Here is a 57,671-nt window from a genome sequence, read left to right as displayed (position 1 = left end):
AATTTTGACAACGTTAGCGCTTGTCGGAATTGGACTTGTTGGTAACAACTGTGCTTTATATAGATGATTCATCATCGTTGATTTCCCTGCAGAGAAGTGACCGCAGAACGCTATCATAAGCTGTTCTTGTTTATATTTTTGAATCACCTCAAACAACTTTAAACTATTCTCTGCATCGCCGTGTTTTTGCCACTCTTCATAAAAACAAACAAGTTTTCTCATACCGTTTGTCTGTACTATGTTTGTCATCCCCTTGTTCCCCTTTATCCAAGATGTATATACTTTTCCCCGCTATTTGCGAGCTCATAACCAGTGAGAGTTATACCTACCCATTGATTACAGTTTCACTTTACTATCATACTAAATTTTCAGCATATTCTCATTAAAAATAAAAAATCCCTTTCATTCTTTTTACAAATGAAAGGGATTTTATGTCATATCACTCATTTTGCTGTTCCTACTCCATTTAAAACATACTTTGTAATAACTGCATATACAGCGACTGTACCTGCTACTAACGCATATACCATACTTACGCACCAACCTTTTTTTGATAATGATTATCACTTTTGAATACAGTTTATCATTAAAGAGAATCATTATCAACACTTTTCATAAAGAAAGCTCCTTATAAGAAGGAGCTTTACCGCCTGTTTTGAAGAAGGTTAAAACTTATTGTGCTCTCTTATTATATCTCATCCTACATAACTTAACAGTTTAAAAAAATGGAAATATCCCCTATACCCTCCATCTTACATTTTGTATAATAAAAGGGAATTACTTAACAGGGAGGAAAAAAATGACACAAAATCTCACACAAGGCGAGAGGATACATTCCATCGATATTATTAGAGGAATAGCTGTACTGGGTATTTTTCTTGTTAACTGGCCAATTATTGCCGGGATTGACTCACGTGATATTACAGGAATTTACGAAGGGATAGACAGCTATATTCGCCTATTTTACGATATGTTTATTCAAACGAAATTTTATACAATTTTTTCATTTTTATTTGGATTAGGTTTTTATATTTTTATGAATCGTGCTGAGGCGAAGACCGATCGTCCAAAAACTTTGTTTGTTCGCCGCTTACTTATCTTATTATTATTTGGTTTCTTACATTACGTTCTTTTATGGGACGGTGACATTTTACATACTTATGCAATTACCGGTTTTTTCTTATTTTTATTTTACAAAAGAGAGCCACGTACTATTTTAATATGGTCAATTGTACTATTAAGTTTCATGCAATTGTTCACATTATTAGGTTCTCTTCTCATGTTATTAGTGCCGGTAAATGAACTAGGCCTTTCCATAGCCATTATGCCGTTAGAAAACTGGGACTTACAAATTACAGACAGATTCCATTCTTTCTATTCTGAAGCAATAAGTAACAGTCTTATTATGCTTCCTGAAACACTAGGATTGTTTTTACTCGGATTATATGCCGGTAAAAAAGACATTTTCCGCCGTGCTAAGGAATTAGATCCAAAACTTAAAAAATGGCAAATCATTATGTTCATTTTAACATTACCGATGTGGTTTATTATGGTTTACTTCTTTATGAACAATCAACCATACACACCATTTTCACTTATGGGTATTACGATGATAAGTGGAAAGACATTGTTCATCTTCTACATTGTCACGTTAATGCGTTTATTACAAAAAGAAAAATGGCAAACAGTATTACGTCCATTCCAATATGTTGGACGAATGGCATTAACAAATTACATCTCGCATACAATTGTTACATTACTTGTATTCGGGCTATTATTCAAAAATGATTATCTTGCTCCATTATGGGTTGGACCACTATTCTGCGTCGGTTTCTACACGTTACAAATCTTTATTAGCCGCTGGTGGCTTTCACATTACCAATACGGGCCACTTGAGTACATTTGGCGTCTTGGTACTTACGGGAAAATGATGCCACTTAAAAAGAAAAGCAAGGTCTCATAACGAGACCTTGCTTTTTTACGCTTCTCTTACTGCACTTTGCATAGACACCGGCTCTTCTTTTACTTTCACTTTACGCTGCGGCACCATATTAAATACAATATTTAACAATACTGCTGATGCACTTCCAAGTACAATTCCGTTATCTGTTAAAATACGAATGCTTTCTGGAAGTTGTGAGAATAATGTAGGAACGACTGTTACGCCAAGCCCAATTCCAACAGAACATGCAACGATTAATAAGTTTTCTTGTCTTCCAAAGTCAACGCTACTTAGCATTTTAATACCATATGCCATAACCATACCAAACATTGCGAGCATAGCACCGCCAAGTACTGACTTCGGAATAATCGTTGTAATGGCTGCAATTTTCGGAATAAACCCAAGAGCGATTAACATACCACCGCAAGTATAAATAATAACGCGATTTCTTACTCCAGTTAATTGAACAAGTCCTACGTTTTGAGAGTATGTTGTATATGGGAACGCGTTAAAAATACCACCTAACACCATCGCTAATCCTTCTGCACGATACCCTTTTGTTAATTCTTTTTCACCGATTTTTTTATTGCAAATATCAGATAATGCAAAGTATACACCCGTTGCTTCTACAATCCCTACACAAGCAACGAGAATCATTGTAATAATTGGTGTTAATTCAAATGTTGGTGTACCGAAGTAAAATGGCTGAATACCATGGAACCAATCCGCCTCTCCAACTGCTTGCAAGCTTACTTTCCCCATAAATGCTGCAACGATAGTACCGAACAACAAACCTAATAGAATAGAAATTGAACGGATAAACCCATCAAAGAAACGATACATAATGATGATAAATAATAACACTCCAAATGCTAACGCTAAGTTTTCAAGACTTCCGAAATCTTTGCTTCCTACTCCACCAGCCATATCATTAATAGCGGCTGGAACAAGTGTAACTCCAATTACTGTAACGACAGACCCTGTTACAACTGGTGGAAACAGTTTTACAAGCTTTCCAAATAATTTCGCAAAAATAACAACGAATAACCCGGCAGCAATAATTGCCCCATAAATAGAAGACACACCGTATTGTTTTCCAATTGCAATCATCGGCCCAACCGCTGTAAATGTACAACCAAGTACAACTGGGAGTCCAATACCGAAAAAGCGATTTGATAATGCTTGTAAAATTGTCGCAACGCCGCACATTAATAAATCAATTGAGACTAAGTATGTTAACTCTTTTTGATTTAAACCAAGTCCGCCGCCTACAATAAGCGGAACGATAATTGCGCCAGCATACATAGCAAGCATATGCTGCATACCAAGCGATGCAATTTTAAATGGATGCTGCTTCATCGTTTATTTCACCTCCGCAGTTTCTTGCTGTACAAATGTAACTGTGCCGTTATCAAGTGATGCAATTTCTGCTAGTGATTCAACACGAACGCCTTGTTCACGAAGCTTCTTTCCTCCATCTTGAAATGCTTTTTCAATAACAATTCCAATTCCTGCAATACTTGCTCCTGCTTGCTCTACCAAACTCATTAAACCTAAAGCAGCCTGACCGTTTGCTAAAAAGTCATCAATGATTAACACGCGATCATTTTCATCAATATGATTTCGAGATAATGAAATTTCATTTGTTTCTTGTTTTGTAAATGAATATACGTTTGCAACGTACATATTATCTTGTAACGTTAACGATTTACGTTTTCTTGCAAAGATTACTTTTACACCAAGCTCTAATGCAGCCATAACAGCTGGTGCAATGCCTGAAGATTCAATCGTCACGATTTTTGTAATGTTCTCTTCTTTAAAACGTTTAGCAAATTCTTTTCCGATTTCTTGCATAAGTACTGGGTCAATTTGATGATTTAAAAATGCATCTACCTTTAATACGTCACCAGATAAAACCTTTCCTTCGTTCAAAATCTTTTCTTGTAATACTTTCATGTTTGTTCCCCCTCTTATGCAATAAAAAAACTCCAAAAGCCGCCACCACTCGTTACAAGTGAGAGACGCGCTTTTGGAGTTTCGCAAAAAAGAATGCTAAACAAGCAACTATATTCGTCCTCACTCATAGTCAAAGTATTTACGGTACTTCGGTAGAAACTTGCAGGCCATATCCCCGCGATTATATGAGTGTAGCTAACTATTTATTTTATAGAAGGATTATAACGCACTTTTTATACTTTGAAAAGCATTTATCGAAAAAACACGTACGAATTTTTAAAAACTAATATTTTCGTTCGAGTTTTACAAACTCTTTCATTCCCAATTACAACTTCGTTAAAATGATTGGCCCATCTTTTGTAATCGCAAGTGTATGCTCATATTGAGCTGATAATTTCCCGTCCATCGTTCGTGCAGTCCACCCATTTAAATCTACTTTCGAATATCGCATACCTACATTGACAATCGGCTCAATCGTAATCACCATTCCTTCTTGTAACTGAGGCCCTTGTCCTTGCTTCCCAAAATGAAAAATTGCTGGTTCTTCATGAATCTCTTTGCCGATCCCATGCCCCGTAAAGTCTCTTGCAACAGAAAAACCTTCATTTGTTACATAACTTTCAATTGCATAGCCAATATCTCCTACATGATTACCGATTACCGCCTGATCAATCCCTTTATATAAAGCATTCTCAGCTACTAACAATAACCTTTCTGCTTCATCAGAAACATTTCCAACTATATACGTCCAAGCAGAATCTGAAAGACCACCATTTAAGTTTACTACCATGTCAATTGTTACAATATCACCCTCAGTTAAAGAAACATCGGCCGGAAACCCATGACACATTTCATCGTTTACAGATGCACATATCGCATATGGATACCCATTGTAATCTTTCTGTTCAGATGTGGCACCATGCTTTTTTAAATACATTTCAACAAACGTATTAATCTCTTGCGTCGTTATACCTGGCTTTATCATTTTCGCAATTTCTTTATGACATGAAGCAAGTAATTTTCCAGATTCATGCATCAAATCTATTTCATTTTTCGTTTTAATTGTAATCATACTACCTCTACCTTTCCTTACTAAACCTGCTATTTGCTACTAAAATTCTATCATACACATCCTTTACCAAAATTTCAAAACCCTCTATTACAACAAGTACAAAAATATGTATCATATATTTCTAAATCAAAATAAAAAACAGAAGACCCCTCTGTTTTTTAATCATGTTTACATATGTAGTTCATTTTCAAAAACTCAAAACAACTACCATTTGTTTTCTGTATAAACGTTCCAACCGCCTCAAATCCTGCTCTTTTATACACTTTGATTGCTCTCTCATTAAATGTCGCTACTGATAGTGTTATATAATTGCACCCGTATTTTTCTTCACTAAAAGCTAGTCCAGCATTCACGAACTGTAAACCAAATCCATTGCCAGTTATATCAGGTCTCATTCCAAGTCCTATATCAACCGTTCCATCATTCATTTTACAAACAGTAAAAAAACCAATGAGAATGCCATTTTGCTTCACAGAAAATGTATGATCCCCTCTACTCTCACCATGTAAAAATTCATCTAAATCTTCTTCATCTGCCTCTATATCATAAAAAGAATATTTCCCTTCATAATACCAGTTATACGCAATTTCCTCCGCTTCTTCTTGCTTCATTACTGTATATGTATAACCCATTCTCCCATCCCCTTTAACAAAAAGAGCTGCAATTAAGCAGCTCTTTTTTTACAACTCATAAATCTCTTTATATTTCGCTTCTAAATAATCGGCTAAGTAGTTTGCATTTAAGCCTTCACCTGTTACATCTTCTAAAATTTCAAGCGGCTTTTTCGTTTTACCATATTGGTGAATATGTTCTGTTAACCATTCACGAATCGGTGTTACGTTTCCTTCTTCTAATAATGCATCAAAGTTCGGAATGTCTTTTAACATTCTTTGCTTAAATTGCGCTGCATACATGTAACCAAGCGCATAAGATGGGAAGTATCCAAATGAACCACCAGCCCAGTGAACATCTTGCAATACACCTTGTGCATTATTTTCCGGACGAATGCCTAAATATGCTTCCATCTTATCATTCCAAGCTGCTGGTAAGTCCTTCACTTGTAATGTACCATCAAATAATTCTTTCTCAAGCTCATAACGAACCATAACATGAAGCGGGTATGTAAGTTCATCTGCTTCTATACGAATGAATGACGGTTTCGATTCGTTAATTGCATCATAAAACTCATCGACTGACATATCATCAAATTGACCATTGCTATACTCTTTTAATAAATCATAATTCTTCTTCCAGAATGATTTATTACGGCCGATAAAGTTCTCAAAGAATAATGATTGTGATTCGTGAATACCCATAGATGTACCACTGCAAAGTGGTGTACCTTCAAATTGTTCTGCAATATTTTGTTCATATACTGCATGACCACATTCATGAATTGTTCCAAAAACAGCCATACGAAAATCTTTTTCATCATAGCGTGTCGTAATACGAACATCCCCTCTATTTAATGTAATTTCGAAAGGATGTACTGTTTCATCAAGACGACCTGCTTCAAAGTCATAATTCAATTGCTTCAATAATTCTAATGTAAAGTTCTTTTGTTTTTCTTTTGAAAATTGTTCCGATAAAGCACTTGTTTTTAATCCTTTTTTAGACTCAGAGATTTCTTTTACAAGCGGTACGATGCGCTCACGAAGCTGACCAAATACGTGATCTAAAACTTCTACTGTAATACCTGGCTCATACATATCTAATAATGTATTGTATTTATATGTTTCATAACCCCAATATGTAATAAATTTCTTTTTAAATTCCACAATTTTTTCTAAGTACGGGCGGAACATTTCGAAATCAGATTTTTCGCGAGCTTCTTCCCACACACTCTCTGCTTTCGCTTCTAATTTCACATAAGCCTCATATTCAACTTGTGGAATTTTTTTATTTCTATCATATTCTTTCCGGCACTCTTCAACCATTTTCTTCGTCGTTTCAGAAAGTTTATCTTCGCGTATTAAAGCTTCAAGCTCTGTTAAATAGTTTCCCATCTCATCTGAAGTCGACATAGCAAACACTTCTGACGAAAGCATACCAATTACTTCAGAACGCTGATCCACACCTTTTTTGGGTGCACCTGTTCTTAAATCCCAAAACATTAAACTTAATGCTTCTCCGTAATTCTGTATCTTCTTCACGTATGTTAAAAATTGTTTTTCTACTTCATATGTAGCAACTGTCATCGTATAAAAGCCTCCTTTTTCTACCTCAAACTTAATTCGACACGGAAATATAAATTCCTTTTATAATAGAAAAAAGCTTGGCAAGCGCCAAGCTTTCTCCTTATAATTCTTTACCTTCTACTGGCAGTACATTTTTCACAGCTGCAACTACTTTCTCATCTTCTGAATCAGATAAGAAGATTGATATAGCACCTTTATCGTCGCTCGTACGAATTAAACGTCCAATCCCTTGACGAAGTCGTAAAATCATATACGGTACATCTACATCCCAGAATGGATCATTTACGTGCTTACGTTTCGCTTCAAACACAGGATCGTTTGGAGGGAATGGTAATGACCAAATGATAACATGTGATAATGATGAACCTGGAATATCTAAACCTTCCCATAAATGAACGGCACAAAGTACAGTCTCTTCTTCATTTTGGAAACGAGAAACGAGCTGACTAATTTCCTGATCTCCTTCATATAGAAACGGAACTGACATTTGTTCTTTACTTACATATTCTTTAAACGCTGCAAGTTCTTGTGTTGTACGGAATAATACAAGCGTACGTCCATTTGTTTTTTGTATATTTTCAAGTGTATATTGACACTTTCTTTCCCATTCATTTTCTTTCGTATGCGATAGTAAGTTTACCGCCATTTGCTCCTCATAATCAAACGGTGAGGCAACTGAGAATGATAAGTAATCTTTTACCCCTAGACTATTTGCTGTAAATGCGAATGAATCGTTGTTCGATAATGTCGCAGAAGAGAAAATATACGGGATTTTCTTCGAGAATACTTTCTCTTGTAACACTTCTTCAACTGCACGCGGCATAATAACTAACGTGAAGGCACCATCACCTTCTTCGCCCCATGTAATTACATTTTTCTCGTGCATAAACAGACGAAGTGAATGTTCTAACACATCTAAATGCTCATCAACGATATTTAAGTCATACGTGTTTACTGTATGCATTTCACTTTCAAATACTAATGCATCACCGACTTCACCAATTTTTGCATAAAGTCGCTTCGCTTCAGCTGTTACTTTTTCTGTCACAGTAATTTCTAAACGATCAGAACCGGCAATTTCCTTTTTATTCTCTTGTAACACATCAAAGAATCGCTCTGTTTGCCAAATTGTTTCTTCTACTAAATGTGCAAACTCCTCGCGAATATCGTTTTGCAACAATCTCGTTAAAAGTTGCTCCATCATCGTTTGCTTTAAACGGTATGTTAAAGCTTTTTGAGCTGCATATTCTACAAGATGTCCTTCATCGAATACAACGCAGCTACTTTCTGGTAATAATGGAATTTGCCCTTCACGCTTACGAGCATCGTACGTCCAAATATGATCCATATAGAAATCTTGAGAACAAATAATTAAATCTGCTGCTTTACGATAATGTTCGCGAGAAAGAGTTTGTCCACAACGATGACGAGAATCACAAGTAAAGCAATCTTGGAAGTAATCCCAATTTACTTTTGACCATTCTTCGTCATTTAAAAGTGGAAATTCTTTTCTGTCACCATAGTGAGTAAAGTTTTGCATCGTACCATGATCGAATACAAACTGTGGTAACTCGTAATATACGTCTTCAATTACTTCTGGAGCTCGTCCACTCATAACATCTTCTAATTTTCGTAAACATAAATAATTATCCATTGATTTCGCAAGTCTTACATCTACTGATAAGCCTAATGCTTCAGATAATTTAGCAATGTCCCCTTCTTCTTTTACCAGCTGCTCAATTAACGTTTCATCTGCACAAGCAATTATAGCTGGTTTTCCAGTATAACGCGCATAGCAAATTGCATATAGAAGATATACAATAGTTTTCCCTGTTCCTACACCCGCTTCTGCGAACATAACTTTCTTTTCTTGGAAAGCACGCTCTAATTGAAACGCCATAAAAATTTGTTCATCACGCTCTTCAAAACCTTTTTCCGGAAGGATGTCGTAAAACACATCTCCAATCCACTCATTCAACTTATCATAAAAATTATCTTGTTTCCCTACTTCAAATGGTAATCTCTTCTCAGTAAACATCCTTAGCCTCCAACCAAAAAGTTTTTCTATAAAAAAATAATAGCAACTGCTACGCATATGTATGCATTTGCTTTCCCCTGTTGCCATACATAGAAATTCACGAAAAAAAATTTTCCTTTCGAAAAAGGAAAATTTTCTTCTATATTAATGACTTTAAATACCGTTTATCAATCGCTGTTTCATGTGAAAGAGCTGACAAATATTCTTCTTGTGCTTTTTGTATTTCATCTACAATCGCACCCTGACTATCCACTTCTTTTCCGAGCTCATCATACGTACGGTGAATAGCTTTTTGAATCATTGATAATTGGAAACTATCCATATCACTTCCTCCTTTACGCATTACATAATAGCCAGTATATGCGCGCTGGAGGAGTTTTATACTATGAATTACGCGGTGGACGTTTTCCGAAGTATTGGTAGTAATCTGTACGGATAAATCCGTTAAACAGTTTACGCTTCTTCGACGCATCTTTTCCGTAACACTTCTCAAATGCTTCGTAGCTTGTTAATACATACGCTGACCATGTATCTAATGGGCGGAATACTTGTCCCATTTCTTTATACAGTTGTTCAACGAGTGCTTTTTCACTTAAACGTTCTCCGTATGGAGGATTCGTTACAACGTAGCCATAATCCTCTTTTGTTGTAAAATCTTTTACCTGCATTTGTTTAAATGTAATTAAATCACCTAAGCCTACTTCTTCTGCGTTATCTTGAGCAACTCGAATCATACGATGATCAATATCTGATCCAATGATTTGTAATCGTTGATTATAGTTCGCTAAATCTTCAGCTTCTTGACGCGCTTCACGCCAGTTTTGTTTACCTACCCAGTCCCACTCATCTGATGCGAAACCACGGTTAAATCCTGGCGCAATATTTTGTCCAATTAATGCTGCTTCAATCGGAATTGTACCTGATCCACAGAATGGATCAACAAATGGACGATCTGGCTTCCAGTTTGTTAATTTAATTAAAGACGCAGCTAATGTTTCTTTTAACGGAGCTTCCCCTTGATCCATACGGTATCCACGTTTATGAAGTCCAACACCGCTCGCATCAATTGTTAATGTTGCAATATCCTTGAGCATTGCAATCTCGATACGGAATAATGGACCATCTTCTTCAAACCAAGTTGTACGTTTATATGTTGTTTTTAATTTTTCAACGACAGCTTTTTTAACGATACGTTGGCAATCCGAAACACTGAATAATTCAGATTTTAAAGATTTACCAATAACAGGGAATTCACCATTCTCTGGAATATAATCTCCCCAGTTTAATGCTTTCGTTTTTTCAAATAGCTCATCAAATGTTGTTGCTTTAAATTCGCCAACTTTAATTTTTACACGGTCCGCAGTACGTAACCATAAATTCGTACGACAAATCGCCTTTTCATCTGCTTCAAATGTTACTTTGCTGTTTTCTACTTGACATTCATAACCAAGATCGCGAACTTCTCGGGCAACTAACGCTTCAATACCCATTGCCGCTGTTGCAATTAAAGTAACTTTTCCCATTTGCATTCACCTCTTATGTATATTCAAACAATAATTAATAGCAATTGGTCCTATTAATCATTACATTTTACGAAAAATTTTCTCATTAACCATTTTAACTCATACTTTATAACTTCATACAAATAAAAAGCCCTCCTCTAACAAAGGAGAGCTGAGTTATTTCATAGTTGGTTCATAACGTTCTGTAAGCCATGTTCTGTTCCTTTGTACTACAAACGGCCCACGCCTCGTACTCCGGTGGCAATCATCTATCTACAGGTTATAAAACCTGTCCTTTCCCGTCGTTCATTTCCTTGGAAAAGATTCCCCTACCATTATTTGGGTTTCTCGCTCGTGGGGTTTACCTCGTTCCACTCCTATCATTTCTTCAAGGACTTCGTCACTGTGGCACTTTAAAGGTAGTCAAACCATATCCGAAAGGACTTAGGTTTTTTCCCTGCCGTTAAACCAGCCTTACAGCCAGAATACCCTAGCTTATGAATTGGCTAGGCACGAACACTACAGCCATCTCAGGCCGTGCGAGCATGGACTTTCCTCTACAACGTTGGCGTTGCAGCGATTACCCAAACGTTATGACATCCATTAGTATAGTGGAAACAAAAAGATTTTGCAACGTTTTTTTCTATGTAAAATGCTTAAACCTTTTCCCACCTTACATCATTCGTATAACTTACTTCCAAATACAGCTTTTTCTAAGTTAGATAAGCGTTTTAAAATATCCGTATTCGTGTTGTTATAAACCGGTTGTGCGACTGGTGTTTGTACAGGTTGTTGTGGAACTTGCGTTACTGCTAGTTTTTGTTCCTCTAATTCACGCTTTAAACGAGCATTTTGTTGCTTTAATTGCTCAAACTCTTTGTGGAAAGCTTCATAGTCTTTAATGATCATATCAAGAAACTTGTCTACTTCTTCTTGCTGATAACCTCTCATACCTGTTTTAAATTCTTTTTCTAAAATATCTTTTGCTGTTAATTTAATTTTATCCGAAATCATTTTCTTCACCTCAAATTTTTACCAAAACTTTCATTAACTAAATTTTTTCAGAAACAATGCTTTTTGTCAATCATATATACGAGTACTATATTACATATTACTCTGCATTATTCCACTGTTCCTCTTCTATTATATCTTGTAAATCAGAAAAAAGAATGAAATAACTGTGATAATTTTCTATTTCCCCTTTTTTCTTTGCTGCTTCTACAATATATTTGGGACTTCCTGGTTTTTCTTCATCGTATACCGCTAAAAGTGCATCACTTTTTTCAATAAAAAATTGATTTTTTAATTTAAATTGCTCTGGGCTTTCATACTTCCGTTTCGTGATACTATCAACATGGTCTGCTTGAGAAAGAATAAATTCGTAATATTCACGATTATCTTCTTTCCAATTTTCTTCTTGTTCTAAAAACGGAGTGAATACCGCTAATTTTAAATCTGGATATTCTACTTGAATTTCAAAAACAACTTCAGCAGCCCATAATTCTACACCTAACTGGCCGCTTATTATAACCCACTCTAAACCATCTTCTACAAAAGTGGTTAATTTACGGTGTAATGCCTTTTTTATACACCCCACCCCTGGATGATCATTTTTAAATATTCCAAGTTCAAATGGCTTATATCCTGTTACTGCAATAACTTTCATATCAACACTCCAATTACAAAAAAAGAACTAGCATTTCGCTAGTTCTAACATATCATTTACTTTTTAAATATTCCACCAACGTTTGGTCCGATATTTGGACCTACTGGTGATACATTGTTTGGTAAAAACGGTGATACATTCGGTCCTGGCCCAAACGGTGATACATTCGGTCCTGGCCCAAACGGTGATACATTCGGTCCTGGCCCAAATGGAGATATTTGATGACCGTGGTGATGATGACCATGGCCACACGGTCCACATCCACCGCCGAATCCTGGGTCGATTGGGTCCACAACATTTACATTTGAATTTGTTTGTGGGAAGAAGTTTTGGTTTTTAATTTGTTGATGATGTACATGTGTTGTATGTGTTGGGAAAATGTGTGGCACCACCGTAGTTGAAAAAGAGTGTGTTACGCATTGTTTCGTCGGATGAACGACAGGAGCAGTTGTACAAATAGGTCCTACAGGCTTATGCCCTCCAAAACAAGGATGACAATGATGCATAGTTTTTTCTCTCCTCTCTCGTTAAAAAAATCTGATTACACTTTACAGTATGAGAAAAGAGAGAAAGCCGCTTGTTATATATACCCATTTATTACAAGGAAATTTGTCTAGTCCTTTATTTCATATACAATACTTTCATAGACAACTCTTCAACATTACTTACCAAAAAAGCCTCCAACTTGCTTTACAATACCTGTCACCTGATTCATCGCATTCATCATTTGTCCAGCTGTATTCATCATTTTATTTACATCATAGTTACCATCGGATGTTTTAAATTGAGAAACAAAACTAGAAAACTGACTTGGCTGTTGTTGCTTTTGTTTACTTTGCGTCGGGTACGGCTGTTTTGGTGGATAAAACATCGCTTGTTGATTAGCATAGGGCGATGGTGGCGGCATATAATATTGCGAATTCATATAAGGCTGCTGTTGTTGATTCATGTATGGTTGCTGAGCTTGTGATTGCTGAGCTTGTGATTGTTGAGCTTGATTCACATGAGGTTGCTGCTGTTGTGGTTGTTGAGCCTGATTCACATAAGGTTGCTGCTGTTGTGGTTGTTGAGCTTGATTCATAAATGACACTTCAAACGGTTGATAATAATTTTGATTTCCATAATAAGGCTCGAAAGGATACATATTATACCGTAAATATGTATCCGTATTATATTGGTACATATTTTGCTGTGCATATGGATTTGTTTGCTGATATACGTTAGATTGTTGAAACATGCATTCTCTCCTCCTTTACATAAGTTTCTACATATATAATATGTACCTATAAAATAATATGTGTGATGGAGTATCTGTCTATTTTTGTCGGAAGTTTAAATTTTTAAAAAATTAAAAAAGAAAACCCTTCCATGCTATGATAATTAAGAAGAAGATTCTCATGGGGGAGGAATCAACATGGTATTAGGGGATTTAAAACAAGCGTTTTCTCAAAAAAAGGGGTATTGCACAGAGAATGCAAATGAATTATTAGACTTTGCGAGACATTGGTATCTCGAAGGAAAAATATGCATTTCAGATTATCGAACATTAATAAAAGAATTAGAAATAAACGGCGCAACAAAACCTACAACAATGACAGAAGCATAAAAATAACAAGAGGGTTCTCCCTCTTGTTATTTACATTGCTCAACTATATTTTGCAAAGTATACGAAATGGCTTGGTGTGTTTCAAAGAATCGTTTACCTTTACCTTTATTTACAAAGCATTGTAACACATTCGTTTGTAAATTATCGTATACTTGATCAATTTGCTGTACATGTATATACTTTGGCTTTTCTTCTTTAATCCACGTATAAGCTAATTCTTTCCACTTCTTTAATTCCTCATCTACCATGTCTACAAATGGTTTCATATCCTTATAAAAGTCGTATTCGATTAGCTCTCTTTTTTTTATATTCGCTTCATTATTATACTGCATGAGTTTTTCTGAAGACTGTATTAATGCTTCATTCTTCATCTCTTTCCCACCTTATTATGCACTCACTACGACGTTTTGAAATGTCTTTACCCAATTCCCTTTTTCTTCGTGATGCACTAATTTATTTTCCATATGTTCAATATGCATTTCTGTTATTTCTATCTTATTACATATTTTTTCACTCGCATCCTTTAATGCATGATTCATTCTAATCCCTATATTCATTTCCAGCAAATCGAGAGAACTTAACATTTGATCCATTTTTTTCATTACATCTTCCTTCTGAACCATCGCCATATACAAAACGCCTCCTTCTTTGCTTTTCCTTTGTCATGTAATTTCGCCGAATGATTCACCACTCCTGCCCACATGACAAAACTAGTTGTTATTCGTCAAAGAAATCATTTCGTATGTCATTTATAGAAATGGTAACAATACAAAAAGGAGGTGTAGTACAATGGCAAAGAACAAAAATGAAAAAAAGAAAAAACAAAACAAACAACAAAATAAACCCGAGACTGGCAATCCAAAGCTAGATGGTCCAAACTTCCCTGCTACATAAAGCCAGACTTTATTACGTATGGTTAAATTTCAAGTCACCCTTAATCTCCTACTAGCATTAAGTTTTGAGATTAAAGTCGTAGCAAGCATAGCAGGCTTATTTCAAATTAAGAAGTCCCGTCTTCAAAATGGAAGACGGGACTTCTTTTTCATTATATCATGAACTCATCCATCCTTTTAACGAAACGATTTACGATAGATATCCTATAGATTTGTTCCCTCTTTCTCCTATACCATTCTGTTATATTAACTTCCTCTTTAGGTTCTTCAAGTACAAATAGCACATCCATTTTCATATTTGCACAAAACCAATCTCTCATTTCTATTTCTTCATGTAAAACAACAGGATAACTATCTCTAAGTGCTGGCGTACGCGATTTTCTAGTTTCCTTTGAGTAAAATTCATAATCTTCTCTAGACCCAGTATGTGTAGTTTGCAATGCAAACTTATAAAACGAACCATTATAAATTGGATGAAACAATAACCATGCTAATTTTTTTCCCAGTTCTATACGCTGTTGTAACGTTTCAAATTGATAAACCGAAAATCCATACATTCTCCCTTCAATTGTTGGGAAGATAACTGCACTAATATGAAATCTTTCTTGTACTTTAAAAAGTGCAGTATGGAATACATGTTTTTTAAAATATGTGCTCTCAATGACTGGTTTTTGAATTTTATTTTGTTCATTTATAATAAGTGCTGTTATAAGCCTATTCATATCTCTTTTCTCCCAGAAAAGTAACCATTCTTTTTCCATAAAAATTGATACGCTGAAATATTGCAACAAATGAAAGAGAGGTGTACGTCTCTTCTTACTTTCCTCATACAATAATAGCTGAGGAAAGGCATCTAAGAAAATAATCCAATTAGCTTGTTCGTACAGAAGAAATAAATGTTTTTTTACCGTTTTAGGTAAAACAGTAGCATAATATCTCCCTTCTAAATCGGTCATATTCCATCCCGCATTTCTCGAAACCATACTCGCTAAAAAGGCCCACCTGATTTCACTATTTCTTAAATAATATTCTTGATAAGATTGTGTCCGAGAAATATTGTCCACATTAGCTATTTCTGTTTTCTTTTTAATATTGCGAATGATTACTTTTTCTTCCTCTGTACAAAACTTTTTTTCTCGATTTTGTTTAATTTTCATATAATCATTCCATGTAAACATAAATAAGTCATCATACCTTTCATCAAAAAGGTCACATCTTTTTTCATTTTTTGATATAATCACCTTTGTAAGTAATTCTTAGTAAGTTGGGAGTGGACACACTATGACCATTCGTTACCCAAATGGAAAAAGGTATAATCAAGCTTCACAACCTCAAAAAACACCTATAAAAACACATACTTATAGCAACAGAGGTATGTCCCTTGAAGAGGAATTGAATGAAACAAATCAATATTACTTAACCCATAATATTGCATGTGTACATAAAAAACCTACACCTCTTCAAATTGTAAAAGTAGATTACCCCGCTCGAAGTGCTGCAGTGGTAAAAGAAGCGTATTTTAAACAACCTTCTACAACAGATTACAACGGTGTATACAAAGGGAAATACATCGATTTTGAAGCAAAGGAAACAAAAAATAAAACTAGTTTCCCACTTCAAAACTTCCACCTTCATCAAATAGAACATATGAAGCAAGTGGTTGCTCATAATGGAATTGCATTTGTCATTATTAAATTTACACTTTTTGATGAATTTTATTTATTAGATGCAAAACATATTATTGCATTTTGGAATCGTCAAAATACTGGTGGACGCAAGTCGATTACGAAAGAAGAAATAGAAGAGCATGGATCCTTATTATCATGCGGTTATCACCCTCGGATTGACTATATCCGTGTACTAGACACGGTTTATTTTTCGTGATAGAGTCATCACTAAGGCTCTTTTTTCGACTTTTGGGGGAGAGAATGAAAGGTAGGAGAAAGTATAATGTCAGATAATTATCGTTCTCGTACAGAACGAAATCATGTGAAAAATCAAGAGAAAAAAACACATAAAGAAGAAAAACCAAAGAAAAAAGGCTCCTTTTTCAAGAAATTCCTTATAGGTTGTCTACTTCTTGGTATCGTTGGTCTCGTAGCCGGCGTTTCCGCTTTCTTTGTTATGGTAAAGGACGCTCCAAAATTAGACAAATCCAAACTTGTTAATCCTTTATCAACAAAGTTTCTTGATAAAAACGGGAATTTCTTCTATGAATACGGTGCTGAAAAACGAACGCATGTTACTTATGATCAAATTCCAAAAGTAGTTGAAAATGCATTCCTTGCAACTGAGGATTCGCGTTTCTATGATCATAATGGAATTGATTTTAAACGAACTACAAAAGCAGTTATGGAAAATGTCACTGGTGGTTTCGGTTCCCAAGGTGGTAGTACGATTACACAGCAAGTCGTTAAAAACTATTTTCTAACGATGGACAAAACTGCTAAGAGAAAAGTACAAGAGTGGTACTTATCTTATAAATTAGAGCAACAATACTCTAAACATGAGATTTTAGAAATGTACTTAAATAAGATTAATTTAGGTAACCGTTCATATGGTATTGCGACAGCAGCGCAAAAATATTATGGTAAAGATTTAAAAGACTTGCAATTACATGAAGCTGCTATGCTCGCTGGTTTACCCCAAGGTCCAAACATTTATGATCCAACAAAAAAGGAAAATGTTGAACGAGCAACAAATCGTCGTAATGTTGTATTATCATTAATGAATCGACATGGTTATATAACAAAAGAAGAAATGAATAACGCCGTTAAGATCCCAGTAACAGAGGGCCTTCAACCGTCTTCAGAAGTAACTGAGATGAAGTATCAAGCATTTTTAGATGCGGTTGTAAAAGAAGTTGAAAAAGAATATCCTGATGTAAATATCGGTTCAGATGGTTTAACGATTCATACAACACTTGATCAAGATGCTCAAGATTACGCTGACAAAATTATGGATGGCAATCTTATTAAGTATCCGGACGATCAATTCCAAGGGTCATTCGTATTTATGGATACACAGTCTGGAGAAGTTCGAGCAATTGGTGCTGGACGTAAAGAAAGTAAGTCTACTTTCAAAGGTCATAATATGGCAACTGATTTAAAACGCCAAGTTGGTTCAACAATGAAACCAATTTTCGACTACGGTCCGGCAATTGAAAACTTACAATGGTCTACATACCATCAATTAAACGATTCAGAGTATACGTATTCCAATGGTAAAAAAATACAAAATGCAACAAAGAGCTACAAAGGTGACGTTTCACTACGTGAAGCTTTGAAAAAGTCATTAAACATTCCAGCTTTAAAGACAGCACAAACAGTTGGTCTTAATAAGTCAAAAGAATTCGCTGAAGGTTTAGGCATGACCTTTAAAGAAGGAAAAGTCTACGAATCAACAGCAATCGGTAGTAACGAGGGGTCTCCATTGGAAGTAGCAGGTGCATATGCAACCTTTGGTAATAGTGGTAACTATAATAAACCACACTTCGTAAAAGAAGTAACCTTCCCGGACGGGAAAAAGAAAAGCTTTAAACCTAAGGAACAACGCGCAATGCAAGACTATACAGCTTACATGGTTACTGACGTTCTTCGTGACGTAGTAAAACCTGGTTCTGGTGGTACAGGTCCAACAGCATACGTTTCAGGTGTTGACATAGCAGGTAAAACAGGAACACAAAACTTTGATGCATCAGTTCTTCAAAAATATGACATCCCAGCTGATGCAAACAGAGATAGCTGGTTTGCTGGATATACACCACAATACACAATGGCTGTTTGGACTGGTTACGAAAAAGATGGTCCAAAAAATTATGTTAGTGATCGCTCCACTAGAATTGCACAGCAAATGTTCCAAATAATGATGAGCAAATTCGCTACAGATAAATCACGCTTTGAACGTCCTTCTTCTGTACAAGAAATAAACGGAGAGTTATACGTTAAAGGTGCGAAAAAAGATGCAATTAAACAAATTAAAGTAGATGCCCCTAGTGGTCTGAATGTCACTTTTGATGGCGCTAGCACAGTTACACTAAACTGGTCTGGACCAGCAGAAGTGGATGCATATGCAGCCAGCTATAAAGCAACTGACGGTTCAAGTGGTAGCCTATCAATAAGTGGTACGACAGCTACTCTTGGTGGTATTAAACCAGGTGTTACTTACAGCTTCTCTGTAGTAGCGAAAAAAGGCACTGGAACAAGCCCAGCAGTTGGTGCATCCTTCACTGCGCCTGGCGGAACTCCAGATGCGAAAAAAGCTGAAGAAGAGGCTAAGAAAAAGGCCGATGAAGAAGCTAAGAAAAAAGCTGATGAGGAAGCCAAGAAAAAAGCTAATGAAGATAAAGTAAAACAAGACGAAGCTAAGAAAAAAGCTGAAGAAGAGGCTAAGAAACAACAAGAACAGCAGCAACAACAAGAACAACAACGTAAACAACAAGAAGAAGCTCAAAAGAAAGCTGATGAGGAAGCTAGAAGAAAAGCTGAAGACGAAGCTAAGAAAAAAGCTGAAGAGGAAGCTAAGAAGAAAGCTGAAGAAGAGGCCAAGAAGAAAGCTGAAGACGAAGCTAAGAAACAACAAGAACAGCAACACCAAAATCCCGGAGGAGATACACCTCACGCAGACGGTACTGTTGTTACAACAGAGTCTTAATAAACAAAAAAAGAAGTCTGTTTCTCTTAACGAGAAGCGGACTTCTTTTTTGTTATCATTTTCTTTACATACAGCTTTTCTATTTCGATATATAACTGCGCTAATTGAATATAAGAATGATAATTACTCGGTTTCTTTATAATAAATGAATATCTTTCCATAAAATTAACAGGTTGCACTTTTAATTTATTCGTATTTATTTGTATTTCATTCAAACTATGAACAGGTTGCTCATTTAGCCAATAGACAACCGATAACAAGTGAGCTGCAAAAAGAATCATTGGCCCCTCAGCCTCTTGCTTATCTCTATTTCGAAACAGTATAGCAATGTCTTCATGCTTATTTTTCCATACATTCAACACTGCTGGAATGCTGTTTTCAATTTCCTTCCATGGCTCATACTGTCTTTCAATATCAAATATAAAATAAGTATTTTGTATTATTTCTTCAAAAGACTCGTCTGTATGATACTCAATTGAATTTACGCTTTCTTTAAAAAATGGTAAGCAATGAAATTCTTTCGGTATTTCTATAACTCGCTCCATCCTTTATTTCACCTTCATTCGCTTCTTTCCTTCACGACATACTTCTAACAGCCTGCACTCCTCACATTGCGGTCGTTGTGCTTTACAGTGATAACGTCCAAAGAAAATCATACGATGATGCGTAACCCCCCACTCATCCATCGGTACTTTCTTCATTAACGTTTTTTCTACTTCTAACACAGAGTCTTTCCATCTGCAAATCGCTAATCGTTTACTCACTCGCTCCACATGTGTATCAACAGCAATTGCCGGAATCCCAAACGCTACGGAAACTACAACATTCGCTGTTTTCCTTCCTACACCTGGTAATTTCGTAAGTTCATCTCGATCGCTCGGTACTTCCCCATTATAGTCATCTAATAACATTCGACATAATTTTTGAATGTTTTTTGCTTTATTTCTATACAATCCGATAGAGCGTATATCTTGTTGTAATTCTTCTAGAGAAACACTTAAATAATCTTCTGGTGTTTTATATTTTTGAAATAAATTTCTTGTCACTTTATTTACAAGTACATCTGTACATTGTGCAGATAACGCCACCGCGATTACAAGTTCAAATGGATTGTCATGAACCAATTCACAATGTGCTTCTGGATACATATCCGCCATTGTGTCTAAACAATAACGGATTTGCGTTTTGTTAAGCATATTTCCCCTCCTATATTACTGCTCCAACCAATTATAAAAAGGCACTTTTCCAGTAAATTTCGTCTCTTGTTTTGTCATTTGTTGTGCTCTTTGTTGATTCGCTCTAAATTTTTGACCTTGATTTTGAGCCTGATCTACCGTTTTAATTCCATTCTTTTTCCACTCAAATAAAATACGATCAATATATCGGAAATTTAGTTTTCCACTCATTACAGCTTCTCTAAGAGCCGCTTGAATTAAATTTGGATGATGTTGATCTTGGTCCTCCCACATTCCTAACGTTTCACATTCGAACGGCGAAAGTGGTCTTCCAAATTCTTTTTCGAATACTGTATATAAATTTACTTGCAGCTGTTTTTTTTCTTTTTGCTCTTCCTCTATTGATTCATCCATTAAGAAATGTAATATTTTTTCCCATAACGGTTGTAAAGAATAACTTTCGCACATCATCGCTTCTGATCTTTGTCCACCTTCTAGTGATAAAAAACCTTTTTGAATCAACGCTTGAATTACTTCCATACATTTCATTTCTGTTATCGTCATCCGTTCAGAAATCTCTGAAGGAGTCGGAAACGAATTACCTGATTCTAAAAATGTATGTACATGAAGTACAACCATAAATTCCGTCTCATTTAAACCTAATTTTTTATAATGCATCATAAGCAATTTTGGAATTGCAATGCTTCCCTGCTCAAACCACTGTAACATCATTTTCTTTTTCATCACCAAACACCTCGCTCTCTAGTATAACACACCTTTAGCTATTTCTTTTTGCCACAATTCGTCAAAAAAACCTCCCCATTAATAGGGAGGTTTTGTATATTACATGAACGAAATATACAATTAAGCTTGCACTTTACTTTTCATAAATGTATGGATGCGTTCCAATGCTTTCTCTACTTGTTCAAGAGATGTCGCATATGATAAACGAACATTATTTGGAGCACCAAATCCTGTACCTGGTACAAGAGCCACTTTTTCCTCTTCTAATAGAGCTTTTGCCCAATCATCAACTGTTGCATATCCTGATAAAGCTACAGCTTCTTTTACGTTAGGGAATAAGTAAAATGCACCTTGCGGTTTAATACAAGTAAAGCCAGGGATTTGAATTAATTTATCATAAATGATGTTTAATCTCTCTTCAAAGGCTTGACGCATTGTTTCCACAGGTTCTTGTGAGCCTGCATATGCCGCAATTGCGCCGTATTGAGCGATTGAAGTAGGGTTTGACGTACTATGACTCGCTAAGTTCGTCATCGCTTTAATAAGCTGCTTATTTCCTGCAGCATATCCAATACGCCATCCTGTCATAGAATGAGATTTAGATACACCATTAATAATAAGTGTTTGTTCTTTTAATGCATTAGAAAGCTGGGCAATTGAAATATATTCTACGCCACCATAAATTAATTTTTCATAAATTTCATCAGAAACGATTAAAATATCATGTTCTAAACATACTTCTCCAAGCTGTTGTAATTCTTCTTTGCTATAAATCATTCCTGTTGGATTGCTCGGTGAATTAATAATAACTGCTTTCGTTTTCTCTGTAATTGCCTCACGCAGCTGCTTTGCTGTAATTTTGTACTCATTGTCTTCTAAACCTTCTACATAAACCGGCTTACCGCCAGCAAGCTTTACTTGCTCTGGATAGCTTACCCAGTAAGGAGTTGGGATGATAACTTCATCTCCCTCATCAAGTAATACTTGGAATAATGTATATAATGCATGCTTTGCGCCATTACATACAATAATTTCAGATGGATCATACGCAATACCTTGATCGCGAGTAAATTTCTTCACAATTTCTTGTTTTAACGATTGTAATCCACCTGTTGGTGTATACTTCGTATGCCCTTCTAACATCGCTTTATGTGCAGCATCCATAATATGCTCTGGTGTATTAAAGTCAGGTTCCCCTGCCCCTAATCCAATTACATCATGCCCCTCTGCTTTTAATGCTTGTGCCTTTGCTGTAATCTCTAAAGTTGAAGACGGTGTTAAAGCAGCTACTCGCTTTGCTAATTTCATTTGTAGTTCCCCCTACATCTATTTTTCAATGCTATATCGTCTTAAAAATTTTCCATCTTTAAATTCAAGATAGTAATAACTATAACGATTGTCATCATCAATATATGTAACTTCCCATAGTGGTACATCATTTTCAAAGCCTAATTTTACTTTCATAATCTCTTTCGGCTTACTTTTTGATTCCTTACTTTCATTGCCGACTTGTTCTACTGTTCTTTGTATAGCCTCTTTTTCAGAAATACCTTCGCTCTTTTTCCTTACTACAGTATCCCCTTTTTTCTCAGGCACCCAAACGATAAGTTGTTCTCCCTTTTCATCTGTACCTTGCACGACTATATATGCAGATTTTCCGTTGTAATAATCAACAGATTTCACCTTTGTAAGCTTTGCTTTTTCTTTAGCAATTTCTACAAATTTCGACTCTTTTGGAATTTTCTTTCCCATCGCTTTATTATAAACATACGCCCCATATATTCCGCTAGCAACGATAACAATAATGATTGCAAAGATCCACTTTTTCATTGTATCGCTACGTTCTGTAAATCGTAAATACAGCTGTTTCTTTATCTTTTTCGTCTAATGCTAGTCCGAACATGAGGTCCTGCTCTTTTAACGTACGATTCAAACTATCAACAATTTTATACAAATCAGACGAATATTTAATACGCGTCGTTGATAGTACTTCGATTTTCTTCTCCATGAAAAAACTCCTCCGTTACACAAAAATTTCTAATTATAGAAGAACGCAATGCGGTTACAATAAGAGTACATTCTTTACAACCCCTGCTTCATCACCCATCTATTATAGCAGGACATGTACAGCAAAAAAAGGTTTCAAGTCGAAAACCAACACATTTTGTATACAAGAAGTAAGAAAAATAAAATTCCTCCTACCCACATTTTTTACGCCTGAAGTTTATAAGCACTTCAGGCGTATTTTTCTTCCATTTTTATTCATTTAATGGTTCTTCTAATTGTACTAATAATTCTTCTAATGGCCCTTCATAAAGAGGTACGTTAGGGATCGATTGTAGAAATCGTTTTCCATAGGAAGAACTCGTCAAACGACGATCTAACACTACTACCGTTCCTGTATCTGTATTCGTTCGAATTAAGCGGCCGAATCCTTGTTTGAAACGTAATATTGCTTGTGGCAACGCTAATTTAGCGAATACATCCTCACCTTGATTTTTTAGCCACTCACCTTTCGCTTCCATCATAGGCTGATGAGGAGGCGTAAATGGTAGACGGACAATAACAAGACAACTTAAGGCATCTCCTGGAATATCTATTCCTTCCCAGAAACTGCTCGTCCCTAATAAAATTGATTTGTCGAACTCTTGAAACTTTCGAATTAAGCGGCTTCGACTTCTATTATTCACACTTTGGGTGAGTAATAAATAACCCTCTAATTCATCATTATTTTTTAAATTCGCATACGCTTCTTTTAACATTTCATACGAAGTGAATAAAACGAGCATTCTGCCTTTTGTGGCTTTTGCTATCTTTGCAATATGTTCCGATACAGATTCAATATATCGCTCATTACTTACTTGCTTAATAAAAGGTACATCCGTTGAAACCATTAATTTCATCTGTTCATCATAACGAAATGGTGACGGAACCTTTAAAGTATTTGGAGCGAAATCATGTAAACCAAGTTCCTCTTTTATATAATCAAACGTATCGTTAACTGTTAGTGTTGCGGATGTAAAAATAACACTCTTTTTTTCTGTTAAAAATTCATCAGCAAATCTTTCACCAATATGGACAGGCTGTGCGTATAGAACTGTTGAATGAATTGTCCCTTTCGTTTCAGTCTCCATCCAAGTTACATACGAATTCTTTTCTAATACGAGTAACTGTAATGATTCTGCCATCTTTCTCAGCAACTCAATTAAATGCATAAATTCACCTGTTACAACATGCATCTCCCATTCTAACTTACTTTGCAATATATCCACTTGCTTCTCAAGAGCAGTTACTACCCTTCTTAATTCATATATAAAACGATTTGTTAATTCGACGATACTATCCCACAACTTACCTTTTTCTAGTTCTGCGTTATACCTATAGATGAGCGGCATATTATTCGTTCCTTGCTCTTGCTTTGTTTGTTTAAATATAAAAGTACGTAACATTTGGAAGAGTTCATCCGCATCAAATTTAAGTTCCTTCAAACTATAACTTATCATACGGAAAGTTGAACGAGATGCTTGCTCTGATTTTTTCATCATTTTATATACTTTGGAGAGTACATCTTCTGTTTCTAGCGTCCCAAGACGAGATATAACCAATTGAAAATACATACAAGAGAACTGTTCACCCAATGTTCTACTCGCAGCTTCTTCAATATGGTGAGCTTCATCAAAAATAATATGTTCGCATGAAGCAAACAACGGTTCTTCACTTGAAAAATCTTGAAATAATAACGCATGATTTGTAATAACGATATCTGCAAATAAAGCTTTATTCTTCGCTCGCTGATAAAAACAACGACTAAACCAATTACTTTGCATACCGCCTGGACTATACGCATCGCTACAAATACGATTCCAAAGTAACTTTCCGCCCTCAGGAATATTTAATTCGTCTCGATCACCTGTTTCAGTTTGCAATAGCCAAACTAAAATCTTCGCCTTCGTAAGTGCCATATCATAATTTTTTTCTTCCTCTTGCAAAGCATACTCAAATTTATGTAAGCATAAATAATGCTTTCTTCCTTTTAGAAGAGCTGCCTCAAATGAAAATGGCATTATTTTTTGTAATAACGGAATTTCTTTTTCTAATATTTGTTGTTGGAGTTGTACCGTTTGTGTACTTATAATGACAGGTTCTTCTTTTCTCTTTGCAAAATAAAGACTAGGAAGCAAATAAGCAAGAGTCTTTCCTGTTCCTGTACCGGCTTCAATTAGTGAAAAACGAGAATCTCTTAACGCCGTATATATCTCTTTCATCATCAGTTGTTGACTTTCTCTTCTTTCAAACTTTGGCATATGTGATTCCAATTTATCCATCGTTTTATTCAAGAAGGCATCAAACTTTGATGAACACGTTTCTCCAAGGTTTAAGGAATAGTTCCGCTTTTTCAGCGCAATATTTCGATGTATTTCATACTCCGCTATATCTTCTTTACCGTGCATTACTTTCTTTAAAATATTTTCAGAAAGCACATCAGCTATGTCACTTTGGAATACATCGCTTAATTCATAAAGCGATTGCAACGTGACAAGTGGTAACTTTTCAATTTCATTTAAAAATTGTAAAAATAATTCCGCTGTTGCAAGAGCATCACTATCCGCACGATGTGGTTGATCGTGCTCTAGTTCATGCTTCTTAGCTAAATCACGTAATTTATAACTATCAGCTGTCGGCAAAAGAATTTGTGCCAATTCAACCGTATCAATTTTCGGACAATGAATTTCTGTATATCCAGCCTGTCTTAATTCTTCATTTAAAAAATTCCAATCAAAGTGAACATTATGCGCAACGAAAGCCGCACCTTGTAATAGCTCAACAATCATCGGGGCTACATCTTGAAATAACGGGGCTTGTTTTACAAGACTTTCATCAATCCCTGTTAATTCTGTAATAAATGGTGGGATCTCTCTCTTTGGGTTAACAAAAGACGAAAAAATCTCCAATATCTCTCCATCTTCTACTACAACAGCTGCAATTTGGGTAATTTTATCCTTCCCATCTTTCCAGGAGTTCCCTGTCGTCTCTAAATCAACAACGACATAACGCTTACTCATATATGTAACACCTCAATTTCTTACCTTTCAAACAACAATAATTTATATAATGTTACTATACCACGTTTTATCTCATCTTAATGAAAAGATGCACAAAAAAGCTATCTCCGCAATGGAGATAGCCTTTCTACTTATAATATCGTACCCGCTTTTTCAGCACCTAACATTTCAATAATTTGATTATTATCGTCTAGTACTGCAATTTTTGGTTCTTGTTTATGAACCTCTTCTTCCGTAACTAGCCCATAACAAATAATAATTACTTTGTCCCCTGGTTGTACAAGCCTTGCCGCAGCACCGTTTAAACAAACAACACCACTACTGCGTTCTCCTTTAATAACATATGTCTCTAAGCGAGCACCATTATTATTATTTACAATTTGGACTTTTTCATTTTCTACAATATTTACTGCATCCATTAAATCTTCATCAATTGTAATACTACCTACATAATTTAAATTTGCCTCCGTTACAGTTGCACGATGTAACTTTGCTCTCATCATTGTGCGAAACATAGATGCTCCCCCTTATTTAACCGTTAATGTTATATTGTCAATTAATCTTACATTTTCAAACTTAACTGCAATAGCTAAAATGATTCGTCCTTCGACTTTCTCTACCATTGTTAATGACGGATATGCATATAAATCCGCATAATCTACAGTGCCTTTCGTATGCGTCTCAATATACTCTTTCACAAGATTTGTAATGATTTCCGGATTACGTTCTCCTGCCTCAATTCTTTCTTTCGCTATACATAGACTGCGGTATAAATGAAGAGCCTCTTCACGTTCATCTTGTGATAGGTACACGTTACGAGAACTTTTCGCTAATCCATCTTCTTCCCTTACAATATCAACTGGTACGATTGTAACTGGAATATTGAAATCAGTTACAAATCCTTCAATTACTGCAACTTGTTGAGCATCTTTCATACCGAAATAAGCACGCGTTGGCAGCGTAATATTAAATAGTTTCATTAGTACAGTTGCAACACCAGCAAAATGACCAGGTCTTTGTTTACCGCATAATACGTCCGTGCGTTTTACAACTTCTACTGTTGTTGTTTGTTCTGCTGGATACATTTCTTCTACACTCGGATAAAATAAATAATCTACACCGTTTTCTTTTGCTACATTTTCATCTCTATCAATATCACGAGGATATCGATCTAAATCTTCATTTGGGCCAAATTGCAGCGGGTTTACAAATACACTTAAAACTACAATTTCATTTTCTTCTCTTGCTCTACGTAATAAAGTAGCATGGCCTTCATGTAAATAACCCATTGTTGGAACAAAACCAATACTCTTTCCACTTGCACGAAGTTCGCTCGTAATTTGCTGCATCTCTTGCACTGTAGTTATGATTTTCATTATTGTTTTCCCCCGTATAACGCTAAGCGGTCTTCTTCTTTCATTGTGAACGAATGTTTTTCTTCAGGAAATTGCCTTGTCTTTACTTCAGCAACATATTGAGAAATCCCACGTACAATCTCCTCTTGAACAGACGTATACTGCTTCACAAATTTCGGAACGCGATTTACACCATATGAGATAAGATCATGATAAACAAGCACTTGCCCATCTACTTTTTGCCCTGCACCAATCCCAATTGTTGGAATTGTTAGTTGCTCTGAAATAAGTTCTGCTAACTGCATTGGTACACATTCTAACACAAGCGCTATTGCACCAGCTTCTTCACATTTCTTTGCATCTTCTATTAATTTCTTTGCACTCTCCGCATCTTTTCCTTGCACTTTATATCCACCCAACACTCCTACAGATTGAGGGGTTAAACCTAAATGCGCTACAACAGGAATTCCTGCGTTCGTCAAATATTGAATTGTTGATACAACTTCTCCAGCACCTTCTACCTTCAGTGCATGCGCCCCGCTCTCTTGAACGATGCGGCGTGCATTCACCATCGTTTCTTGTAATGATACGTGATACGACATAAATGGCATATCAGTTACAATAAACGTCTCTTTCGCTCCGCGGCGTACAGCTTTCGTATGATGAATCATATCCTCTACTGTTACAGGTACTGTTGAATCGTATCCGAGTACAACCATTCCAAGAGAATCTCCAACTAAAATCATATCAACTTCAGCTTCTTCTGCTAATTTAGCAGATGGATAATCATACGCCGTTAGCATTGTAATCGGCTCACCTTGCTCTTTCATCTTCAAAAAATCTGTTTTTGTTTTCAAAAACTACTCCTCCTTTATGCAGGAGAGAGGAGATGGCCGAAATCATATAAAAAACCCCTCTGGCCATAAAAGGGCAGAAGGGTTGTGTGTTAGTCGGCATTATTCATCCCTCTGTCCCAGTCCGTTATTGGATCAAGGCAGAATCCAAGTTATTATTTTTCGTCTTACTTCGAATCATGGTGCAGTTCGCTCTGATACTGCCCACATTCGAACTAATTATAGCAAACTACAAAAAGGAATTACTACATTTTTTCGAAAAAATAATTTTTTATTCTTATTACGGTATATGAAATTTAATACGAAAGTATATATGCTATAAAGTGAAACTTTAATTAGTGGGGGTTTTGTTCATCCCCCACTGATTATCAGTCCTCACCAATCGGGCTTTTACGGGCAGCAAATAGCGGGATAAAGTTTTTATAGATAATTCAATCCTGAAAAGATACATGTTTTTTCAACGTACGTTAAAAAAGTCCAAGTTAATTTCTTCTATAATCAATTTAACTGTATAGTATAACTCTTTGACTAATGATGCAGGTTAATTGAGGAAAAGTACTTAACAAAGGAGAATTGCAGATGTCTATGAACAGGTGGTTATTTCAATTCAGCAGTTTGCTTGCAATAATTGTATGGTGGATATCTTTAGAATCCTTTCATGTATTTGCCTCAGTTAATGTCGTAACACAACCCACCGATTTAACGAACATGATTGAGGTTGAACTAAATGATGATTACTTTAATCCAAATGTCATCACGATTCCGATTGAAGGATCAACAACATTACTATTGAAAAATAAAGGCAAAAACGAGCACACCTTTACAGTGAAAAAACTCGGCATTGACGTCGTAGTCGAGTCAGGAAAAGAAAAGAATATTACCGTGAAACCTAAAAATACTGGTACATATGAATTAATATGTCGATACCATCTGCTTAAAGGAATGGAAGGCAAAGTAATCGTCAAATAACATGCCAGGCCAACTAGACGGAAGATATTTTGAAGTGAACTTTAACTATTAAAAGAATTTATTATCATGTTACAAATTCAACTCAAAAATATTGAAATAAAAAGAAGTTCCAAAAGAGGAACTTCTTTTACTTAATTTCGATATCTGCAGAATGAATATGATGTACTTTCCCCTCATGATCCTCCAGAAGTAATACACCATCCTCTGTGATTCCTTTTGCTAACCCCGTAATCGTCTCTCTCATCGTTCGAGCGGTAATTTCTTTCCCGATGCTCACAGCGTAACTTTCCCAAAGAATTTTAATGACAGAGAAACCATTTTGTAAATACTCTTCATATAATTTTTCTAGTTGTAAATAGATTTGTTGCATAAGTTCTGCACGAACAATCGGCTTACCTGATTCAATCGCTAATGAAGTAGCAATGTGCTGAATTTCTTCATCAAAATGTTCTTGCTTTTGATTCGCATTAATACCGATGCCCATAATGACAGCATTAATTTTATCAGGATCCGCTTGCATTTCTGTTAATATACCTACAGCCTTTTTACCTTGAATTAAAATATCATTTGGCCATTTTATTCCCACGCCTACACCTGTACATTTTTCAATTGCCTGTGCAACACTAACAGCCGCTAACAAAGTAAGTTGCGGTGCATGATGAACTGGAATCGATGGGCGTAAAATAATACTCATCCAAATTCCTGTTCCTTTTGGTGAATGCCATTTTCTGCTTAAACGACCTCTTCCCGCTGTTTGTTCTTCTGCTACAACGATAGTTCCTTCTTCTGCACCTTCATAAGCCAGTTTTGCTGCAATGTGCTGCGTTGATTCAACAGTTTCTTCAAAATACACTGTTCTACCAATTCGCTTCGTTTGTAGCCCTAACTGAATTTCATTAGCAGTCACTTTGTCTGGCTTACTTGCAATTCGGTAACCTAATCGACGCACAGCTTCAAGTTCATATCCCTCACTCCGGAGATCTTCCATATGTTTCCACACAGCAGTTCTTGAACAACCAAGTTTATCACTAATCGTTTGGCCGGATACAAACTCGCCATCCGCTTCAGAAAAAACTTGTAATAACTGCTTTCTTATAGTAGATTGCATCCTTGCAGCCACTCCCTTATACGCTCTTTCTCATTAACTACGTTTCCTTGTACGATTGCTTCCTCGATTTTCTGAAGCATTTCAGCAACCCACGGACCAGGCTTTTTGTTTGCCCAGTTTAATAAATCATTACCAGTCACATTCATTTCTTGACGACCCTGGATTGGCAATACATGAAACATTGATTGTACTCGTTTAACAGATGTAGGGTCATAGCTTTCAATCATCGCTTCATATACTCTCTCTGCCATTTCAGCGATATGAATTCCCGTTTTATAAAGAAGGACTGTATCCCAACCCTTCTCCTTTCTAGTACGGATCGCTAATAAAACTGCAACAATATCTTTTATTTTTTTATTCGAAAACTTCCATTGACGTAAAAAGACAGATGGATGTTCTTCTCCGATACAATATAAGAAAAATGCCCACGCCTCAATATCCGTTTCGAAAGAATCCCATTTATACCGCGTAGCTGTTAACAGTCTTTCTTCTGACATTTGTAAATATGGCAAATGAGAAAATAGCTTCGTCTCTACTAATTCTTTGAGACCTTTCACACAATATGTACCAGTTAACAGTTTCTCAAACTCTACTGTAATGCGCTCAATTGCTATATGTTCTAGCAAATGCCCATACGTTTCAATTGCTTGCTTCGTTTTCGTTTCTAATGAAAAACCTAACGCGCTTACAAACCGAATACCACGCATCATTCGCAGGGCATCTTCTTGAAAACGATCTGCAGCATTTCCAACTGTCACGATTTCTCTCTTTTGAATGGCTTCCTGTCCAGCAAATAAATCAACCATTTCGCCTTCTTCTGTCATAGCAATTGCATTCATCGTGAAATCACGACGTTTTAAATCCTCTTCTAATGAACGAACAAATTGAACACTACTAGGTCTTCGAAAATCTTCATATTCGCTTTCTGTTCGAAAAGTAGTTACCTCATAAGGCTCACCATTTTCTAAAACAATTACAGTTCCATGCTCAAGACCAACAGGAACATTTCTTGGGAATATAGCCATCACTTCTTCTGGTAAAGCAGATGTCGCAATATCAATATCTCCAATCGGCCTATCGATAATAAGATCTCGTACGCTCCCACCAACAAAGTAAGCCTCATGTCCTTGTTGCTTTAATGTCTCAATAATAGAACTAGCTTTTTTAAATCTTTCCATTTTTGTCATCCCTTAGTACGTCATAGTAAATCGTTTCATATTGTGAAACAATTTTTTCTGAGCGAAATTGCTCATAAACACTTTCTCTTGCTCGTTCTCCCATATTACGATGAAGTTCCTCGTCCTTTAATAGCTGAGTAGCTTGATTTGCCACTCCTGTTGTATCGCCAACTTCACATAAATATCCTGTTTCCCCGTGTTGAATAACCTCTGGAATACCTCCGACCCGTGTTCCGATACAAGGTACACCACACGCCATTGCTTCTAATAAAACAAGACCAAAACTTTCCTTCTCTGATAGAAGCAACATTAAATCACTCATCGCAAGTAGTTCTGCAACATTATCTTGCTTGCCTAGGAATAAAACGCGATCTTCAATATGTAAATTCTTCACTATCTGTAAAATCGTACAGAATTCTGGTCCGTCTCCAACAAGAAGCAACTTCGCATCTACTTCTTTAACAATTTTAGCAAATGCCTGAACAACATCCTGCACACGTTTCACTTTACGGAAATTCGAAATATGAATAAGTACTTTTTCACTCTCACTTATACCGTATTCTTTCTTTAATTGAGACATATTACGCTTGAAATATACACGTTCGTCTATAAAGTTATATACCGTTTGAATTTCTTTACTTGGTTTTACAAGCTCATGCGTTTCGTTAATTAATGAATGCGAGACAGCAGTTACAACATCCGATTGCTCAATACCAAAACGAATTAAATTATTTAACGAAGGGTCGGAACCTAACACAGTAATATCTGTTCCATGCAAGGTTGTAACAATTTTAATACGCTCCCCGATCATTTGTTTTGCTAAATATGCACAAATCGCATGTGGTATTGCATAATGCACATGTAAAATGTCTAGATTTTCTCTTTGTGCAACCTCTGCCATTTTACTTGCTAACGCTAAATCGTATGGTGGATATTGAAATACAGAGTATTGGTTTACCGTCACTTCATGAAAATAAATGTTTGGATATACTTTATTTAACCGGAATGGTAAACCCGATGTAATAAAGTGAATTTCATGCCCGCGTTCCGCCAATTGCTTTCCTAATTCTGTTCCAACAACTCCAGAACCACCTACAGAAGGATAACATGTAATACCTATTTTTAATTTCATTTACATCCCCCTAATAAATCAGCATGTAATAAAACCGGTTTCTTACTCATAAATCCCTCGGCATACAAGACTCCAACTTCTTTTCCAAACATCTTCTCACGAGCGATCACCGTTTCAACGTATCCTTCTGTTAACGGTGTCTTAACCCCATCACTCCCTGTTGAAAACTGACTTTCATACGATTCTAATGCTTCCACCTTTATAGAGAGGTGCTCACTTATATCTATACAAAAATTCGGTTTATGAAAACCATTAATCATATAATTATAAAAAGACTCCACACGATGTGGTGCAAGTTCCGGCATATATTTACGGATTCCTGCTGAAAAAATAGCCTCTTCCACAAGCTTTGCACAATTTGCATGATCTGGATGGCGATCTTCATAGTACGGTGCAAAAACTAGTTTTGGTTTATATGTACGGATCACCTTGACAATTTCACGTATATACTCTTCTTTCATATACAAACCACGGTCTGGCATCGCTAAATTCAGTCTCGTTTTTACTCCCATTATACGAGCTGCAACCTTTGCTTCTTCTTTTCTCAACTCTATCGTTCCATTTGAAGAAAGATCAGCTTCTGTTAAATCACAAATACCTACTTCATACCCTTGCTTTGTATATTTAGCGATGGTACCAGCCATGCCGATTTCAACATCATCGGCATGAGCACCAAACGCTAATATATGTAATCCACTCATAATTGTTCCCCTCATTTTCTTAACTTACGATAATCTAAATCTCCTCGCTCTAATGCGTGCATTAACATTTCAGCACTTGCCATATTCGTTGCAAGTGGAATCGCATATACATCACATAAACGAAGCAATGCATTCACATCCGGTTCATGCGGCTGTGCTGTTAATGGATCGCGGAAGAAAATCACCATATCTAAATCGTTTTTTGCAATCATTGCACCAATTTCTTGATCTCCACCAAGAGGGCCAGATTGATATCTTGTTACAACTAATCCAGTCTCTTCCATAATGCGAAGCCCTGTCGTTCCTGTTGCAAATAATTCATGTTGCTCAAAAATTGGTTTATATGCGTATGCAAACGAAACCATATCATTTTTCTTTTTGTCATGTGCGATTAAGGCAATTTTCATCCGTTGTCTCCCCTTTAGTCGATAATATTTTCTAAACCGTACACAAGATGATCAAGGTTCATTACTGTCTCAATTGATAGTTTTACACCTGACATAAATGATGCACGATTGAATGAATCATGACGAACTGTTAACATTTGTCCATCTCCACCGAACATTACTTCTTGGTGTGCAATAAGCCCTGGCAAACGTACACTATGAATGTGAATACCGTCTACATTTGCACCACGTGCACCTGCTAGTTGCTCTACTTCATTTGGATGACCTTGCTGCTTTGATTCACGATTTTGACGAATTAATTCTACCGTTTTTACAGCTGTACCAGATGGTGCGTCTAATTTTTGATCATGATGTAATTCAATTACCTCAACATCTTGGAAATATTTCGCTGCCATTTGTGAGAATTTCATCATAAGAACTGCACCAATTGCAAAGTTTGGAGCAATAATTGTTCCTACTGCTTTTTCTTTTGCATTCTCTGTTAAACGTGCCAATTCTTCTTCTGTAAATCCAGTTGTACCAATAACAGAACGAAGTCCACGCTCAACTGCAAGTGTAACGTGTTGTTTCCCAACTTCTGGTGTTGTTAAATCTAACAACACATCTGCTTCTACTTCATCTAAACAAGTATGTAAATCAGCGTAAATCGGTGCATGTAATGCTGGCATGCCAGGTAAATCAGAAATCTTCTCACCACCATGCTTATAATCCACTGCTGCTACTAAATTTAAATGTTCCGTTCTTTCCATAAGAAGGACTGCTTCATGTCCCATACGTCCTCTTGGTCCGGCGATAATTACTTTAATTTCTTTCATTATTCTTTCTCTCCCTCATCAATACGTGTCCAGCGATCTTTATCACGTGTATTAAATTTGTTCATTACAATGTTATGTGCTGTCTCTAAATCAATATTTAAACTATTTGCCATACAAATCATAACAAATAATACATCTCCAAGCTCTTCTTCAATACTATTTTCTTTTTCAGTTGTTTTCTTCGGTTTCTCACCATAATAATGATTTACCTCTCTTGCAAGCTCTCCCATTTCTTCCGTTAAACGAGCCATCATTGCAAGCGGACTGAAATAACCTTCTTTAAACTGACCAATATATGCATCTACTTCTTTCTGCATATCTTTCATCGTTTTTGCTTCCATACTATTCACCTCTAATCCTTCCTCTTTCATGTTAGCCAATTCATCGCGATTTGACAAATATTATTCCCCACCAAACACCTATTTGCGACCCTTTTTTGGATAGACTATAATAAAGTGAAACTTCTTTTGCGATTTTTGCAAAAGATTAGTTGAACCAATCGGGTTCCTACGGCTGGTTTGCCTTTCTTCAGAACTTTATCTCCTACCAGCCGTTGGTACGGGGTAAAGTGAAACTTCTTTTACGGTTTTTGCAAAAGATTAGCCCGAACCAATCGGGTTGCAACTAGAAATTACTTATTATTATGTTTTACTGTTTCAGCGGAGCAATGTAATCATTACATAATTAGGGGGATTTCTATATGACATCAAAATTGAAGATGCGAAATATTATTTTTATTTTAATCGGTTCCGCTATTTTTTCTTTCGGTATTGTGAATATCAATATTGAAAATCACCTTGCAGAAGGTGGATTTACTGGTATTACACTATTATTGTATTTTCTATTTAAGTTTGATCCTTCTTATTCAAACTTAATTTTAAATATCCCTATTTTTTTTATTGGTTGGAAGTTACTTGGAAGAACGACATTTATCTATACACTAATCGGCACATTCAGCGTATCTTTATTTCTATGGATTTTTCAACGTTATGACGTTCTTAACTTACATTTAAACTTACAAAATGATATGACACTCGCAGCTTTATTCGCCGGGGCATTTATCGGTATCGGTCTTGGCATAATATTTAAATATGGCGGGACTACTGGCGGTGTAGATATTATCGCGAGGCTCGCTCATAAATATGTTGGCTGGAGTATGGGTAAAACAATGTTTATGTTCGATGCTGTCGTTATCGTCGTCTCTATTCTTACCTATTTATCATACCGTGAGGGTATGTATACGTTAGTTGCTGTTTTTATCGGGGCTAAAGTCATTGATTTTATGCAAGAAGGAGCCTATGCCGCTAAAGGAGCGACTATTATCTCAGAGAAAAATGATGAAATCGCTGCCAAAATTTTATCTGAAATGGAGCGCGGAGCAACCTTTTTAAAGGCTGTTGGATCGTATACAAAAGTGGAACGTAACGTACTGTATTGCGTTGTTGCTAAAAATGAAATCGTGAAATTAAAAAATATTATTACGTCTGTAGATCCTCATGCCTTTGTTGCTGTAAGTGATGTACATGATGTAGTTGGTGAAGGTTTTACGCTAGATGAAAATAAAAACCCTTTACATAATTAAATGTAACTAGAAAAGCACCTTAGCTTTTCTAGTTTTTTATTACAAGTCTTTTAAGCTTCTCCAAATCCTCATAAATAAGCTCCAATAAACTCCGATTATAAAAAATGGAAGCTGGATGAAAAGTTGGAAAAACATGATATTCATTCTCTGACCATATAAACTCTGCACTTTGCATATCCTTTAATTTTTGAATGGGCTGTTTTAATAATTGCCCATGTACATCTGTGATTTTTTTATTTTTTCCTATTAAACGTTGAAGACCGATATTTCCAAGCGTGACGATAAGCTTCGGATTTATTTTCTCTAATTCATAATCTAATAAAGGCGCATGGGCAACTATTTCTCCTTGATTTGGCGTTCTATTATACTTTTTTTGTATGATTTCACCATTTCGTTCTTTTTTCTCTCGCCATTTATAAGGTCTACTCCGAACAGCGCTCGTAATATATACTTCTTCCCTTGTAACGTGAATACGCTCTAAAAAACCCATTAATTGTTTTCCCGCCCTCCCGCTAAACGGAATCCCATTATGAATTTCTGTTTCACCAGGCGCTTCTCCTAACAACATAAATTTGGGATTTTCAGGGCCTTGTCCACTTAAAAAACCTTCTAGTTGATAAGGAGCACTACGCTCTTTCACTTGTTTTACTAAATGGTCTGGATATTTCATTTCCCCCACCGCCTTTCCGCATTACTTCTATTATTTCTATTTGCAATACATTATATAATTCAAGCCACACAACAAAAAAAGACTATCAAAATTGATAGTCTTTAGTCGTCGCTACGCTGCATACCAGTATACATTAATACGAGACGTAATAATTCAAATACCGCTACAGCTGCAGCTGCTACATATGTTAATGCTGCTGCATTTAATACTTTACGAGCTTGGCCATATTCATCTGTTGATACGATACCTAACGCTTCAATTTGTTGCATTGCACGCTTTGAAGCATCGAACTCAACTGGTAATGTAACAAGTTGAAACACAACACCTGCAGCCATTAAAATAATTCCTAATAACAATAGTTTCGACATTGTCGCAAATATACCAATCATAATAAATACCCATGATATATTCGATCCAAAATTCGCCACAGGAACTAACGAATGACGAATACGCATAAAGTTATAATCTTGCGCATCTTGAATTGCGTGTCCTACTTCATGTGCTGCAACTGCCGTACCAGCAACTGAATGTCCATAATAGTTATCTGTGGATAATCGAACCGTCTTAGCGGTTGGATCATAATGGTCTGATAAATGACCTGGTGTTTCTTCTACAGCTACGTTGTATAATCCATTTTCATCTAAAATTTTTCGAGCCACTTCCGCTCCTGTCATACCTGATGTTGAATAAACTTGTGAATACTTGCTATAGGCACTACGTACTCTTGACTGTGCATACAACGGTATGATCATTATGATCGCGAAGTAAATTAAATAAAACATCATGAACCTCCATTGAAGTTTTAATTATAGTACTTCTCATTCTATTTTCTTCTGCCACTATTGTCAATGAATAAACCTTACAATCCATATCTTTACTTATTACATTATCTATTTTTAGAATGTACATTACTTTTTCTTTTTTCTCTCTCTCCTTTATATTTTCTCCATCCAACATAAGTTAATGTGAATAAAATAAGTCCCCCAGTAATTGTCATAAACCAAATGAGAGAGGGTGCAATTTCATCCTTTTTTACTGTTTGAAATATCTTTTGCAAATCCCCTTTAATAATCCCTAATTGCATTTGGCCGCCTTTCGTTTTTAACATAACGTTACGAAATTCATCCAAATAAGATAAATGAGCATTTACACGCTGTACCTCGTTTTCTGGCAAAGCAATCATTAAGCTTGGATAAATAATATTGAATTCATTTAAAAATGTATTTAACGTTTGTTGAAACTGCCCAACATCTTCTTTTTCCATCGCTTTTTCCATTTGAGAAAAGGCATCCATTACTTTTCTTTCTCTTTCCATCCAAAGCGGTTGATATTTCGATACTTGCGCATCAACAGCAAGTTGTAATGCCAACACATTATCAATTTTAACTTGCTTACCTAAACCTTCTTCAGAGAGCGATTGCTGTGCCTTGTCGTAAGCTAAAGAAATAACTCTAACTTGATCTGGTGTTACTTCCTGCTTCTTTTCATTCCCCTTGATTAAAAATTGCTCCGAGAAAAGTTGTAATACTTGCACTGCTTTTTCATCTTCATTACGCTTTACTAACTGTAACGAGTCGTCTAACAACCCTGTTAGCTCATTCCATTCTTCAGCATATATACGCAACGGAAACATTATAATTAGAAATGCTATCAATCCAATTAATGTTCTCTTCATCCCGGTCCCCCCTATAACTACTAGTACAAAATATGTTAATTTGGACAAGAATAGAACAGAACTGGACCGAAAAATATATTATCGTTTTACAAAGAAAAAAATTCTCTTTAAGCAGAGAATTTTTTCTTTGACATCCTTTTCTTTTTTACGAAATACCTATATAAGCTGTAACAAAGTATACTACCACCTAAAATGAATAATAAAATAGCACACGCAGCATGCATAAAGAACTCCTCTGGTAGCATTAATATAACTGGATCCGTTTCAATATCAAACATCCAATAATCATTACTGAATAAAAGCTTATGGAATAATACAAAGCTCTTTTCAAAATTAATAGCGATTGGTAACATAAGCGCTATCGGAAAAATGATTGTTAAAATCGATCCGTGCAGTAAAAACTTTTCATTTTTCTTTTTTAATAAATAAATTCCGCCTATCACTGCAATCATAATTGTCGCATACATCACATATTGAATCTTTACTAAAATATTTTTAACATCTACAAAATGAATACGGCCATTTGTAGACATATCTAATGTTGGCAAATGTAATGCTCCGTCATAAAACGGGGATAAATATGTAATAAGCACATCGTAATTTCTTTTAATTTCATCCTTCGTCATATCCGCTAAATCAGGAATATTTAAAAAATCAATTTCAAAATAATACAGCCATTTTCCATACACAACTGCCGTTGTTGCAAGTGCAAAAATAGAAAATGCTATGCTATATGAAACAATTAAAGTAATCAATCGATCCAATATTTTTGTACCACTCTTATTTTTCTCCATGTTCTCCCCCTAAATGTTCTAACCGTCATAAAGAAAATTGTTTCCTGTGCTCACGTAAGCAACAATAATATGTAATACATAGTACAGCAATACTTAACCAAAACGTAAAATAACCAATTTCCTCTACAAACAAATGCATAATTCCATATCGCGGCATTTGCCAAAATAAATAATCAATTGCATCGTTATGCAACGTCCACACACCCGCTACTATAAAATGCCATTTTTTTATACGGTAAAATGGAGCATATAAAACACCTTGCACCGCCATCGCAAAGTGCGAAAGCATTAACATGTAGCCCATAAGGCCAATAGGACCTTTTACGTAAATCATAATCGCGTTTACAACAACAGCCCAAATACCATATTTTATTAAAGTAACAATCGCTAACGCTTCTACTAATCCCCAGTTTCTCTTTGTCCAAAAAGCAATTAAAACAAAGACAAAAAAGAGACTCGCCATAGGACTATCTGGTACAAACGGCCAAAATATAGGTGACGTTTCTTTCAATTGATTTCCGTACCATATAAATCCGTAAATTGTACCTAATATGTTAACAATTAATAAAAATAATAATACCGATCGTTGTCTTAACATTGCATACAAGTACACCAATCTGTATGTCCAACACCTTTCAAGATAAGTAATTCATTCACTAAATCCTACTCTATTATAACAAACTTCATCCAACTAAATAGAAAAGCTGACTACAAATTTTGTAGTCAGCTTTTTATTATTTTTTATTATACTTTGCAACGAATTCCGAAAGCTTCTTCAGTTCCTCATCCGTACCTTTAAATACACCTTTAGGCATTGAACCTTTTCCATCTTTCGCAATTTTAGCAATTTCTTCTGGCTTTAAAGTTAAGTTTTGCAGTGCTGGTGCTGCCGCCCCGCCCTGTAAGTTGTCACCATGACATGTTAAACAAGTATTTTTTTGCATTAATTTATAGCCATCATCATTTTTATCAACTGGCGCTGTTTTTACAATTGCTCCTTGTTTCTTTGCAGCTTCCCAGTCGTGATGTGCTACAGATTCCCAAGTTAAAAAGATAATCGATGCAATTGCTAAAAGCATAAATCCAGTTGCTACAGGACGCTTCAATGGACGTCTTTCTGGACCTCGATCAAGAAATGGAGCTAACAGTAATGCACCAAACGCAATCCCTGGCATAATAAACGCTCCAATTACAGTAAATGAACCGGAAGCATAAGAATACTTTAATAACTGATACAAGAATAAGAAATACCAATCTGGAAGTGGTATATATCCAGCATCTGTTGGATCCGCCATTCTCTCAAGTGGCGACGGATGCGCCACTGTTAAACATAAATAACCGATTAAAAAAACTGCACCAACCATCCATTCTTTTAACAAGAAGTTCGGCCAAAATGCTTCTGTTTTCCCTGGGTATTCAGAATAGTCTTTTGGAATATTTGGTTTCCGAGCTACTGGTACCCGAGAATCTCCTACAAACTTCATCCCTTTGCCGCGATGCATAATCTCCCTCCTTTAGTTCTTTCCCCTTTAATTTAGCAATCTCTTATAGTGGACCGGAAATACCTTGTTTGCGAATCATGATGAAGTGGAAGGCCATTAAACCTAGAAGTGCTGCTGGTAAGAAGAAGACGTGAATAGCAAAGAAGCGAGTTAATGTTTGAGCGCCAACAATTTCGGAATGACCAGCGAGTAATGTTTTAATATAAGGACCAATGAGCGGTGTTTGCTCTGCAATTTGAATCCCTACTTTTGTAGCAAATAAAGCTTTCATATCCCACGGTAATAAATATCCGGTAAAACCAAGACCTAACATAACAAAGAAAATAAGAACACCAACAATCCAATTTAACTCACGGGGCTTTTTATACGCACCTTGGAAGAAAACTCTGAGTGTATGTAAAAACATCATTACAATTACGAGACTAGCACCCCAGTGGTGCATACCACGAACAATTTGCCCATAAGCAACTTCATTTTGTAAATAGTAAACTGATTCCCAAGCATTTTTAATATCAGGCACATAATACATCGTCAAAAACATTCCAGATAAAATTTGAATTACAGTAACGAAAAAGGTAAGTCCTCCAAAGCAATAGACGAATGCAGAAAAGTGATGTGCCGGGTTTACATGTTCAGGTACTTCATGATCAGCGATATCACGCCATATTGGTGTAATATCTAATCTTTCATCTACCCAATCATAAATTTTATTTAACATCTACTTTGCACCCCCTCTTGGCTTTGCTTTTCCTAGATACAGCGTTCCATCTTTCACTTTAGACTCGTACACATCAAGCGGAGCAAGGGGTGGCGTACCTTTAATGTTCATCCCATCTTTTGTATAACGCCCCCCGTGACATGGGCAAAAGAATTGATTCGGATGTGCTTTGTCCGAATTCCAGTTAACTGTACATCCTAAATGTTTACATACTGGAGAGAACGCAACAATGTCTCCGCTTTCATCTTTATGAACCCAAGCCGATTTTGGTTCTTCAGACTTGTACCAACCATCAACCTGCTTCACTTTAAAATCGAAACGCTTCGGCTCTGTTGTAATATCCTTTACTTGCGCAACAGCAACCATATCTGTTCCGGCTTCTTTTCTTAACACCGGATCAAGCGCAAATCGCGTCATCGGCATTAAAATACCGGCAGCCATAAAGCCTCCTACCCCTGTGAGTGTGTAATTTAAAAATTGTCTTCTTGACACGCGATGTTCTTTCTCGCTCACGAAAATTTCCCCCCTCTATCAGAAATTGTCCCCTCGTGATAAATTATATAAAAAATAAAAACTAGGACACTATCATGATATAATACGCTCATGCACAGGTCAATATCATACTACTCATAATAATAAGAACTTTCTGTTTATTATCAGTTTCCCCACTTCTCTTCCAACATCACCATTATATTTTTTATATGTGCATGAATAACTTCTCTTTTCGCTTGATCACTAAATTGTTCTAATGCTAATGAAGGAAACCAAAATAAATCTCCCTGTAACTCTTTTATATCCTCTTTCCATGAAAAATCACTTGTAACATAAGCAATATGCTTAAAACCTTCGCTTCGTAAATGATTTGTCCATTCTTGCAAACGACCTTTTTCATTCTTTTGACTTTCTACTAAATACGTAAACGCAGGCAGTAAAAGCACCCTTCCTTTATACTCTCTTTCCAATTCCATACTCAACAATTCGATAAATTCACCTTGTTCTACAACCATTTTCATTTCTTTCGCTGCCGAAATTGATAAAAGCGGTATTACTCCTGTATCAACATACTCTCTTGCTTGCTCAAACTGTTCCACATCTTTTACAATCCATTTCAAATTTCTTCCCCCCTTCATTTACAAATGACAGAACTTTCACTTTATATATATTAAACCATACTAAAAGAGGTAAAAAAAGAAAAACTACCCAATATAGGTAGTTTTTCTTGATAAAAGTCTGAAATTTGTAAAAAATTATTAATCCAAATAAATTCTATAAAGTCTTTAACTCTGCCGTTAATCTATGAAACGCTTCCTTATCTTGCTTATCTAACGCTTCATCAATTTGTTTCAAAAGGCGTTCTCTTCTAAACGAAAATACACTTTCTTCCAAAAATCTTTCTGCAAGTAAACGATCTTTTTCATTTACTTCAATATGCTTTGGTAGATATGGGTTTTCTTCTAATACAGCTACATAATTCGCATTTTGAAACGACGATTTAAAGTTGAGTTGAATATAAATATCCTCATCTCGATTTAAACGAATATCATGAAACGATTTTTCAGCATCTGTTGTCATAACATTTTGTTTAAAAAAGTGAAACGGTGTGTCTTTCACACAATTCGCTGACATCACTAAGCCACGCGGACAATATTTTGCATGCTCTACGAAGTGGACTTTATGCATTAATTGGTCGTGACTCATTAAATAATTCAGAATCCATACACATTCACGCTGTTTCAGTTGGTAATTATTTAAAAACCATTTTACAAAATCCTTCTTCTCGTTTACAGAAACAGGGGTATTCATAGCAATTAAGTCCCTCCTCTGTCTTTCTCTTTTCTTTTTAGATTCAAGAAGCGGCATTCAGTTTCCTTCCAACTTATGAAAAATCCTCTAAATTATATAACAACTCTTCAATATGAATTTGTGTCGGGTCTAGTTGTAATAACTGGATAAATACTTCTTTCGCCTCTTTTCGCTTTCCTTCTTCCAATAAGAAATAACCGTACTCTTCTAAGAAGTCTGGATGATTCTTAAAAGAAGTATATGCACTTTCATAGTGTTTTAATGCATCCGAATACATTTCTAATTGTTTTTTTGCATACGCAAGATCCCAAAGTAGTTGCGTATCTGGTTCTCCACTATCAATAGCACGCTCTACAATTGCAATTAACTCTTCGTACTTTTCTTGTTCTTTTAAGATATACGCATATTTTAATGTTGCTCCTAAATGTCCTGGATCTAACTCAAGCGCTTTTTGAAGAACTTCCTCTGCTTCTACTACTTTTCCTAATTTCGCCGCAATGTTCGCTAATTCTACATAAAACGGCACTGAAAGCTCATCTACTTTAATTCCTTCATGAAGCGTTTCATAGCTTTCTTGAAGCATCCCTTCTTTTTCATAGCTTTTCGCTAAATACATGTACAGTGATGCGTACTCAGGGTCTAATTCTTTTAGTTCTTGCCAAGCACCAATTGCTCTCTGATATTCTTCACCTTGGTATAATGTGAAGGCATATCCAAATAATGAGTGAATATCTTTTTGTTCCTCTAGGCCTGCTTCATAATAAGAAATCGCCTCTTCCCAGTTTCCGATCGCGCTTAACGTTTCTGCAAGACGAAGTGCGATCACAACACCACCCATTACGTTATGTTCCGCTAATAGCGATTCATAATAAATAATTGCCTTTTGTTCTTCACCTTTACTACTATATAATTCTGCCAATCCAAACGTAATAACAGGTTCATCAGGCATCATTTCTTTCGCCTTTAATAGTTTTTGCTCTGCTACATCATCAAAACCTTGCATTTGGAATAAATCTGCAACAAGTAATAACGATTGAACATATAAATCGTCATTTTCTGGAATATCATGAAGCACTTCAATCGCTTCATCTTCTTTATCTAGATCAATATATAATTCTGCTAAAAATACAGTGAATTCACTTTCTTCCGGATATAGTAAACGTAAGTCTTCAGTAATTGCTAATGCCTCATCTGTAAATCCAAGTGTATGATAGTAACGAGCGATATCATACTTCTCTTCATCATTCGCAATTTTTAATTGTTCTTTTAATAATTGTAATCCTTTTTCCGCTTCACCATTTTCAATATATGAAACAGCTTGTTCAAACTTTTGCATAAACGTCTCCTTTAATTCTAAAAAATATTCTCTTCTGTTCATTTATCATAAGCAACTCACTGTTAGAACGCAACCTTTAGAATGAGCATGCTTCTTCTTATACTTCTTCTTATACTTCTTCTTACAGAGTAGTTAATTGTTCAAAAGGTTCGGATATGACACCGATACCTTATCATCTTCTATTGTACCGCTTTCTTTTATGACCGTGCAAATAACTTCTCTCACTAATTATCAAGCCATACAAACCGTGATTTACAGAACAACTTAATTACTAGTCTTCAACCTTTATTTTTAATACGATAAAAAAGGCTCCTATAATAGGAGCCTTCACAATCTCTTAAGAATATGTTTCTTCTTTCTGTACTTTCTCATTTACAAGCTCTTTCAGCAACTCTATAATTTCATCATTTTCTTCTTTCAAACCGACAGTAATACGAATACCATCATCGATACCAAATGCAGCACCTGAACGAACGATATATCCTTTTTTCATTAATCGTTCGAAAGCTTCATTACCTGGTATACCAAGTTTTAAGAAAATGAAATTTGTTTGAGATGGATAATAGAATACGCTATATTCTTTACAAAATGCATAATACTGATTTAGACCTTCAGCATTCTTTTGCACACAATCTTGTAAAAAGGCTTGATCTTCTAATGCAGCGAGTGCTACAGATTGCGCTACAGTTGATGTATTGAATGGTAACCTCGCTACTTCTAGCTGTCCGATTAACTTCGCATCCCCAATCGCATATCCGATACGAAAAGCAGCTAAACCATATGCTTTTGAAAACGTGCGTAAAACCATAAGATTTTCATATTTTTCAAGAAGTGGTAATGTTTGCGGATAGTCTTCTGCTTCCGCGTATTCATAATATGCTTCGTCCATAATAACGAGAGCCGACTTAGGAACTGATTCTAAAAATGAAAGTAATTTTTGTTTTTCAACATATGTACCTGTCGGATTATTCGGATTACAAATCCATACAATTTTCGTTTTATCATCCACTTGCTGTAACATCGCATCTAAATCATGAATGCCATCTTTTAGTGGTACTTCACGAACTTCTGCTCCTTCAATAACAGCATGGTGATGGTATTGCGAGAATGTTGGATTCGCCATTACAATATTTGTTCCTTCGTGTAGTAATGCACGGCTAATCATTTGAATGACTTCATCTAATCCACTACCAAATAACAGTTGTGCTGCTTTGACACCTAACTGCTCTGCTACTTTTGTCCGAAGTTCAAATGCATATCCATCTGGATAAAGAGCGTATTGACTCGCTAAAGAAGTTAATGCTTCTGTTACGCGTGCTGAGCAACCGAATGGATTTTCGTTCGATGCTAATTTCACAATTTTTGATAACCCATATTCCCTTTTTACTTCTTCAATATTTTTCCCAGGTACATATGCTCTCAAAGTTAACAATTGCTCTTTCACTCTCATTTTTCTTCCCCCAGTCATTTTATTCAATTACAATACGGTTATAATCCCTTACTATAATCGCTTATCATTACCGTCACTATTACGAGAATACCTCTAAATGAGCACTTCACAGCACTTCGCTATCATTTTAAACCATATCTTTTTGAAATGCCTCTAACGCAATATGAACAGTCTCATCTGAAATAGATACGACATTCACTACCCCATATTCCTGCATAAGCACCATATGAATTGCTCCTGCATTTGCTTTCTTATCTTGTTTCATCAATTTAACAAGGCGCTCTACATTCAAATCTCTTGGCATTTTTGGATAGCCGTATTTCAAGAACCACTGCTTCATATCTTCATAAGCAAGATCAACCTTGTACACTTGCTCACTTAAAAATATGGCGAATAACATTCCCACCGCTACGCCGTCACCGTGAGTAATATTTCCATACCCTAGCTCTTTTTCAAGAGCATGTCCTAACGTATGTCCAAAGTTCAAATGGGCACGTACACCCTTCTCTTTTTCATCTTGTGATACAACATTTGCCTTTACAGGAATCGCCTTCGTTAATATATGGATTAACTTCTCATCACGAAGATCCGCTAATGTTTGCACTTCTTCTTTTAACCAATGATATAGCTCCACATCACCAATAAGAGCATGCTTTATCACCTCTGCATAACCTGAACGCCACTCTTTTTCAGGAAGAGACTGTAAAAACGGTGTATGATATACTACTGCTTCTGGCTGATGGAATGCACCAATCATATTTTTACCTAACGGATGATTAATCGCTACTTTCCCACCCACTGCGCTATCGTGCGCTAATAAAGTCGTCGGAACCTGCACAAAGCGAATACCACGCATAAACGACGCAGCAACAAAACCAGCTAAATCTCCAATCATTCCGCCTCCAAGTGCAAGAATTAAAGAATTTCTATCTAATTTATTTTCAAGAGCTGACGTATGAGCTGCATAGAAATTTTCGAAAGACTTCTCTTTTTCGCCACTTGGTACAACAAACGAAAACACGTCCTGCTCTACTTGTAATGCATCGATAACTGTCTGTAAATGCAGTGATGCAACAGCTTCATCTGAAATGATCATTACGTTAGATACCGCGGGCTGCATACTTTGAACGATCGTTGTTAAGTGTGACAACGCTTCTTTACCAACATATACATCATATTCTTTTGATTTCGTTTGAATATGTATGTTTCCCATTAAAATCCCCTCGCATATTCATTATGTTTCTCGATATTTTCACGAATTAGTTCCATACGATCTAATCCGAATTGTTCTATTAAAGCTGTCGCTAATTCCCAAGCCACAACTGCTTCTGCAACGACACTAGCTGCTGGCACTGCACAACTATCTGAACGTTCAATGCTCGCTGTAAAAGGCTCTTTCGTATCAATATCTACACTTTGAAGAGGTTTATAAAGTGTAGGTATCGGTTTCATCACACCTCGCACAACAATTGGCATTCCAGTCGTCATACCGCCTTCTAATCCACCTGCATTATTTGTTCTTCGTGTATATCCATGCTCCTCATTCCACAGAATTTCATCATGAACTTCACTTCCCGGTCTATGTGCTGCTTCAAAACCAATTCCAATCTCGACACCTTTAAAAGCATTAATACTCATAATTGCAGTTGCTAATTTCGCATCCAGTTTTCGATCATAATGCACGTAGCTACCTACTCCAATTGGCATTCCTTCCACAATTACTTCAACGATTCCACCGATTGAATCACCATTTGCTTTCGCACCATCAATTGCTTTCATCATTTGGTTACCAGCTTCTTCATCTAAGCAACGTACAGGTGATGCTTCTGTAATACTCTTTAAGTCTTCAATTGAACTATACGTAACCTCCTTAGCTTGTACACCGCCAATTTCAATTACATGGCCCGCCAATTTAATACCAAGTTCTGCTAACACCTTTTTAGCAACCGCACCAGCAGCAACACGCACCGTCGTTTCACGCGCTGAGGAACGTTCCAGTACATTTCTCATATCTCTATGACCATATTTAATTGCACCATTTAAATCAGCATGCCCAGGCCTTGGTTTTGTCACTTTCCTTTTCATCTCTTTTTCTTCTTGTTCCGTTAAAGGTTCTGCACCCATAACTTTTGTCCAATGTGCAAAATCACGATTTTCAACAACGAGTGCAATAGGGGAACCTAATGTTTCTCCATGTCTAACACCACTTAAAATTTGCACTTGATCCGTTTCAATTTGCATGCGTCTACCACGCCCATATCCCTTTTGTCTTCTAGCTAACTCTTCGTTTATATCATCCGCTACTAAAGACAATCCTGCTGGAACACCTTCTATAATCGTTGTAAGTTGCGGACCATGAGATTCACCAGCTGTAATATATCGCATACGTTATTCCTCTTTTCGTATATGTATTTATCTCACTATATTAACTTTTATCATTCTAAAAATATTAAAGAAATTATATCATAAATCGACCATTTTCTTATTCTATATTTCCGATAGGCCTAATTTAAATATCAATATATCATAACAGCTCAAACTTCGTAACTAATTGAAAATAAAAAAAGCGCAAGAAGAATACCCCTATTCTCCTTGCACTTTTTACTATTATCACAGTGATTAAAGCGTTTACAAATTATTTCAAAATAATTAGTAAATCCATTCATTCATTAATTTTGAGTAGTCAACTAATTCTTCTTCTTTAAAGAAAATAGCAATCTCGCGCTCTGCGCTTTCTAAAGAATCAGAACCATGAATAATATTTTTCGCAACAGTTACACCGAAATCTCCACGAATTGTTCCAGGAGCTGCTTCATGTGGTCTTGTTTTCCCCATCATGTTACGCGCTGTATCTACTACACCTTCACCTTGCCATACCATTGCGAATACAGGTCCAGATGTAATAAAGTCTACTAACTCACCAAAGAAAGGTTTTTCCTTATGCTCAGCGTAGTGTTGTCCAGCAATTTCCGGAGTGACTTGCATTAATTTTGCACCAACTAATTGAAAGCCTTTTTTCTCAAAACGAGCTAGAATTTCCCCAATGAAGGCACGTTGTACACCATCTGGTTTTACCATTAGAAATGTTTTTTCCATAAAAAATCTCTCCACTTCTGAATTATGTATGTAATTGTATATCCCCACACACATATTATCACCCTTATCACAATTGTGCAATAGTTTTGAAATAGAGAGATTATTTTATTTTTTAGAATAAACATTAAAATTTTCGTTTTCCAATATACTTTGCAACATTTTGTAATGCGTACTTTGCTTGTCCACGTGGGAGTGGTTTTATTATTTCTAAAGCTTTATGTAAATAACGTTCACTAAACGCAAATGCTTGATCAATTGCTGTACTATTTTTTACAGCATCAATAATTTCTTGCATTTCACTTGCTGTTGTATTTTCGTGTACAGATATGATTTTCTGACGAAGTGCTGGATCTTCCATCGCATATAAAGCAGGAAGTGTAATATTCCCTTGTAGTAAATCTCCGCCAGCAGGTTTTCCAAGTTTCTCTTCTGTGGAAACGAAGTCTAAAATGTCATCAATAATTTGATAAGACATTCCTACAAAATACCCATACCAAAATAAACGATTTACCGTATCACGATTAGCACCAGCAGCAATCGCTCCCAATTGACAACTCGCGGCAATTAATAATGCTGTTTTTCGCTTTATTCTTCTTAAATACGTTCTTAAATTCTGGTCATAATTGTATTTATCTTTAATTTGTTCAATTTCACCTTTACAGACTTCTAAAATAGTATGTGATAACGCTTGATGCGCCTCTGGGATTTCGATGTTTGTTATACATTCAAGAGACTTAGCGAACAGATAGTCCCCTGTATACATCGCAATACGATCTCCCCATTTTGCATTCACAGTCGCACTGCCGCGTCGTAAAAATGCAGCATCAATAACATCATCGTGAACAAGAGAAGCCATATGAATAAGTTCTAACGCAACAGCAACATGCTTAATTGCATCTAACTTATAATCTCCAAATTTCCCTGCAAGCAACACAAATACAGGACGAATTCGCTTCCCACCAGCTTCAATAAGCTGTAATGCTGCCTCTTCTACTAATGGCTGTTCAGAAGCGACTGTCTTTTTTAATTCTTTTTCTATTACATTAATATCCGATCGTAAAAAAGAGTACATAAGTTGTAACTTCATATTGTTCACCTTAACCTAAAACTTCTTTTTTCTATTTTGATTCTGGTTTAATACCTAAATGCATCGCTGCTACCCCAAAAGTAAATGGTTTCACTTGCACACGTTCAAGTCCAGCTTGCTCAAACATTTGAGCCAGTTCTTTCATCCCTGGGAACGTACTAGCAGATTCTTGAAGCCATGAATATTCTTTATAACTTTTCGCAAACATCTTTCCAAATAACGGCATGATATATTTAAAGTATAAAATATACCCTTGTCGAAAACCAATCATTGTTGGTTGAGATGTTTCTAAACAGATTACTTTTCCACCTGGTTTTACTACACGCGTCATTTCTTTTAATACGTGCATATAATCCGGTACGTTACGTAAACCAAACCCAATCGTTACATAATCAAACGTATTATCTTCAAACGGAAGTTCCATTGCATTCCCATGTAGAAGTTCTACTTGTTTTAATTGTAATGCCTCTACCTTTTGCTTACCGACAGATAACATATTTTCACTGAAGTCTAAGCCAACAGCCTTTCCTTGTTCACCTACCGCTTCAGCTAGTGCAATTGTCCAATCTGCGGTTCCACAGCATACATCAAGCGCTTGACTGCCTGGTTGTACATCCATAATTCGCATCGTTTCTTTACGCCACGCTTTATGTCTTTGAAAACTAATTACAGAATTCATCACATCGTATTTATCAGAAATCTTTTCAAATACGTCATGTACTCTTTCTTCTTTTGATTGTTGCATGCTCGTACCTTCTTCCAATGTAAAATTGCTTATGTCTTCTATTTATCCCTTAACACAGAATTTATTTCATTAATGTCTATGTGATTTTCTAAAAATTGTTTTTCTTTCTTTCTCAATTCCATCATCCAACTATTAATCACTACTTCTGCTTTATCCCCTAAAGCATCTTGCATCGCTTGAAAAACAGGTGAATGTTGTTTATCAGCATACAATTGAATTTCTTTTTGAAGGCGATTTCCACCTAATACGTATGTGATAAATGGCTTCCAATGTGATAAAAGAAAATGATCACATGTTTTTTGAAGGAGTGCAGACTCAATCGTTACTACGCTTTTCATTATGTCATCCGTCGTTTCATGCGCTTTTTGGTATAACATAATTTTGTGTTCATTTATCTCTTTAATTCCTTCAGCAAGTGCACGAATTAAAACAATATCACGATTCATAGACAATAAATAATAATATAGTCCACTATAGTAATCGCCTGCAAGTACTGTTAATTGACGACATTTATGCGATTCAATCGCTTCCTCGCCTGCTTTATTTGATACCTTTTCATGCGTATCAAGCGCAATTTGTACAAGCATAATCGTTACTACGTAATGCTCAATTTGTTCTATATGTAAGTTTGCACTCTTTAAAGCACCATATAACAATGCTATCTTTTCTTCATCAATAAATGGTTCTTCAATATAGTTTATAAAATAAGGATGGCGTAATTTCTCCATCAATTTCTCTTTTATACCCGCATACCCTCCGTAGATGTCACACACAAAAAATCACCCTTGTTTTCTAATTCATAAAACTTATTATAACACATACACTCTATTTTCTATAACCAAAACTTGGCTACACCTACCATTCATGTAAGCAATTTTTCTAATCTCACTCTGTCTAGCTAAAACTATATCATTTATTTACTAAAAAAAAAAAGAAAAGCAGTTTCCCGCTTTTCTTTACTTCGTTTTAATAAACGATAAAATTTCACTGCGCGCTGCAGCATCATTTTCAAGCACACCACGCACTGCTGTCGTTACTGTTTTCGCACCTGGTTTTTTCACACCACGCATCGTCATACACATATGTTCTGCTTCTACTACTACCATTACACCATGAGGCTCTAGTACTTCCATAATAGAGTTCGCTACTGTTGATGTAATACGTTCTTGCAGTTGTGGACGACGTGCAATTGTATCTACAGTACGAGCTAATTTACTTAACCCTGTCACCTTTCCACCTTGCGGAATATATGCAACGTGAGCAACTCCATAGAATGGAACTAAATGATGCTCACACATCGAATAAAATGGTATATCTTTTACTAGTACAAGCTCTTCGTGATCTTCTCCGAATACTTTATGCAAATGCTCTTTCGGATCTTCATGCATACCTGAGAACACTTCTGCGTACATTTTTGCAACACGTTTTGGTGTATCAAGTACTCCCTCACGATTTGGATCATCCCCAATCGCCTCTAAAATAAGGCGTACTGCATGTTCAATTTGTTCTAAATTAACTTTTGCCATCCGCTAGCCCTCCCGAAAACCTAAAAGTGATACGAACACATTCTAGCATATTTATGTTTTTAAAAGCAAAAAGAAGAGTTCCCAAAAAGGAAACTCTTCTTCCCTGTTAATATGTAAGGATTATTTAACCGCATCTTTTAACGCTTTACCAGGTTTGAATGCAGGTACTTTACTTGCAGCGATTTCAATCTCCTCACCTGTTTGTGGGTTACGACCTTTACGAGCCGCACGCTCACGAACTTCGAAGTTACCGAATCCGATCAGTTGTACTTTATCACCTTGTTTTAAAGCTTCTAAGATAGAATCAAAAACAGCGTCTACTGCTTTTGTTGCGTCCTTTTTAGAAAGGGAACTTGCTTCTGCAACAGCATTGATTAAATCTGTCTTGTTCATGCCATTCACCTCCTCCCAAAGATAAGACTGTATAATGATCATAAAATGAGTCTTACTTTCATTTGTAGGCAATTTTTACAAATTCTATACTACAAAGATGTAGATAAATCATTATCAACGCCTATATTATACGATTCTCCTTTATAATTCAATATTTTTAAGGAAATTGTTACTGTGAAAATGTGAAAATCTGATGAAACTTGACAATTTACAACAATGTATTAGATAATGACTGTTTATTTTTCTATTTTATAATCAAAAAAAACAAAAAATCCCTCTACAATGAGAGGGATTTTTCTTATAGTATAATCGCAATTAATCCGCCAGATCCTTCATTAATAATTCTTTCTAGCGTTTCTTTTAATTTATATCTAGCGTTTTCTGGCATTAAGGATAATTTCGCCTGAATTCCTTCTCGAACAATCGAGCTAAGCGAACGTCCAAATATATCAGAATTCCAAATTGATAACGGGTCATCTTCAAAATCTTGCATTAAATAACGAACTAATTCTTCACTTTGCTTTTCAGTACCAATGATCGGTTCAAACGTTGACTCTACATCTACTTTAATCATATGAATGGATGGCGCTACCGCTTTTAACTTCACACCAAACCTTGAACCGTGACGAATAATTTCTGGCTCATCTAAGCTCATATCTGCTAGCGCAGGCGCTGCTACACCATATCCTGTTTGCTTAACCATACGCAGTGCGTCTGCGACTTGGTCGTATTCTGTTTTCGCATGAGATAAATCGAGCATAAGCTTCAATAAATGATCTTTCCCTCGAATTTCTACCCCTACTACTTCTTTTAAAATCTGATCATATAATTCATCTGGCGCATATAAATCAATCTCCGCCACACCTTGCCCCATATCAATGCCAGCTAAGCTCGCTCGATCAATAAATTCATATTGACTAAACTGCCAAACAACGCGATCCACATCACGAAGACGTTTTATATCCTTCACAGTTTCTTGAACTGCTTCTTGATAACTTTGACGCAACCAATGCCCTTCATTTAGCACCATTACCCAGCTTGGAAGGTTCACATTCACTTCTAATACAGGGAATTCAAATAGCGCTTCACGAAGTACATTATATACATCTGTTTCTCTTAAACTCTCCACACTCATTGCAATAACCGGGATATCATATTCTTCTGATAAACTTTGGCGTAATTGCTCTGTATCTGGATGATACGGCTGTACCGTATTAATTATCATAATGAAAGGTTTTCCTACTTCTTTCAATTCATTTACAACGCGTTCTTCTGCCTCTATATAATCTCTTCTTGGAATTTCACCAATTGTTCCATCTGTTGTAATTACAACACCAATTGTTGAATGTTCTTGAATTACTTTACGCGTGCCGATTTCTGCAGCTTCATGGAATGGAATAGGTTCTTCATACCAAGGGGTATTAATCATGCGCGGGCCATTCTCATCTTCATAGCCCTTCGCTCCTGGAACCGTATATCCAACACAATCTACTAATCGAATATTCACTTCAAGTCCTTCATCTACTTCGATAGAAACCGCTTGGTTTGGAACAAACTTCGGTTCCGTCGTCATAATTGTACGACCAGCAGCACTTTGAGGCAATTCATCCTGCGCTCTTTGACGGTCAGACTCATTTTCAATATTTGGAATAACTACAAGTTCCATAAATTTTTTAATGAATGTTGATTTCCCTGTTCGAACAGCTCCTACAACTCCAAAATAAATATCACCGCCTGTTCGTTCTGCAATATCTTTAAAAATATCTACCTTTTCCAAGTGATTCCCTCCCTCAAAATTTTTGGGAATAATTCCGCGTTTATAGTCAACTAATACCTTCTCTAACGTTGCCTATAATATCTGATATAATATAATGGTATTCTAGAAGTTCGGACAATATATCATATAATTTTGTCCAATTTCATATGACTATTAAAAAATATCTTTTGTTTGCATCGTAAGTTGTATAACATAAAAAACCTTTCTTCTAGAACTTATTCACTAAAAGAAAGGTTCATGACTTATGATTTTAAAAAAATTGGTTCTCCGTCCTTTACTGTGTACGGTAAAGAATAAGCTGGTACAAACGGGGAACCTTTCGAAAGTATATTTCGAATATCTTCTCCCTCCGTAAACTGCCCTTCATTTTTTTTCAAAGCGTCATATAAGTCGATTCTATAATCAACAAAAACTTCTCCTTTTTCATTAATTACAAAAGGAAGCCCTTTACCAGAATATGGACTTGTCACTTGTGGCACATCTTTATATCCTAGTTTTTTGAAATCCAATTCATATACACCATCTGAAATTACTTTTTTAAAAGGTGGATATTGATGTTCATCACGATACATCCTAAGCTTTAAAGATAATTCCTGAATTTGTTCAGCCATCCTAACATCAATTAACTTTACTGTTGGATTTGTTTCAACGTCTATTAATACGTATTGATATACTCCTCCACTTTCATATGCATTTCCTGGCGCTTCTTGTATGTAACGCGGGGCAATCTGTTGAAAATCGATTGGATACTTTTGATAAATAGGTGTACTCATATCCCTCGTCTTAATTGGCAATATCCCATCATTTTGCTCCTTAAATGTCACAACAGCTTTTTGAACAACCTGCAGCTGATCTTCATAAGGAACCGCATTTTGCTTCATATTTTCTTTCGGATACAGACACCCCGTTAAAAGGCTCATACAACAAAATATTAAAATAATATGGACTTTTTTCACTAGCATCACCTTTTCATACTAATATAACTTGCTCCGTATGTAGTATTTTCGAGACCATTCCATTTACTGCTGTACAGGTCCACTAAATACAACAAGAAAAATAACAATTCCTGACACAACCATAAGGGTGTACGCTACTAACGCTGTAATCCCTTTCAAGAATTTATTCTTTATTTTATGTCTACTTAATAAAATAAAGCTTACTGCAAAAAACATAAATCCAATTGCCCCTAAAGCCAGCCACATTTTCATAAGCCCTTCTGACATATACACACCCCTTTTTATTAATCTATTTTTATACTATTTTAACAAATTAAAATCTTTAAACAAATACAAAAAGAACATTTTACTACAAATTACGAATATGTAACTTTAATCAATAGGTTTTTCAGCATTTTCCGCCAATCTAGATAAAAATAAAACCGAAGCGATTGTATCTCTCGCTTCGGTTGACCAAATATGCCCAAAAACAGCTCTATTCCCATTCTTTCATGGCTATCATATGCAATCTACAAACTCTTTGTTTCTCATAATTTATTTTTTAAACATTTTGCTTAACGAGCCAAAATCTGCTGGCATATTATTATTAATAATCGCTTTTACAATTTGATCCTCTTGCTCTTTCGGCACTTCACGTCCCGCCATAAGAGCCACTTGATGAATTAATTGACGAAGTACAGTTTCATCACGTAAATTCGCATTTTGCACGGATGATGCTAATTTAAAAATATCCTCTTTATTTACTTTCGCTTCCTTCTCAATATTATTAAAAATGTTATTATCCATTCTTTTCACCCTCTCCTCAAGTTACTCTTCATCCTATGCAAAAATAAAAAAATGGTGAAAAGACCCATAAAATAAAAAAGCGACAGAAGTACGAATGTACTTCTGTCGCTTTTCTTTACAGTAAGTCAGGTATAGCTTCCACTTCATGTTTTCGAACACGTCCCATCAATGAGCCTACCGCATCTTTTACGTTATTTCCATTGAACAGCACGTCATATAAAGCAGCTGTAATCGGCATTTCAACTTCCATTTTCTCTGCCAATTCATGAGCAGCTTTCGTTGTTCTTACACCTTCCACAACCATACCCATGCTTTCTAACACTTCTTCTAAAGAGTATCCTTTTCCAAGCATATTTCCAGCACGCCAATTTCGACTATGAACACTTGTACAAGTTACAATTAAGTCTCCCATACCAGTTAGACCAGCAAACGTTAACGGATTCCCGCCCATTTTTCTTCCTAAACGAGCAATCTCTGTTAAACCACGTGTCATTAATGCCGCTTTTGCATTATCACCTAATCCAAGACCATCAGTTATACCAGCAGCTAATGCGATAATATTTTTTAACGCACCACCAAGTTCAACTCCAACGATATCTGGATTTGTGTATACACGGAAATAACTATTCATAAATAAATCTTGTACTTCCTCAGCCGCTTCCATACGCTTTGCTGCAGACGTAACTGTTGTCGCTTGTCGTAAACCAACTTCTTCAGCATGACTCGGTCCAGACAATACAACAACATC

The 57,671-nt window shown here is 36.0% G+C and carries 64 protein-coding genes, 1 other RNA gene and 1 riboswitch (2 of these 66 only partly in view); of the genes, 6 read left to right on the top strand and 59 right to left on the bottom strand.

What is annotated here, in order from left to right:
- A protein-coding gene (locus tag MHI26_RS08090) for a dynamin family protein (RefSeq protein ID WP_061666876.1) crosses the window boundary here: on the bottom strand, positions 1–249 show its 5' portion. 3,411 nt of this gene lie to the left of the window's left edge; the window shows 249 of its 3,660 coding nt (coding positions 1–249); its start codon is at positions 247–249; its stop codon lies beyond the left edge, outside the window.
- Positions 250–799: 550 nt separating this feature from the next.
- Between MHI26_RS08090 and MHI26_RS08085 the strand changes: the two genes are divergently transcribed.
- Positions 800–1,963, top strand: a complete 1,164-nt coding sequence (locus tag MHI26_RS08085) for a DUF418 domain-containing protein (protein ID WP_000193174.1) — start codon at positions 800–802, stop codon at positions 1,961–1,963.
- Positions 1,964–1,978: 15 nt separating this feature from the next.
- Here MHI26_RS08085 and pbuX read toward each other — a convergent pair whose 3' ends face one another.
- The 13 genes from pbuX to MHI26_RS08020 all read right to left on the bottom strand — a co-directional run bounded on the left by pbuX (position 1,979) and on the right by MHI26_RS08020 (position 13,611).
- Positions 1,979–3,301 carry a xanthine permease PbuX gene (pbuX, locus tag MHI26_RS08080; RefSeq protein ID WP_000809215.1) on the bottom strand — a complete coding sequence of 441 codons (1,323 nt, stop codon included), beginning with the start codon at positions 3,299–3,301 and terminating at the stop codon, positions 1,979–1,981.
- A gap of 3 nt (positions 3,302–3,304) precedes the next feature.
- Positions 3,305–3,898: a xanthine phosphoribosyltransferase gene (locus MHI26_RS08075; RefSeq protein ID WP_000866483.1), complete on the bottom strand. Its 594-nt coding sequence runs from the start codon at positions 3,896–3,898 to the stop codon at positions 3,305–3,307.
- 107 nt (positions 3,899–4,005) lie between these two features.
- Positions 4,006–4,107: riboswitch (purine riboswitch) on the bottom strand.
- A gap of 116 nt (positions 4,108–4,223) precedes the next feature.
- The gene (locus tag MHI26_RS08070; RefSeq protein WP_000628420.1) at positions 4,224–4,970 is read right to left on the bottom strand and encodes a type I methionyl aminopeptidase; all 747 of its coding nucleotides are present in this window, start codon (positions 4,968–4,970) and stop codon (positions 4,224–4,226) included.
- 158 nt (positions 4,971–5,128) lie between these two features.
- Positions 5,129–5,602, bottom strand: a complete 474-nt coding sequence (locus MHI26_RS08065) for a GNAT family N-acetyltransferase (protein ID WP_000542518.1) — start codon at positions 5,600–5,602, stop codon at positions 5,129–5,131.
- Between the two features lie 48 nt (positions 5,603–5,650).
- On the bottom strand, positions 5,651–7,168 hold the full coding sequence (ypwA, locus tag MHI26_RS08060; protein ID WP_061666877.1) for a carboxypeptidase: 1,518 nt from the start codon (positions 7,166–7,168) through the stop codon (positions 5,651–5,653).
- Between the two features lie 100 nt (positions 7,169–7,268).
- Complete coding sequence (locus MHI26_RS08055) at positions 7,269–9,206, bottom strand: ATP-dependent DNA helicase (protein WP_000493696.1); 1,938 nt, start codon at positions 9,204–9,206, stop codon at positions 7,269–7,271.
- 139 nt (positions 9,207–9,345) lie between these two features.
- Positions 9,346–9,528, bottom strand: coding sequence for a DUF3921 domain-containing protein (locus tag MHI26_RS08050; protein ID WP_000376895.1), 183 nt, complete (start codon positions 9,526–9,528; stop codon positions 9,346–9,348).
- A gap of 61 nt (positions 9,529–9,589) precedes the next feature.
- Complete coding sequence (locus MHI26_RS08045) at positions 9,590–10,729, bottom strand: THUMP domain-containing class I SAM-dependent RNA methyltransferase (RefSeq protein ID WP_061666878.1); 1,140 nt, start codon at positions 10,727–10,729, stop codon at positions 9,590–9,592.
- 180 nt (positions 10,730–10,909) lie between these two features.
- Positions 10,910–11,300, bottom strand: an RNA gene (rnpB, locus tag MHI26_RS08040) — RNase P RNA component class B.
- An 86-nt stretch (positions 11,301–11,386) separates the two neighbouring features.
- On the bottom strand, positions 11,387–11,722 hold the full coding sequence (gene gpsB, locus MHI26_RS08035) for a cell division regulator GpsB (RefSeq protein ID WP_000622431.1): 336 nt from the start codon (positions 11,720–11,722) through the stop codon (positions 11,387–11,389).
- Between the two features lie 97 nt (positions 11,723–11,819).
- Entirely contained in the window at positions 11,820–12,374 is a 555-nt protein-coding gene (locus MHI26_RS08030) for a DUF1273 domain-containing protein (protein WP_000862926.1), read from the bottom strand.
- 56 nt (positions 12,375–12,430) lie between these two features.
- The gene (locus MHI26_RS08025) at positions 12,431–12,880 is read right to left on the bottom strand and encodes a spore coat protein (protein ID WP_060630213.1); all 450 of its coding nucleotides are present in this window, start codon (positions 12,878–12,880) and stop codon (positions 12,431–12,433) included.
- Positions 12,881–13,035: 155 nt separating this feature from the next.
- Positions 13,036–13,611 carry a YppG family protein gene (locus tag MHI26_RS08020; RefSeq protein WP_061666879.1) on the bottom strand — a complete coding sequence of 192 codons (576 nt, stop codon included), beginning with the start codon at positions 13,609–13,611 and terminating at the stop codon, positions 13,036–13,038.
- 177 nt (positions 13,612–13,788) lie between these two features.
- Here MHI26_RS08020 and MHI26_RS08015 point away from each other — a divergent pair, with 177 nt between their 5' ends.
- Entirely contained in the window at positions 13,789–13,980 is a 192-nt protein-coding gene (locus MHI26_RS08015; protein WP_000242652.1) for a YppF family protein, read from the top strand.
- A gap of 26 nt (positions 13,981–14,006) precedes the next feature.
- Here MHI26_RS08015 and MHI26_RS08010 read toward each other — a convergent pair whose 3' ends face one another.
- The 3 genes from MHI26_RS08010 to MHI26_RS07995 form a co-directional block, all read right to left on the bottom strand.
- Positions 14,007–14,351, bottom strand: coding sequence for a YppE family protein (locus tag MHI26_RS08010; protein WP_000786936.1), 345 nt, complete (start codon positions 14,349–14,351; stop codon positions 14,007–14,009).
- A 15-nt stretch (positions 14,352–14,366) separates the two neighbouring features.
- Entirely contained in the window at positions 14,367–14,609 is a 243-nt protein-coding gene (locus tag MHI26_RS08005; RefSeq protein WP_001252036.1) for a hypothetical protein, read from the bottom strand.
- A 416-nt stretch (positions 14,610–15,025) separates the two neighbouring features.
- Entirely contained in the window at positions 15,026–16,051 is a 1,026-nt protein-coding gene (locus MHI26_RS07995) for a DUF2515 domain-containing protein (RefSeq protein ID WP_061666900.1), read from the bottom strand.
- 103 nt (positions 16,052–16,154) lie between these two features.
- Between MHI26_RS07995 and recU the strand changes: the two genes are divergently transcribed.
- Both recU and MHI26_RS07985 read left to right on the top strand, forming a co-directional pair.
- A complete protein-coding gene (gene recU, locus MHI26_RS07990; RefSeq protein ID WP_000155599.1) occupies positions 16,155–16,757 on the top strand; it encodes a Holliday junction resolvase RecU in 603 nt (200 codons plus the stop codon).
- A gap of 66 nt (positions 16,758–16,823) precedes the next feature.
- Positions 16,824–19,526, top strand: a complete 2,703-nt coding sequence (locus MHI26_RS07985) for a PBP1A family penicillin-binding protein (protein WP_061666880.1) — start codon at positions 16,824–16,826, stop codon at positions 19,524–19,526.
- A gap of 26 nt (positions 19,527–19,552) precedes the next feature.
- On the opposite strand, the gene MHI26_RS07980 is transcribed toward MHI26_RS07985, so the two are convergent.
- The 10 genes from MHI26_RS07980 to panB all read right to left on the bottom strand — a co-directional run bounded on the left by MHI26_RS07980 (position 19,553) and on the right by panB (position 28,720).
- A complete protein-coding gene (locus MHI26_RS07980) occupies positions 19,553–20,071 on the bottom strand; it encodes a YpoC family protein (RefSeq protein ID WP_000442660.1) in 519 nt (172 codons plus the stop codon).
- A 3-nt stretch (positions 20,072–20,074) separates the two neighbouring features.
- Positions 20,075–20,722 carry an endonuclease III gene (nth, locus tag MHI26_RS07975; RefSeq protein WP_000933035.1) on the bottom strand — a complete coding sequence of 216 codons (648 nt, stop codon included), beginning with the start codon at positions 20,720–20,722 and terminating at the stop codon, positions 20,075–20,077.
- A gap of 15 nt (positions 20,723–20,737) precedes the next feature.
- Complete coding sequence (gene dnaD, locus MHI26_RS07970) at positions 20,738–21,445, bottom strand: DNA replication protein DnaD (RefSeq protein WP_000728542.1); 708 nt, start codon at positions 21,443–21,445, stop codon at positions 20,738–20,740.
- Between the two features lie 120 nt (positions 21,446–21,565).
- Positions 21,566–22,753 carry an aspartate transaminase AspB gene (gene aspB, locus MHI26_RS07965; protein WP_000761569.1) on the bottom strand — a complete coding sequence of 396 codons (1,188 nt, stop codon included), beginning with the start codon at positions 22,751–22,753 and terminating at the stop codon, positions 21,566–21,568.
- An 18-nt stretch (positions 22,754–22,771) separates the two neighbouring features.
- Complete coding sequence (locus MHI26_RS07960) at positions 22,772–23,275, bottom strand: cell wall elongation regulator TseB-like domain-containing protein (protein ID WP_000758741.1); 504 nt, start codon at positions 23,273–23,275, stop codon at positions 22,772–22,774.
- A 7-nt stretch (positions 23,276–23,282) separates the two neighbouring features.
- Entirely contained in the window at positions 23,283–23,453 is a 171-nt protein-coding gene (locus MHI26_RS07955) for a YpmA family protein (protein WP_000412179.1), read from the bottom strand.
- A gap of 250 nt (positions 23,454–23,703) precedes the next feature.
- Positions 23,704–26,508 (bottom strand): ATP-dependent DNA helicase DinG, encoded by a 2,805-nt coding sequence (dinG, locus tag MHI26_RS07950; RefSeq protein WP_000044955.1) that lies wholly within the window; start codon positions 26,506–26,508, stop codon positions 23,704–23,706.
- A gap of 131 nt (positions 26,509–26,639) precedes the next feature.
- Complete coding sequence (gene panD, locus MHI26_RS07945; RefSeq protein WP_000490190.1) at positions 26,640–27,023, bottom strand: aspartate 1-decarboxylase; 384 nt, start codon at positions 27,021–27,023, stop codon at positions 26,640–26,642.
- 12 nt (positions 27,024–27,035) lie between these two features.
- Positions 27,036–27,884 (bottom strand): pantoate--beta-alanine ligase, encoded by an 849-nt coding sequence (gene panC, locus MHI26_RS07940; RefSeq protein ID WP_000692372.1) that lies wholly within the window; start codon positions 27,882–27,884, stop codon positions 27,036–27,038.
- A complete protein-coding gene (panB, locus tag MHI26_RS07935) occupies positions 27,884–28,720 on the bottom strand; it encodes a 3-methyl-2-oxobutanoate hydroxymethyltransferase (RefSeq protein ID WP_061666881.1) in 837 nt (278 codons plus the stop codon). Before panB ends, panC begins: the two co-directional genes overlap by 1 nt.
- A 576-nt stretch (positions 28,721–29,296) precedes the next feature.
- On the opposite strand from panB, the gene MHI26_RS07930 reads away from it, so the two are divergent.
- Positions 29,297–29,686 (top strand): cupredoxin domain-containing protein, encoded by a 390-nt coding sequence (locus MHI26_RS07930; protein WP_061666882.1) that lies wholly within the window; start codon positions 29,297–29,299, stop codon positions 29,684–29,686.
- 127 nt (positions 29,687–29,813) lie between these two features.
- On the opposite strand, the gene MHI26_RS07925 is transcribed toward MHI26_RS07930, so the two are convergent.
- Genes MHI26_RS07925 through MHI26_RS07895 form a run of 7 tightly spaced genes read right to left on the bottom strand, consistent with a single transcriptional unit; the run spans position 29,814 to position 35,368 of the window.
- Complete coding sequence (locus tag MHI26_RS07925) at positions 29,814–30,794, bottom strand: biotin--[acetyl-CoA-carboxylase] ligase (protein ID WP_001192058.1); 981 nt, start codon at positions 30,792–30,794, stop codon at positions 29,814–29,816.
- Complete coding sequence (locus MHI26_RS07920; RefSeq protein WP_061666883.1) at positions 30,779–31,972, bottom strand: CCA tRNA nucleotidyltransferase; 1,194 nt, start codon at positions 31,970–31,972, stop codon at positions 30,779–30,781. The genes MHI26_RS07925 and MHI26_RS07920 overlap by 16 nt, the downstream gene beginning before the upstream one ends.
- A complete protein-coding gene (gene bshA / locus MHI26_RS07915) occupies positions 31,959–33,104 on the bottom strand; it encodes an N-acetyl-alpha-D-glucosaminyl L-malate synthase BshA (protein ID WP_000768306.1) in 1,146 nt (381 codons plus the stop codon). The genes MHI26_RS07920 and bshA overlap by 14 nt, the downstream gene beginning before the upstream one ends.
- Positions 33,101–33,805: a bacillithiol biosynthesis deacetylase BshB1 gene (gene bshB1, locus MHI26_RS07910; RefSeq protein ID WP_000015671.1), complete on the bottom strand. Its 705-nt coding sequence runs from the start codon at positions 33,803–33,805 to the stop codon at positions 33,101–33,103. Before bshB1 ends, bshA begins: the two co-directional genes overlap by 4 nt.
- Before the next feature lie 11 nt (positions 33,806–33,816).
- Positions 33,817–34,212 carry a methylglyoxal synthase gene (gene mgsA / locus MHI26_RS07905; protein WP_000684768.1) on the bottom strand — a complete coding sequence of 132 codons (396 nt, stop codon included), beginning with the start codon at positions 34,210–34,212 and terminating at the stop codon, positions 33,817–33,819.
- A gap of 14 nt (positions 34,213–34,226) precedes the next feature.
- Positions 34,227–35,027: a dihydrodipicolinate reductase gene (gene dapB, locus MHI26_RS07900; RefSeq protein WP_000658818.1), complete on the bottom strand. Its 801-nt coding sequence runs from the start codon at positions 35,025–35,027 to the stop codon at positions 34,227–34,229.
- Positions 35,027–35,368, bottom strand: a complete 342-nt coding sequence (locus MHI26_RS07895) for a nucleotide pyrophosphohydrolase (RefSeq protein ID WP_014894810.1) — start codon at positions 35,366–35,368, stop codon at positions 35,027–35,029. Before MHI26_RS07895 ends, dapB begins: the two co-directional genes overlap by 1 nt.
- A 359-nt stretch (positions 35,369–35,727) precedes the next feature.
- Between MHI26_RS07895 and MHI26_RS07890 the strand changes: the two genes are divergently transcribed.
- Positions 35,728–36,609, top strand: a complete 882-nt coding sequence (locus MHI26_RS07890) for a YitT family protein (RefSeq protein WP_000202118.1) — start codon at positions 35,728–35,730, stop codon at positions 36,607–36,609.
- Between the two features lie 28 nt (positions 36,610–36,637).
- Here the strand turns inward: MHI26_RS07890 and MHI26_RS07885 are convergent, their stop codons facing one another.
- The 25 genes from MHI26_RS07885 to MHI26_RS07765 all read right to left on the bottom strand — a co-directional run.
- Positions 36,638–37,279 carry a uracil-DNA glycosylase gene (locus MHI26_RS07885; protein WP_000876852.1) on the bottom strand — a complete coding sequence of 214 codons (642 nt, stop codon included), beginning with the start codon at positions 37,277–37,279 and terminating at the stop codon, positions 36,638–36,640.
- Positions 37,280–37,380: 101 nt separating this feature from the next.
- Complete coding sequence (locus MHI26_RS07880) at positions 37,381–38,064, bottom strand: zinc metallopeptidase (protein WP_011109966.1); 684 nt, start codon at positions 38,062–38,064, stop codon at positions 37,381–37,383.
- A 101-nt stretch (positions 38,065–38,165) separates the two neighbouring features.
- Positions 38,166–38,954, bottom strand: a complete 789-nt coding sequence (gene ypjB / locus MHI26_RS07875; protein ID WP_000831588.1) for a sporulation protein YpjB — start codon at positions 38,952–38,954, stop codon at positions 38,166–38,168.
- A gap of 107 nt (positions 38,955–39,061) precedes the next feature.
- The gene (gene lit, locus MHI26_RS07870; protein ID WP_000414366.1) at positions 39,062–39,748 is read right to left on the bottom strand and encodes a lipoprotein intramolecular transacylase Lit; all 687 of its coding nucleotides are present in this window, start codon (positions 39,746–39,748) and stop codon (positions 39,062–39,064) included.
- A gap of 25 nt (positions 39,749–39,773) precedes the next feature.
- Positions 39,774–40,364: a DUF1405 domain-containing protein gene (locus tag MHI26_RS07865; protein WP_116365365.1), complete on the bottom strand. Its 591-nt coding sequence runs from the start codon at positions 40,362–40,364 to the stop codon at positions 39,774–39,776.
- Positions 40,365–40,482: 118 nt separating this feature from the next.
- Positions 40,483–41,250, bottom strand: coding sequence for a menaquinol-cytochrome c reductase cytochrome b/c subunit (gene qcrC / locus MHI26_RS07860; protein WP_000554601.1), 768 nt, complete (start codon positions 41,248–41,250; stop codon positions 40,483–40,485).
- A gap of 43 nt (positions 41,251–41,293) precedes the next feature.
- Complete coding sequence (gene qcrB, locus MHI26_RS07855; RefSeq protein WP_000932700.1) at positions 41,294–41,968, bottom strand: menaquinol-cytochrome c reductase cytochrome b subunit; 675 nt, start codon at positions 41,966–41,968, stop codon at positions 41,294–41,296.
- Positions 41,969–42,481, bottom strand: a complete 513-nt coding sequence (gene qcrA / locus MHI26_RS07850; RefSeq protein WP_001290420.1) for a menaquinol-cytochrome c reductase iron-sulfur subunit — start codon at positions 42,479–42,481, stop codon at positions 41,969–41,971.
- A gap of 143 nt (positions 42,482–42,624) precedes the next feature.
- The gene (locus MHI26_RS07845; protein WP_003306633.1) at positions 42,625–43,098 is read right to left on the bottom strand and encodes a YpiF family protein; all 474 of its coding nucleotides are present in this window, start codon (positions 43,096–43,098) and stop codon (positions 42,625–42,627) included.
- A gap of 136 nt (positions 43,099–43,234) precedes the next feature.
- Complete coding sequence (locus tag MHI26_RS07840) at positions 43,235–43,771, bottom strand: ReoY family proteolytic degradation factor (protein ID WP_001095925.1); 537 nt, start codon at positions 43,769–43,771, stop codon at positions 43,235–43,237.
- Positions 43,772–43,844: 73 nt separating this feature from the next.
- A complete protein-coding gene (locus tag MHI26_RS07835; protein WP_001168666.1) occupies positions 43,845–45,107 on the bottom strand; it encodes a tetratricopeptide repeat protein in 1,263 nt (420 codons plus the stop codon).
- A 337-nt stretch (positions 45,108–45,444) separates the two neighbouring features.
- Positions 45,445–46,557, bottom strand: a complete 1,113-nt coding sequence (gene hisC, locus MHI26_RS07830) for a histidinol-phosphate transaminase (RefSeq protein ID WP_061666885.1) — start codon at positions 46,555–46,557, stop codon at positions 45,445–45,447.
- A gap of 127 nt (positions 46,558–46,684) precedes the next feature.
- The gene (gene aroB, locus MHI26_RS07825) at positions 46,685–47,770 is read right to left on the bottom strand and encodes a 3-dehydroquinate synthase (RefSeq protein ID WP_061666886.1); all 1,086 of its coding nucleotides are present in this window, start codon (positions 47,768–47,770) and stop codon (positions 46,685–46,687) included.
- Positions 47,770–48,942: a chorismate synthase gene (aroC, locus tag MHI26_RS07820; protein ID WP_061666887.1), complete on the bottom strand. Its 1,173-nt coding sequence runs from the start codon at positions 48,940–48,942 to the stop codon at positions 47,770–47,772. Before aroC ends, aroB begins: the two co-directional genes overlap by 1 nt.
- 264 nt (positions 48,943–49,206) lie before the next feature.
- Positions 49,207–49,653: a nucleoside-diphosphate kinase gene (gene ndk / locus MHI26_RS07815; RefSeq protein ID WP_000415878.1), complete on the bottom strand. Its 447-nt coding sequence runs from the start codon at positions 49,651–49,653 to the stop codon at positions 49,207–49,209.
- Positions 49,654–49,777: 124 nt separating this feature from the next.
- A complete protein-coding gene (gene hepT, locus MHI26_RS07810; RefSeq protein WP_000776072.1) occupies positions 49,778–50,740 on the bottom strand; it encodes a heptaprenyl diphosphate synthase component II in 963 nt (320 codons plus the stop codon).
- Between the two features lie 31 nt (positions 50,741–50,771).
- Positions 50,772–51,485 carry a 2-heptaprenyl-1,4-naphthoquinone methyltransferase gene (gene menG / locus MHI26_RS07805; protein ID WP_001187672.1) on the bottom strand — a complete coding sequence of 238 codons (714 nt, stop codon included), beginning with the start codon at positions 51,483–51,485 and terminating at the stop codon, positions 50,772–50,774.
- Between the two features lie 38 nt (positions 51,486–51,523).
- Entirely contained in the window at positions 51,524–52,258 is a 735-nt protein-coding gene (locus tag MHI26_RS07800) for a heptaprenyl diphosphate synthase component 1 (RefSeq protein ID WP_061666888.1), read from the bottom strand.
- Positions 52,259–52,441: 183 nt separating this feature from the next.
- Positions 52,442–53,011, bottom strand: a complete 570-nt coding sequence (folE, locus tag MHI26_RS07795; protein ID WP_001151482.1) for a GTP cyclohydrolase I FolE — start codon at positions 53,009–53,011, stop codon at positions 52,442–52,444.
- Positions 53,012–53,131: 120 nt separating this feature from the next.
- The gene (locus MHI26_RS07790) at positions 53,132–53,404 is read right to left on the bottom strand and encodes an HU family DNA-binding protein (protein ID WP_001043860.1); all 273 of its coding nucleotides are present in this window, start codon (positions 53,402–53,404) and stop codon (positions 53,132–53,134) included.
- A 298-nt stretch (positions 53,405–53,702) separates the two neighbouring features.
- A complete protein-coding gene (gene spoIVA / locus MHI26_RS07785) occupies positions 53,703–55,181 on the bottom strand; it encodes a stage IV sporulation protein A (protein WP_000416521.1) in 1,479 nt (492 codons plus the stop codon).
- Between the two features lie 242 nt (positions 55,182–55,423).
- Entirely contained in the window at positions 55,424–56,137 is a 714-nt protein-coding gene (locus MHI26_RS07780; protein ID WP_000755479.1) for a hypothetical protein, read from the bottom strand.
- A 63-nt stretch (positions 56,138–56,200) separates the two neighbouring features.
- The gene (locus MHI26_RS07775; protein ID WP_001289005.1) at positions 56,201–56,404 is read right to left on the bottom strand and encodes a DUF2768 domain-containing protein; all 204 of its coding nucleotides are present in this window, start codon (positions 56,402–56,404) and stop codon (positions 56,201–56,203) included.
- Between the two features lie 267 nt (positions 56,405–56,671).
- Entirely contained in the window at positions 56,672–56,923 is a 252-nt protein-coding gene (locus MHI26_RS07770; RefSeq protein WP_000369753.1) for a stage VI sporulation protein F, read from the bottom strand.
- Positions 56,924–57,038: 115 nt separating this feature from the next.
- Positions 57,039–57,671: the 3' portion of an NAD(P)H-dependent glycerol-3-phosphate dehydrogenase gene (locus MHI26_RS07765; protein WP_000161784.1), read on the bottom strand. The gene runs 390 nt beyond the window's last position; 633 of the gene's 1,023 nt are visible here — the last part of the coding sequence; its start codon lies beyond the right edge, outside the window; the stop codon is at positions 57,039–57,041.

It is taken from the genome of Bacillus sp. FSL K6-1218 (genome assembly GCF_038006445.1).
Classification (GTDB): domain Bacteria; phylum Bacillota; class Bacilli; order Bacillales; family Bacillaceae_G; genus Bacillus_A; species Bacillus_A thuringiensis_S.
The sequence above is the reverse complement of the archived record's forward strand: the minus strand, read 5'-3'. Positions and strand labels throughout refer to the sequence as shown.

Coding starts and splice junctions, on each gene's coding strand:
- MHI26_RS08085 (WP_000193174.1), top strand. CDS start 800: ATGACACAAAATCTCACACAAGGCGAGAGGATACATTCCATCGATATT.
- pbuX (WP_000809215.1), bottom strand. CDS start 3,301: ATGAAGCAGCATCCATTTAAAATTGCATCGCTTGGTATGCAGCATATG.
- MHI26_RS08075 (WP_000866483.1), bottom strand. CDS start 3,898: ATGAAAGTATTACAAGAAAAGATTTTGAACGAAGGAAAGGTTTTATCT.
- MHI26_RS08070 (WP_000628420.1), bottom strand. CDS start 4,970: ATGATTACAATTAAAACGAAAAATGAAATAGATTTGATGCATGAATCT.
- MHI26_RS08065 (WP_000542518.1), bottom strand. CDS start 5,602: ATGGGTTATACATATACAGTAATGAAGCAAGAAGAAGCGGAGGAAATT.
- ypwA (WP_061666877.1), bottom strand. CDS start 7,168: ATGACAGTTGCTACATATGAAGTAGAAAAACAATTTTTAACATACGTG.
- MHI26_RS08055 (WP_000493696.1), bottom strand. CDS start 9,206: ATGTTTACTGAGAAGAGATTACCATTTGAAGTAGGGAAACAAGATAAT.
- MHI26_RS08050 (WP_000376895.1), bottom strand. CDS start 9,528: ATGGATAGTTTCCAATTATCAATGATTCAAAAAGCTATTCACCGTACG.
- MHI26_RS08045 (WP_061666878.1), bottom strand. CDS start 10,729: ATGGGAAAAGTTACTTTAATTGCAACAGCGGCAATGGGTATTGAAGCG.
- gpsB (WP_000622431.1), bottom strand. CDS start 11,722: ATGATTTCGGATAAAATTAAATTAACAGCAAAAGATATTTTAGAAAAA.
- MHI26_RS08030 (WP_000862926.1), bottom strand. CDS start 12,374: ATGAAAGTTATTGCAGTAACAGGATATAAGCCATTTGAACTTGGAATA.
- MHI26_RS08025 (WP_060630213.1), bottom strand. CDS start 12,880: ATGCATCATTGTCATCCTTGTTTTGGAGGGCATAAGCCTGTAGGACCT.
- MHI26_RS08020 (WP_061666879.1), bottom strand. CDS start 13,611: ATGTTTCAACAATCTAACGTATATCAGCAAACAAATCCATATGCACAG.
- MHI26_RS08015 (WP_000242652.1), top strand. CDS start 13,789: ATGGTATTAGGGGATTTAAAACAAGCGTTTTCTCAAAAAAAGGGGTAT.
- MHI26_RS08010 (WP_000786936.1), bottom strand. CDS start 14,351: ATGAAGAATGAAGCATTAATACAGTCTTCAGAAAAACTCATGCAGTAT.
- MHI26_RS08005 (WP_001252036.1), bottom strand. CDS start 14,609: ATGGCGATGGTTCAGAAGGAAGATGTAATGAAAAAAATGGATCAAATG.
- MHI26_RS07995 (WP_061666900.1), bottom strand. CDS start 16,051: ATGTTTACATGGAATGATTATATGAAAATTAAACAAAATCGAGAAAAA.
- recU (WP_000155599.1), top strand. CDS start 16,155: ATGACCATTCGTTACCCAAATGGAAAAAGGTATAATCAAGCTTCACAA.
- MHI26_RS07985 (WP_061666880.1), top strand. CDS start 16,824: ATGTCAGATAATTATCGTTCTCGTACAGAACGAAATCATGTGAAAAAT.
- MHI26_RS07980 (WP_000442660.1), bottom strand. CDS start 20,071: ATGGAGCGAGTTATAGAAATACCGAAAGAATTTCATTGCTTACCATTT.
- nth (WP_000933035.1), bottom strand. CDS start 20,722: ATGCTTAACAAAACGCAAATCCGTTATTGTTTAGACACAATGGCGGAT.
- dnaD (WP_000728542.1), bottom strand. CDS start 21,445: ATGAAAAAGAAAATGATGTTACAGTGGTTTGAGCAGGGAAGCATTGCA.
- aspB (WP_000761569.1), bottom strand. CDS start 22,753: ATGAAATTAGCAAAGCGAGTAGCTGCTTTAACACCGTCTTCAACTTTA.
- MHI26_RS07960 (WP_000758741.1), bottom strand. CDS start 23,275: ATGAAAAAGTGGATCTTTGCAATCATTATTGTTATCGTTGCTAGCGGA.
- MHI26_RS07955 (WP_000412179.1), bottom strand. CDS start 23,453: ATGGAGAAGAAAATCGAAGTACTATCAACGACGCGTATTAAATATTCG.
- dinG (WP_000044955.1), bottom strand. CDS start 26,508: ATGAGTAAGCGTTATGTCGTTGTTGATTTAGAGACGACAGGGAACTCC.
- panD (WP_000490190.1), bottom strand. CDS start 27,023: ATGTTTCGCACAATGATGAGAGCAAAGTTACATCGTGCAACTGTAACG.
- panC (WP_000692372.1), bottom strand. CDS start 27,884: ATGAAAATCATAACTACAGTGCAAGAGATGCAGCAAATTACGAGCGAA.
- MHI26_RS07930 (WP_061666882.1), top strand. CDS start 29,297: ATGTCTATGAACAGGTGGTTATTTCAATTCAGCAGTTTGCTTGCAATA.
- MHI26_RS07925 (WP_001192058.1), bottom strand. CDS start 30,794: ATGCAATCTACTATAAGAAAGCAGTTATTACAAGTTTTTTCTGAAGCG.
- MHI26_RS07920 (WP_061666883.1), bottom strand. CDS start 31,972: ATGGAAAGATTTAAAAAAGCTAGTTCTATTATTGAGACATTAAAGCAA.
- bshA (WP_000768306.1), bottom strand. CDS start 33,104: ATGAAATTAAAAATAGGTATTACATGTTATCCTTCTGTAGGTGGTTCT.
- bshB1 (WP_000015671.1), bottom strand. CDS start 33,805: ATGAGTGGATTACATATATTAGCGTTTGGTGCTCATGCCGATGATGTT.
- mgsA (WP_000684768.1), bottom strand. CDS start 34,212: ATGAAAATTGCCTTAATCGCACATGACAAAAAGAAAAATGATATGGTT.
- dapB (WP_000658818.1), bottom strand. CDS start 35,027: ATGAAAGAAATTAAAGTAATTATCGCCGGACCAAGAGGACGTATGGGA.
- MHI26_RS07895 (WP_014894810.1), bottom strand. CDS start 35,368: ATGGAAGCAAAAACGATGAAAGATATGCAGAAAGAAGTAGATGCATAT.
- MHI26_RS07890 (WP_000202118.1), top strand. CDS start 35,728: ATGACATCAAAATTGAAGATGCGAAATATTATTTTTATTTTAATCGGT.
- MHI26_RS07885 (WP_000876852.1), bottom strand. CDS start 37,279: ATGAAATATCCAGACCATTTAGTAAAACAAGTGAAAGAGCGTAGTGCT.
- MHI26_RS07880 (WP_011109966.1), bottom strand. CDS start 38,064: ATGATGTTTTATTTAATTTACTTCGCGATCATAATGATCATACCGTTG.
- ypjB (WP_000831588.1), bottom strand. CDS start 38,954: ATGAAGAGAACATTAATTGGATTGATAGCATTTCTAATTATAATGTTT.
- lit (WP_000414366.1), bottom strand. CDS start 39,748: ATGGAGAAAAATAAGAGTGGTACAAAAATATTGGATCGATTGATTACT.
- qcrC (WP_000554601.1), bottom strand. CDS start 41,250: ATGCATCGCGGCAAAGGGATGAAGTTTGTAGGAGATTCTCGGGTACCA.
- qcrB (WP_000932700.1), bottom strand. CDS start 41,968: ATGTTAAATAAAATTTATGATTGGGTAGATGAAAGATTAGATATTACA.
- MHI26_RS07845 (WP_003306633.1), bottom strand. CDS start 43,098: ATGAAGGGGGGAAGAAATTTGAAATGGATTGTAAAAGATGTGGAACAG.
- MHI26_RS07840 (WP_001095925.1), bottom strand. CDS start 43,771: ATGAATACCCCTGTTTCTGTAAACGAGAAGAAGGATTTTGTAAAATGG.
- MHI26_RS07835 (WP_001168666.1), bottom strand. CDS start 45,107: ATGCAAAAGTTTGAACAAGCTGTTTCATATATTGAAAATGGTGAAGCG.
- hisC (WP_061666885.1), bottom strand. CDS start 46,557: ATGAGAGTGAAAGAGCAATTGTTAACTTTGAGAGCATATGTACCTGGG.
- aroB (WP_061666886.1), bottom strand. CDS start 47,770: ATGGGAAACATACATATTCAAACGAAATCAAAAGAATATGATGTATAT.
- aroC (WP_061666887.1), bottom strand. CDS start 48,942: ATGCGATATATTACAGCTGGTGAATCTCATGGTCCGCAACTTACAACG.
- ndk (WP_000415878.1), bottom strand. CDS start 49,653: ATGGAAAAAACATTTCTAATGGTAAAACCAGATGGTGTACAACGTGCC.
- hepT (WP_000776072.1), bottom strand. CDS start 50,740: ATGAAGTTACAACTTATGTACTCTTTTTTACGATCGGATATTAATGTA.
- menG (WP_001187672.1), bottom strand. CDS start 51,485: ATGCAACAATCAAAAGAAGAAAGAGTACATGACGTATTTGAAAAGATT.
- folE (WP_001151482.1), bottom strand. CDS start 53,011: ATGGCAAAAGTTAATTTAGAACAAATTGAACATGCAGTACGCCTTATT.
- MHI26_RS07790 (WP_001043860.1), bottom strand. CDS start 53,404: ATGAACAAGACAGATTTAATCAATGCTGTTGCAGAAGCAAGTTCCCTT.
- MHI26_RS07775 (WP_001289005.1), bottom strand. CDS start 56,404: ATGTCAGAAGGGCTTATGAAAATGTGGCTGGCTTTAGGGGCAATTGGA.
- MHI26_RS07770 (WP_000369753.1), bottom strand. CDS start 56,923: ATGGATAATAACATTTTTAATAATATTGAGAAGGAAGCGAAAGTAAAT.